We start from the raw sequence: 57285 nt of genomic DNA, 5'->3' as shown, positions 1-57285 counted from the left end.
TTCTCGGCGGGGCAGGCGGAGATCAGATCCTTGGCGCACCCCATCGTCTGGCAGGCCCCCGACTCCGGCACCTGCACCCCGTCCGGGGTGATGGTGATCGGCACGGACACCGCGTTCACATAACTGACGTTGTACCAGGGCGCCAGCGCGTCCTTCGGATCGAAGTTGAACTCCGCGAGACTGGTGGGCTGCTCACCGGTGGAACACCGGTCGGCGTACGGTCCGCAGTCCCCGACGACGCACTTGAACGTCGACCCGTCCTCCCCGCCGCACCCCTGGCGCGCGAAGAACTTCCCGCGCCAGTGCCCGGCCCCGGCGTGCTCCGGGACGGTGATCGTCGCCGACTGCCCGGGGTCGAGCTTGGGCAGCCCGGTCAGGACGGCCGACCCGTCGGCGTTCACCGTCGCACCGACCCACAGCGGCTCGTCCGTACGGTTCTGGAAGGTCACGGTGCGATCGGCGCCGCCGGTGCCGGCGGCGTTCGCGCTGTTGAGGGACGTACCGTCGGAGCGCTGCCACTGGATGACCGCGGTGGTCCCGGCGACACCGGCGATCACCAGCAGCAGGGCCAGCAGTAGTTGAGTACGTCTGCGCAGTTGGCGCATCGGGCTTGCCTTTCGATGGGGGTGGGTCGGTCGGTCGGGTGTGGGGGGAGTCAGCGCCGTCCGGGGCGGCGGGGGGTGTTCGGGGTGTTGCCGGTTCCGTGGGTACGGGGCCTGGGCGCGGGCGTGGGCGCGGGGGAGTCGCCGCCACCCGTTCCGAGCGAGCCCAGCGAGGTCCCCCTGAGGAACTCCCGTGCCTCGGGCGACAGCGCGGCGGTGACCTCGGCCCCGATACCCGACGAGGCGTCGACCGGGGGGAGCTCCAGGGGCACGAAGGCGGTGGAGGCGGGGGGTACGGGGGATATGGGGGGTGCGGGGGGTGCGGGCGAGGTTGGCCGCGCGGGCTCCTCCAGGGGGAGCTTCGGCGGCGGTACCGGTGCCTCGGGCTCCGCCGGTACGGGCGTCTTGGGCGACTGGGGCGACTGGGGTGACTCGGGCGTCTCCGTGCCGTTCTCCGGAGGCGTCCCCCGGCGTTCCCCTTCCCGGCGTTCCCCTTCCCGGCGGTCGGCGACCGTGGCGGCGAACGGGTCCAGGTCCGTGCCGGGGCCGGGGTGCGGGACGGCGGTGGGGTGGTCCGGAGTGCGGGGGGCGTGCGGCGGGACCGGCGCGGGTGCCGGGCGTTCCCAGCGGGCCTGTGCCATCCGGAACTGGTGGGCGTCGGCGGCCATGATCCGCTCCCGGGCCCGGTCCAGGGCCACCGCCGCGTCCCGCAGCGCCGGATCGCCCGGCAGCGGGGGGACCATCCGTCCCCGGGGTCCGTCGAGCCCGGCGGCCCCGCGCGGCGCCCGCCGGGAGAGATCCTCTCCGGGCTCCCTGAGGTCCCCGTGATCCCGGTGATCCCGGCGGTCCTGATGGTCCTGATGGTCCTGATGGTCCCGTTCCTGGGCTCCTCGGTCCTCGGGGTCCCGGCGGCGTCGTCGCCGCAGCGTCCGGAGCAGAGTCCGGAACAGCTCCCGCAGGGCCATCAGCAGGCGGAAGGTCAGGTCCACCACCCGCACCCAGCTGCCCTCGGCACCTCGGGGCTGCCTGCCGGGTGCCTGGTGGTCGCTCTCGTCGTCGGCCACCGCGCAAGTCCTCTCTCCCGCCGGAGGTGCTGACGCGAGCGACAACGGCTGCGTCCGGGCGAACGGTTCAAATCGCCGGTACGGAGGGGCTGTTGGGGTGGTGCCGGGGGGTCAGTGACCCCGCCGCCCCCGGTCCGGGCCCGCCCCTTTGGTCACCCAGCGCATCCAGGCCGGGGGCTTCGCCGCACCCTGCCGGGTCGACTGCCGGGCCGAGTCCCGGGGCGGTTCCCGGGGCGGATCGCTGGGCACCCGGTCGACCCGGGTCAGCGGGACACCGTCGTCCGAGCCGGCCGACGCGGTGCTCGGGGTGCGGCTCTGCCCGGCCGGGGGCGCGGCGGACTCGTACGGGGTGTACGACCGGGCGGCCCGGACCAGGGGGACGGACGCCGCCGAGGAGGTGCTGTGGCTGCCCCGGCGCTCCTGCTCCGCCCGGATGGCCTCCAGTTTGCGGTCCAGCGTCGCCATCGCCGTGCCCTCCCGTCCCGGGTCGGCGGGCAGATCGGCGGCGCCCGACGACGGGCCCGCCCCGGCCGAGTCATGGCTCTGGGTGCGGGTGAGGTGCCCGGACACCAGCCGGGAGATCTCCTCGGGGCTCGCGGTGAGGACCGGGTCGTCGGTGAAGGGGTCGGACAGGGTGACGAGGACGTTCGGGTCGTCGAAGAGCGTATGGAAGTCGTGGAGCGAGTACCCGCCCGGGGAGTCCGCCGACGCCCGGTCGGGGGAGTCGCCCGCGTGGTTCGCCCGCTGCCGGTGGTGCCAGCGCTCCTGGCCGGCCCAGAAGTCGGGGTCGGTGGGGGCGCCCACCCGGTCGAAGGAGCCCTGGGAGCGGACGTCGTAGCTGTCCGCCAGCTCCAGGGACCACTGGCGGGAGTCGGACGGGCTGCCGGTCAGCCGCATGACGTTGATCCGCAGCCGGTCGACCTGGCCGGTCTGGATCCGGTCCCGCAGATGCGGCCACTCCAGCCGGGTCAGCACACTGTTCTGGACGATCCCGCCCAGCACCATCGCCTCCGGCTCGCCCTCCAGACCGCTCGCGAAGCGGATGGCGAACTGCTCCCACAGGGAGCTGAGCGCGGGCAGGCTCGACCAGTTCTCGCCGCCGAAGTCCTTGCGGTCGAAGAGCTTGCCCGGGACCGACTTCTCCAGGATCAGTCCGTCCTGCGCCTCGGCCGCCGCGGCCGGGTGGTACGGCTCGGTCTTCATCCACAGCCAGCCGTGCCGCCGGGCCTCCTCCGCCTTCGCCCGGCGGTCCCGGCGGAACGTCGGATCGTCCTTGTGCCGCTTCCACCAGCGGGCCGGGACATGGAAGGCGTGCTTGCGGTCGAAGTGGGCGACCAGCCGGTCCACCTGGTCGCCCGCCCAGTCGGGGCGGGGGGCGTGGCCCTGGTTGACCCAGAGGCCGTTGGTGTTCACCTGGGCCAGGAAGCCGTGCAGATCGTCCATGAACTCCCGGTCCCGGTGCAGGCCGTACTCCTTGACCTGGCTCAGCAGCCGGGCCTTGTCCTCGTCGAACCTGAGCTGGCTGAACGGTGGCATCCGCGGATCCCTTCGGGTGCGTCAGGCCCGTCGGCGGCGCTCGGGCGGCGGCGGGCCGCCGAACGGGTCGAGGGCGTCGACAGGGGGGTGCTCCTTGGCCCGGTGCGCGCCGGGCTTGCAGCCCGCGAAGGGGCCCATCGGGTCGCGCAGCGCGCCCATCACCGGGCCCAGATAGTCCCGGTGCCAGGAGGCGGGCCCGGTCAGCCCGGCACCGGGAGCGGTCAGTTCCTCCCAGGCCAGCCACAGCCCGTGCAACTGGGCGACCGCCTCCGGGTGCTCCCACCAGCGCGGGCACCAGGGCGCCGACGACGACACCTCACGGCCGTAGACGGGCAGCAGCACGTGGTGCGCCCACAGCGTCAGCCGCCGCAGGGCCTGCGCGTAGGCGGCGCCCTCCAGATAGAGGATGAAGGGCGGCGGGGCGGACGGCGGTGGGGGAGGGGGCGGGGGCAGCGGGGGCGGGGCGTCCCGGGGGCCGGGCGGGCTGTCGACGGACATGGGGTGTGCCTTTCTCGGCTGTTCCTGTTCCTGTTCCTGTTCTCACGTCCCCGGCCGCACCACCCCGAGGATCGGCATCGAACCCGCCGGGGCGATCGACACCGTCCGGCCGGGGCGGGGCGCGTTGATCATCCGGCCGTCGCCGATGTAGATCGCGACATGGCTGGCGTCGGGGTAGTAGACGATCAGATCGCCGGGGCGCATCGAACCGGCCGGGATCCGGGTCAGGCCCTGCCACTGCGCCTGCGAGGTACGGGGGATGGTGACGCCCGCCGACAGCCACGCCTGCGAGGTGAGCCCGGAGCAGTCGTAGCCGCCGGGGCCCTCCGCGCCCCAGATGTACGGCTTGCCGAGCTGGCGGGCGGCGTACTCGACGGCCTTCTTCCCGGCGGCCGTCGTGGTGGTGCCGGCCGTGTCCAGGACCCCGGTGTCCACCCAGGCGTCCTGCGCGGTGTCGGCGTCCCGGGCGTCCAGGTCGTCCAGGGTCCGGAGCTGCTCGGCGGCGAGCCCGGCCTCCAGTTCCTCGGCGGCGGCGATCCGCTCCTCGATCCTGCCGCGCTCGGTGTCGCGGTCCTCCCGGTTCTCCTTCAGCCGCCCCAGCACCTCGGACGCCTCGCCGCTCCGGGCCCTGAGGTCCTCGCCGGTCGCGGTGAGCGCGGTGACCAGGCCCAGCGTGCCCTGCTGCGCCTGCCGGGCCAGGGTGGCATCGTCGAGGGCCCGCTCGGGGTCGTCGGCCAGCACGAACTGCACCTCCACGGGCAGGCTCGCCGCGGTGCCGGAACGGTACTGGGCGCGGGCCGCCGCCCCGGCCCGCCCGGTCAGCCGGGCCAGCTTCCGCTCGGCCTCGCCCACCTGGTCCCGCAGGGTGGCGACCCGCTTCTCCTGCCGGGTCACCTTCTCGTCGGCCGCGTTGAACTTGTCGGTGGCGACGGCCGCCTCGCGGTACAGCCGCTGGAGTTCCGCGCGCACCTCGGTGAGCGTGGCGGGGGCGGGCCCGGGTTCCGCGGCGGCGGGCCGCGCGGCGGCGGCCGTCAGGGCGAGGGCCAGCACGGCGACCGTCGTCAGGGTCCGGTGGCGCCGGGCGCGCGGTGTCCGTCTCAGCGGGCCCATCGGGCCCATCGGGCCTATCGGGCCTATGGGGCCTATCGGGCTCGTCGGGCTCAAAGGGCTCAGCGGGCTCGTCGGGCTCATCGGGGGGCGGGGCTCCTCTCACGTCTCAAGGGGGCAGGCGTGTGGTCCGCCCACACAACGGAGCCGTGCCGCGTGATGGTTCAAGGCGGCGGGAACCGTTCGGGGCCCGGGGCCCGTTGTGGAGTCGAAGAGGCTGCCACCGGCCGTCGATGAGGGCCGCCACCGGCCGTCGAAGACGGCTGACCGGCCGATCGATGAGGGCCGCCACCGGCCCGTGAGAGGAGCCGTATGGGTGCCGAATGGGCCGGGCCCGCGCTGCTCGCGCTGTGCACGGGAAGCGGGCTGTGGTGTCTGGTGCTCGCCCTGCGGGCGGGCGCGAGGGCGCTGCGGCTGCGGCTGCGCGGACTGCGGGCGACCGGGACGGTCCGGCCCCGCCCGGCCGCCGACCGGCGCCCCGGCGGCCTGGTGGCCTTCGCCGACCAGGGAGGCCGCGAGCAGATCGTCGACCCGGGGGCGTACGCCCCGCTGTGCGGGCTGCCCGGGATCGGCGCGAGTGTGCCGGTGGTCTATCCCCGGGCCCGGCCCAGAGCGGCCCGGCTGTGGACCGTGGCGCATCTGCTGGCCCCGTCCTTCGGCTGGTTCGTCTCGGCGACGGTGGCCTTCGGCACCGGTCTCGCGGTGACGCCATGAGCGGAGCCGAGGGCAGGGGCGGGGGCGGGGGCGGGGGCAAGGACCCGGCCGGGAGCGGGCGGGCGTACGCGGCGAGCGGGGCGAGTGGGGCCGGTGCGCCCGAGCCGGACGCGCAGGGCGCGCAGGACACCGCGGGCGACGGACGTCGGGTGGTGGTGCTCGACGCGCTCCGGGGCTTCGCGCTGCTCGGCATACTGATCGTCAACGCCCTGATGTCCGCCGGGCCGTACTACACCTTCGGCGGCGGACCCGACGCGAGCGGTCTGGACCGGGTGGTCGCCTGGCTGGCCGGGGCACTGGTGGCGGGCAAGTTCTATCTGCTGTTCTCCTTCCTCTTCGGCTACAGCTTCGTCCTCCAGGAGCGGTCGGCCCGGCGGGCGGGCGCCGCGTTCGCGCCCCGCCATCTGCGTCGCACCCTGGGCCTGTTCGCCCTCGGTCTGGCCCACGCGGTGCTGCTCTACTCCGGCGACATCCTCATGGCCTACGCCGTCCTCGCCCTGCCCCTGTACGGGCTGCGCAACCTGGCGCCCGGCACCGCGACACGCGTCGCGGTCGCCCTGGTGGTCGGGCTCGGCGCGCTGCTGATGCTGGAGGGCGTGCTGTCCCTCGCCGTCACCGAGCCGCAGACGCTGGCCGCCTTCGCCCCCACGGTCACCGACACCGTCGCGGCGTACCGGGGCGACTTCGGCTCGGTCCTCGATGTCCGGCTCGACCATCTGCCGGGCGCGATCGGCGCGAACATCCTCTACTCGCCGGACATCTTCGCCGCGTTCCTCGCCGGTCTCGCCGCCGCCCGCGTCCGGCTCCTGGAGCGGCGGGCCGGGGACCGGGTGTGGCTGCGCCGGACCGCGCTGCGCTGGCTGCCCCTCGGTCTCGCCGGGGGCGCCTTCGCCGCCCTGTGCACCACCGGACCGCTGGACACCCGCTGGTTCTCCATAGGCCAGGCGGTGTCGGTGCTCACCGCCCCCGCCCTCACCGCCGCCTATGTCTGCGGGCTCCTGCTGCTGCTGGACGCCGCCCGCCGCCCGGCCGCCGTCCGCGCCGCCGGGGCCCTCGCCGCCTCGGGCCGGATGGCCCTCACCCACTACCTCACCCAGTCCCTCGTCCTCGCCCTGGTCTTCACCGGCTACGGCGCCGGCCTCTACGACCGCCTCGGCACCGCCACCGTCGTCGCGGGCTGCCTCGTCCTCTACGCGCTCCAGCTCACCGCCGGGGACCGGCTGATGCGCCGGTTCCGCTACGGGCCCGCCGAACTGCTGCTGCGCGCGGTCACGCTCGCGCGGCGTCCCGGGGATCGCCGCCGTAACGGTCCTGCCGGTCCTGCGGCTCCCGCCGGTCTTTCCGGCCCTGCCGGCCCTTCTGATCCTTCTGGTCCTGCCGGTCCTTCTGGTTCTTCTGGTTCCTCGGGTTCTTCGACAGCGGTACTCCCGGCATCGGACGGGCCGCCGCCCGCTCGGTGATGGCGAGGGTCTCGGCCTTCGCGGCGGCCGATATGGCGGCGGCGCCCGGCTCCTTGTACCAGGGGCGCAGCCGGATCAGCGCCGGGCGCACCCCGGTGGCCAGCAGCAGTGCCGAGCCCTTGGGCAGCGCCCGGATCCGGTCCGGCGGCAGCACCGCCTCCTGCCGGTAGGAGTAGGAGCGCGAGGAGCCGTCCCGGCTGTGCGAGACGCTCGGGGTGCGGACATCGTGCTGGCCGACCAGCGTGGAGATCTTCTGCACGAAGTCGGCGTCGTCCAGGCCCGCGCCCAGCAGCTTCACGGTGGCCGCGCTCCACAGCGCGTCCATGCCCATCTCGCCCCAGACCCGGGCGCCCTGCCGGTAGCTCTGGAGCAGGGTGACCACATTGATGCCGCGCGAACCGAAGTGCGAGTACAGATCGGGCAGATCGGAGATGCGGCAGACGTTCGCGGCCTCGTCCAGGACCGCCGTCAGCGGCGGGTCGAGACGGCCGCCCATCCGCTCGGCGGCGACCACCCCCGCCCGCATCGTCGCGTCCGCCATGCCCGCGATCACCCCGGCCGCCGAACCACCGCCGTCCTTGGACAGCAGATACAGGGTGTCGGTGCCCAGCACATGCCGGTCCGGGCGGAACTCGGGCAGTTCCGGGTCCGGGGTGACCCAGGCGAGGATCTCCGGGTCGAGCAGACAGGACACGGTCTGCCGGGCCGTCTCGTAGATGCCGTCCCGGGTCTCCACCGCGCCCCGGATCGTGCCCTGCAACTGCTCGGCCATCGCCGGGAGCCCCACATCGCGCAGCAGATCGATCGGGGTGCGGTCGGCGGGGTCGGCGAGCCAGCCCAGCAGCTCCGGGATCGGCGCCCGGCCGCGCGCGGCGGCCAGGAACAGCGCGGTCAGGGTGTTCTGCGCGGCGGCGATCCAGAAGTCCTTCTTCGCGGTGTCGTCGTTGACGGACGCCACGAAGTGCCCCGACAGGCGCCGGGCGCCCTCGATGGTGTGGCACTCGTCGAGCATGTTCCACCACATGGCGCGCGGCGCGTGCGCGATGCCCTGCGGGTCGAACGTCCACACCGTGCCCGCCTTTGCCCGCTGGGCCCGGGTCACCGCGTACACATCGGACTTGTTGGAGGTCAGCAGCACCGCGCCCTGCGCGCGCAGCACCCGGGGGATCGCGATACCGGTGGACTTCCCGGCCCGCGGTGCCATCAGGTCCAGTTCCACATCCTCGTAACTGCTGCGCAGCTCAGGCCCGCTGGGGTCCAGATCGCCGAGCAGATTGCCGGTCTCGTCCGGGTGCAGCTCCCGGCGGCCGGTGAGGGAGGGGCGCAGTTCGCGGGCGCGGGCCTCGACACCCTTCGGGGCCATCCCGGCCAGCTCCCTCGCCCCGGCCAGCCCGCCGGGCCTGCTGAACCGCCCCCTGACGAACCGCACCGCGAGCACCACCGGCGCGCACACCAGCGCCAGCATCAGCAGAATCCCCCCGTACACGGCGGCCGGCGGGGTCCCCGGCCACAGTGCGCCCGTCCCCTCCGAGGTCAGCGCGCCCGCGCTGGACAGGGAGAAGGGCGGGGCGTCCCAGCCGTGCCCGGTCAGCCCCGCGCCCAGCGTGCCGCCCGCCCACGCCACCGTGAAGCCCACCAGGACGGCGCCCACCAGCGCGGCGACGGCCCACTGGACCTGTTCCTGCCCGAGACCGCCGCCCGGCCGCCCGCTCATCGGGCCGTCCCCGTCTCCTCGTTGGGCGTCCAGCGGGTGTTGGTGTTGTGCAGCCGGCGCTCCGCGTCCGTGATGGCGACCTTGATGGGGATACCGGGACGGCCACCCACCTTGATCAGGAACCGTCCCCGGCCGGGCGGCTCCTCGTTCTCCCCGCTCATCCCCCAGCCGGGCGGCGACGACCACGACGACACCAGCTCGATCTCCCGCCGGGACAGCCCCACCACCCGGCCCAGGTCCTCCATCTCCGCCTTCGGCAGCCCCGCGCACACCACCATCCCGGCCCGCTCCACGAAGCCGCGCGCCTTGGCCCGGTCCGCGTCCGTACCGAGCGCCTCGGCGTCCTTCAGGGTGTGGGTGATCTTGGCGTCGCCGAGCCCGAGCGACCGGTTGAGCCGGGTCAGCGCGTCGATCCGGTCGACGATGCCGGACGCGGCCCGCAGCGGACGCCACAGCTCGTCCAGCACCGTGAAGAACCAGCGCCGGGGCGCGAGTCCGGCGTCCGCGAGGGCGTGCGAGGCGGCCACCGTGCCCAGCCCGTCCGACCACGCCGCCAGCATCGCGGCGGCGGTCAGCTGGGTGTCCGCCTCCCCGATGCCGGAGATGTCGATGCAGACCGCGGGCGCGTTCGGGTCGATGTGCGTGGACGTTCGGGAGGCGAAGGTGTCGCCGAGCGGGCCGTCGAGAATGCCCAGCAGCGAGCGGTGCAGCGGGTCCACGGCGTCCCGGTAGCGGGTCACGTCACCCCGGTCCAGGGTCACCGCCCGCACCCGGTCCGGGCCCTCGGACAGCACCCGCAGCACATCCGGCAGCAGCACCGGGCGCCCCTGCGGGGGGTGTTCGCGCAGGTGGTGCAGCACCGCCGACAGCACCGACTGCTCATGGTCGTCCATCGGACGTCCGCGCACGATGGTGATCAGCGCCGCGACCATGTTCAGCACCCGGCCGTGCGCCTCCGCCCGCAGCACCTCGCCCGCCTTGCCGCCGATCCGCTCCGCGGCGGCGCCCATCGCCCCCGGGTCCAGCACATTGATGCCGCCCCGGCCGCGCCCGATCGAGATCACCTGCCCGCCCAGTGCCCGCACGGTGTCCGCGTAGTCCGGCTTGAGATCGCCGAGCACCAGCGGGACGACCCCGGTCGCGGCCAGCCCGATCAGCATCCGGTTGATCAGCGTCGACTTGCCGAGCCCCGGCATACCGAGCATGAACAGCGAGGGATTGGAGATGTAACGGGCCCGGGTGAACCAGTTCAGCGGATCCCCGCACACCGTGGCCCCGGTGAACAGATGCTGCCCCAGCGGCACCCCCGTCATCGGCGACCCCGAACCAGCGGCGAACGGCCACATACCGCACGCCTGCACGGTGGTCGCCCGCCACATGGTCGGCGGGTCCAGATATCCGACCCGGCCCCCACCCGCCCCCAGCCACCCGCGCGGCGGCACATACGGCTCCCGGGGCCGCGCCCCCGGCCTCCCCTTCCGCACCACCGTCTCCCGCTCCGGCAACCGCCCCGCCTGCCGCTCCTCGGCCAGCCGATCGGCCAACTCGGCGTGCTTGCGCTCGCGACGACTGCTCATGGCGTGGCCTCCCGGGTGGGTGCGGGTGGGGGTGGGGGTCAGTGGGTGGTGCGGGTGTGCCGCTGGCACCGGGGGGTGCGTCGGGGGTGCTGGGGAGAGGGGTGGTGGCGGTGCGGCGGCCGGGCGCGTACGCCGTCCGTCCGTCGGCCGGTGTGCCGCCCGAGCGGGCTGGAGGGGTGGCCGGTGCACGGGGCGCGTGCCGCCGGGGGGTCGCGGCTGCGGTGGGCGTGCGGCGTCCGGACGCCCGGTGGCGCCCGCCTGCCGGGCGGAGCCGTGGGTGGTGCTTCGGGGGGTGCTTCGGGAGATGTCCTGAGCTGTGCCTCGGGATACGTCTTGGGATGCACGCCGGGATGCGTTCCGGGCGGAGCCCCGCGCGGAGCCCCCGGAGGGCATCTCCCCGGAGGGCATCTCCCTGGAGGGAGCGCCCTCGGCGGGCCGCCGTGCGGTCGGCGTCGCTGGTCGCGCGGCCAGGCGCGGGCCGGTCCACCGTGACACCGGCGTCCGTGACACCGGCGTCCGTGACACCGGCGTCCGTGACACCGGCGTCCGTGAGGCCGCCCGTCCGCGACGCCCTCGTCCGTGACACCGGCGTCCGTGACGCCGCCGTCCGCGACGCCCTCGTCCGTGACACCGGCGTCCGTGAGGCCGCCGTCCGCGACGCCCTCGTCCGTGACACCGGCGTCCGTGACACCGCCGTCCGCGAGGCCGCCGTCCGTGACACCGCCGTCCGTGACACCGGCGTCCGCGAGGCCGCCGTCCGTGACACCGCCGTCCGCGAGGCCGCCGTCCGCGACGCCCTCGTCCGTGACACCGCCGTCCGTGACACCGCCGTCCCCGACGCCCCCGTCCGTGACACCGCCGTCCTCGACACCCCCGTCGGCGACACCCCCGTACCCCTCCCCACCCCGCGCGGACGCGCAGCCCGCGGACGCGCCCCGCTCACAGCGCCTCCTGCAACTCGTGCGGGACGAGGGTCTGTTCCCAGGGCAGGATCCCCGCCGGGAGGGTGCAGGTGAACGCCGCCGCCTGCATCCGGTCCGCGGGACGCATCAGCACCCGTGCCGCCGCCGTCAGATTGCGGACCGCCACGCTCGCGTCGGCCAGTTCGTCCATCGTGTCGACGGTGACCGTCAGCATCAGCGAGAACTCCACCAGCCCCGCGCCCGACGCCTCCTCCGCCGCCGTCTGCTCCGCCGCCCGCATCTCGGTCGCCGCTCGCGCCTGCACCATGCCCTTGCCGGACGTCGCCATGAACTGCGCGCTGCGCCGGTCCGACTCCACGATCCGCGCCGACGTCGCCGGGTCGATCGGCCGGTACACCAGCGCGACCCGCTTGCGCCGGGTGCCGGGCGCCGCCTCCAGCATGCCCCGCAGCACCGAGGAGCGGACCGTGCCGCGCGGCGCCAGCGTCATCAGCCAGGTCCGCGACACCCCCGAGTCGTGCTGGTACGCGCTCACCGTCTCGACGGCCGCCGCCGGACCGGCGTCCTCCCACTCCAGCCCCGTACCGCCGTGCTGGGCCCGCGCGGTGAGGACGTCACCGGCCACCGCCGGGTCGTAGGCGACCCGGACCACCTCGGCGATCCGCTCCGCCGACAGCGGGTACGCGGCCCCGCCCCCGGCCGCGACCAGCCCGCTCAGCAGACCCGGGATCCGGATGGCGAGGTCGGCGATCACCTCGTCCCGCTTACGGCGCTGACCGCCCGGGACGCCATAGGTGAGCGCCACATAGGTGTGCATCTCGGAGGACGCCGTCGGATAGCGCTCGACGACCTCCTCCATCACCGCGCGGGCCGCGGCGGGGGCGTCGGGGTGGATCCGGGGCAGTACCTCGTGGGCGAGCCGGGTGCCCGGGTCCGGGGCGGTCTCCACGATCACCGTGGCACCCCGCAGCCCCGGTTCGTGCGACAGCCGGGCCAGCCACTCGCCCCACAGCGCCACCCATACGTCGACCTGGTCCGGGTCGATCAGCGCACCGCCGTCGGGTTCGCAGCCGAGGACGATGGTGTAGAGGTTGCGCGCGGGGTGGTGCAGCACACCGAAGGGGCGGTCGTAGGCGTCCCGTCCCTCGGTCGCGGTCACCTTGTTGAGCAGGCCGGGCGGCCGGAACCGCCCGCCGGGCCGGGCCGACATCGGCCCGGAGACATACAGATGCGCGCCCTTCGACTTCCGGCGCAGCCAGCCCACCCGCAGGGTGATCAGCTGGTAGACGTTGCGGCCGTCCTGGGTGCGCAGGGCGAGCGGGGTCAGCATCACGACCGTGGGCACGGCCACGACCATCGCGGCCTGGAGCGAGATCAGGGACGCCAGCAGGGTGATGACGAGGCCGCCGAACACCCCGAAGGTGCCGATCAGTCCGAGCGGCCCGAGCCCCGGCCGCCGTGGCCTGCGCCAGTTCCCGTAGGTCGGATGGGTGGCGGCTTCGCTGGACATGGGATGCGGGGCCTTTCTCAAGGGGGGAAGGGAGGGGACCGCCGGGCTCCCAGGGGGCGGGGGAGCCCGGCGGCCGTCAGAGCGGGGGATCGATGTCAGGGGCCGGGGTCATGTGTTGTGCCCGAGGTTGCCGTCGCCCTCGACGGCCTGGGTCGCGCCCTGGGCGACGGCCTGGGTCCCGGCGGCCAGTACGGCACCGGCCGCGGCGGCAGCCGCCCCCGCGGGTCCCGCGACCGACGCGGCCCGCCCGGCACCCGCAGCCGCACCACCGCCTCCGCCACCACCGCCTCCGCCGGAGGCACCGCCCGCGCGCCCCGCGCCGGACGGCCCACCCCGATCGCCCGAGGACCCTCCACCCGACGACCCCCCGGAACCGTTCCCACCCCCCGAACCGCTCCCACCGCTCTGCCCGTTGCGCCCACCCGGCCCCTGGACGCCGCCCCCGCCCGAGGCACCGCCCGCCCCGGACGACCCCCCGCCGGTCGCGGACGCCCCCGAGGGCCCGGCCTTGCCCAGCCCCCCGGCACCCCCGGAGGCACCGCCGCCGCTGCCGCGCCCGGCGAGCTGGATGGCGCCGGAGGCCAGACCACCGGCCACCCCCACCGCCTCCCCACCCGGATTGGCGCCGCCCAGCGCCGCGGTGGCGGGCACGATCAGCTTCAGCAGCGCGGGCAGCGCCACCGCCGACAGCAGCATCACGGCGATCCCGGCGATCCGGGTGTGGATGGTGCCGTCCGCCTCGCCCTGCACGCCCTTGCCCGCGCCGGTCATCACCGAACCCGCGTACAGGATCAGCCCCGCCGCGGGTTTGTAGAGGAGCCAGGCGATCAGCCAGCCGATGTGCTTGCGCCACCAGCCGGCGCCCCAGTCCGTCATGGACGCCGCCGCGGCCACCGGGAGGGTGCCCAGCAGCACGATCATGACGCCCATCCGGATGTAGAGCAGGATCGTCTGGAGGATCCCGGCGATCAGCAGCAGAAAGGCGAGGATCAGCTTGACGAAGGCGCCGACCCCGCCGATGTCCGAGCAGCCGCCGATCTGCTTCAGCTGCGCCTCGGCGCCCGCGTTGAACAGATGGGTCGCGTAGCTGTCCGAGAGGACGACGGCCGCCCCCACGATGGTGGTCGCGGCGGTCGAGACGAGGACGACCCGCAGGATGCCCTTGAGCGCGGTGATCCCCGCGTTGCCCTTGCGTTCGACGGCCATCTTCGCGGCGGCGAACAGCAGCGAGCCGACCGCCAGATACACCACGAGCCACCGGGTCTGCCCGCTGACCTGCTGGGAGGTCGTCATCGATTCGAGCGTCGGGATACCGGTGATGATCGCCCCGTACACCTGGACCGCCGCGAACAGCACGAAGTCCGCGATCGTGGACAGGATCGTCCCGATGGGGTCGCCGAGGAAGCTGAAGAAGCCGAGGATGGCGTCGATGACCGGATTGCCGGTCTTGCAGGTCATGGTGTTCCGGCCCCCCAGAGCAGATAGCCGTTGGTGTCCTGGACGGTCGTCATCTCGGTGTAGAGGGATCCGTCGATCAAGGGCCGCACCTTCCAGTCGCCGTCGCTCCAGCGGACCTGGATGGAGGTCGCGGTGAAGCCCTGACCGCCCTTGATGAGCAGCGAGACGGTCGCCGCCTCGGGCGTGTACGCGGTGAGCGAGAAACCGACGTACGAGGAGGCGGGCGAGCCGTCGCGGCGGCGGCTGGTGTCGGGGCTCAGCGAGCGCTGGAACTCGAACATGTCCCGGCCCGCCCCGGGCACCAGCTGCTGCTCGGTGACGGTCCGCCAGCCGGACTCGCTCATCTGGCTGGGGATCACGGTGGCGGCCAGCGCGGCGCCCGCCGGGGTGTGCGCGAAGCACCACCACAGGTCGCCCTGGAACCGGGTGGGCCCGGCCGAGGCCGACACGGGCACCCGCCCGACGCCCAGCGTGCGCCACTCGATGTCCCCGGGCCCGGCCTTCGGCGGCATCTCACCGGCGCTGTCGTCGGTCGTGCAGCCCTCGGGCCGCCCGCCGTCCGCCAGGGGCGCCCCGGCGGACAACGGCCCCTCGCTCGCCGCCGTCTCCGCCGGGCCCCCGCCGACCCCGCCGGTGGCGGCCGAGGTCAGCGCGACCAGCCCGCCGATGACGACGACCAGGGCGAGGAAACCGGCCGACAGCTGCCAGCCCGGCTGCCTCCAGTACGGTCCGGACTCCTCGGTCCGCCGCTGTCTGCGCAGGAACATCCAGATGTGCCCGTCTCTCGTCGCTCGGCCTTCGTCTTCCGTTCCGCCCGGGTCCGGGCTCAGGTGAAGACGAAGGAGACGATCGGACCGGCCGTGGCCACGAGGATGCAGCCGCCGAGCACCATCCCGAGGCGGCTCATGTGCTCGGAACTCTCGCCCCGCTTGACGGAGATGGCCATCATCGCGCCGGTCACCAGCACACCGGCGACCCCGGCGGCGGTACCGGCCCAGGCGACCAGGTCGAGAACGGTGCCGACCTTCTCCATCAGCGGTTCGGGAGCGTCGCTCTCCGGTTCCGGAACGTTGGCGAGGAAGTGGGCGGTCGTCTGAAGGAGGGAGGACATGAGGATCTCCGGGGGAAGGGAAGAGGGGAGGAAGGGAGGAAGGGGGTCTGGTGGAGAGGGAAGAAGCGGGTCTATTGGAGGGTGAGGTCACCGAGCCACGAGACGAGCGGGCCCGCCGTCGTGGCGACGATGCAGGCGACGGCGATGATGAAGACACCGCGGAAGTGCTCGCCCCCCTCGCCCGGATCGCCGCGGCGCAGCTGGAGCGACATGTTCATCCCGACGACCATCAGTCCGAAGACCCCGGCCGCCGAGACGCACCAGGCGAGGGTGTTGAGGATGTCGGCGCCGGCGTCGACCTCCTCGGGCAGGGTCGGGCTGAAGTACGACGCGCTCGGGACCGGCTGGGCGAGAAGCTGGAGCAGATTCACGACCGGCCCCTCTCCCGCCCGGCCGGGGCGCCGACCAGATCGCCGAGCCGTTCGAGCTGGACGGGCAGCCGCCGGGGCTCACCGCCCTCCCGCCAGGCCGGGATCCAGGGCACCCGGTGCACCCGGGCGACCGACCGGACGATCCGGATCCGGCGCAGCAGACCGAGCGGCAGCATCCCGGGCGCGTCGGCGATCAGCACCACACAGAGCAGGTCCAGCCCGCGCGGGGCGTGGCCCTCCTCCAGCGACCGCAGCGCCTGCGACATCGAGCGCAGCCCGCTCGCGCTGGTCCGCCCGACGAGCACCACCCGCCGGGGCTCACCCCGGCCGGGGTCCGGCCACCGGGCGCCGAGGTCGACCCCGCCGAAGACCTCCACCAGGGAGGTCACCCCGGCCCCGCCGTGCGCCTTGACCCAGCCGACCGCGTCCCGCGACGTCCCCCGCACCGGCGCGGCCCGCCGGGGCGGCTGCCCCCAGGTGCCCTCGGGCACGGCGGGCACCGCCCCACGCGCCCGCGCGGGCGCCGTACGGCGGGCAACAGGGGCCGTGCGGACCGCGGGCGCGGGCGCTGGGGCGAGGACAGGCGGCGCCTTGGACGTCGTACGGCGTCCGGTGGTGCCGCTGTCCGGCAACGGGGTGCTGGGGGCGGGGGCGCTCGGGCCGCTGGATCCGCTCGGCGTGCTCGGTCCGCGTTCCCATGACTGCGGGCCGGCCGCCGTTCTCGTCGCGCGTGTGCTCATCTCTGTCCCGCCTCCCTCGCCGCTCGCGTTCGCGCCGCTCCGGCTCATCTGATTTCCACCGCTTTGAACTCTTCTGGCTCGGGGCCCGTTGGTCTGTCGAGCCCGGCGGACAGCACAACGGGCGGTCCGGCCACGGCGGTTCAAGGCGAGGGGAAGAAGGCGCGCGCGGATGGGAGACAGCGGGGAGGGCACGGCCTCGAAGGCCGTCCAGAACACTCTGATCGCGGGCGGCGCCTGCGGCTGTCTGATGATGCCGCTCGTGCTGGTCGGCGGGGCGGTCGTGGTGATGATCTTCGGCGGCCTGGGGGTCCTGCTGGCCCCGCTGATCGCGCTGATCCTGCTCTTCGGCGGCGGGGGCGGCTCCTCGGCGGGTCCGGACGACGCGGACGAGGTGATCGAGGTGTTCGAGGGCGACGGCAAGGGCGCCCTGGAGTCGTCCACGGTCCCCGCCGATCTGGTGGACCCCATCGAGGAGGCGGGCGGGCTGTGCGACGCGATCGGCCCGATCGTCATCGCCGCCCAGATCGAGCGCGAGTCCGGCTTCAACGCCGCGATGGTCGGCGCGAAGGGCCAGGAGGGCATCTCCCAGCTGCCGCCGGACGTCTTCCGGCGGTACGGCGAGGACGAGGACGACAACGACAAGACCTCCGCCTTCGACGCCGCCGACTCGATCGTCGCCCAGGGCCGCCATATGTGCGCCCTCGCCGGGGAGGCCCAGCGGATGGTCGACGCGAAGGAGACCGACGACAGCGTCCTGGACCTCACCCTGGCCGCCTACCACGTCGGCATGGAGTCCGTCCGCGCCGCGAAGGGCGTACCCGCGACGAGCGAGGCACAGGGCTATGTCGCCGCGATCCGCGCCCAGTTCGCCAAGTACGGCGGCCTGGCCGCACCGCCGTCCGGCGCGACCCCGGGCGTCACCCCGAGCCCCACCGGAAGCATCACCTGGAGCCCCACGCCCGCCGTCCCGTCGTCCACCACCACGACCTCACCACCCCCCGCATGAGGAGCACGACAGCCATGGACCGCTTCGAGGTGTACCTCTCCGACGAAGGCCCGGCCGAGATCGACGGCGAGCCGGTCCGCACCGCCCCCGGCAGGTCCGTCCACGAGGCGGTGCTCGACCGCTTGCAGCGCTACGCCCAGGAGCGGGGCGAACCCGTGGAGGCGATCGTCAACCAGGGCTCCGGCCTGGACGACTTCGCCCTCCAGGTGTCACCGGACGGTTCCAGCCGCTTGCTCCTCCCGGCGGACCCACCGGGAACGACCGAGGAGGCCGAGGGGGAGCGGGCGGCCGAGGGGGACGAGGGGGACGAGGGGGCCGAGGGGGAGCGCGGTGAAGAGGCCACCCCGGTCTCCGCCACCTCCGCCACCTCCACTACCTCCGCAGCCTCCGCTGCCTCCGCCCTCGCGGCCGTCGTCGGCCGGGCCAGGGCGGCGGCCCGTGAGACCCCCGCCGCCCCCGCCGCCCCCATCGCACCGGCCGCCCCGGACTCCGGCGGCCTGCCCCTCGCGTTCACCAAGCGCATCGCCCGGGTCAACTCCCTGGCCGCCGACGGCCGATTGGAGGACGCGTACGCCGCCGCGACCGCCCTGCGCAAGAGCCTCACGCGCGAGGTGGGCGCCGACGACCCGCACGCCCTGGAGGCCCGCTCCCTGGAGGCGTACGTCGCCCATCTGGCCGGCGAGCACCGCGAGGCGGTCGTCCTGGCGCTGGGGGTGGCCCGGATCCGGTGCGGGGCCGGGGATCTGCGGGCGCCGGGCGATGTGGCACGGGCGGCGGCCTTCTGGCAGCGGCTGGACGACGACACCGCGGCGGTGACCCACGGCCTGGAACTGCTCCACATGTGGGACGCCCTGCACCGCCGCGGCCTGCTGGCCCCGGGCCACCGGCTCATCGCGGAACGGGTACGGGGGTATGTGGACTCCCTGACGCCACTGGGCCCACTGGGACCGCTGGGGCTATTGGGATCGCGGCAGTCGCCGGAGCCGCCGGAGCCGGCGGAGTCGGTGAAGCCGGTGAAGCCGGTGAAGCCGGTGGAGTCGGCGGATTCTGCCGATTCCGCGGAGCCGGTGGAGTACGCCTGAGGCGCCGGTATACGCGAGGGACGGCCGCGTACACGGGACGTCAATCGCGCATGGATCGCCCCTCGGAACACTCCGTTCCCCAGGACGGCCCCGCTCCCGGTCACCCGGACCGGCTCCGGTCGTCCCGAGGAGCTGGAGCACACCATGAACGTGACGGTCATCGGATCGGCGAGCGCGACCTCGCCCGAGGAACGGGCGCTGCGCGATCTCTATCTGGCCCATGGCCCGGCGCTCTACACCTATGTGCTGCGCATGCTGGGCGGTGACACGTACCGCGCGGAGGACGTCGTCCAGGAGACGCTGCTGCGCTGCTGGAACACCCAGAACCTGGCCGACGGCGAGGGGATGGCCGTACGCCCCTGGATGTTCCGGGTGGCCCGGAATCTGGTCATCGACGCGCACCGCACGCGGATGGCCCGGCCGCTGGAGATCAGCGGCGACACCTGGCTGGGGGAGTGGAGCGCCGAGGCGGACGACATCGAGCGGATGCTGTCGTCGGTGGTGGTGCAGCAGGCGCTGGAGGCGCTGACCCCGGCCCACCGCGAGGTGCTGCGCGCGACGTTCTTCGCCGACCACACCACCCGCCAGGCGGCCGAGGCGCTGGGCGTCCCGCAGGGCACGGTCAAGTCACGGGTGTACTACGCGCTGCGCTGCCTGAAGTTGGCGCTGGAGGAGCGGGGGGTGGGGTGAGGGGACCCTCCCGAGCCCCCCCGAGCCCCCTAGCCCCCGACCCCGGTGCCCACCCCCACCCCCACGCCCACGCTCATCCCCATCCCCATGCCCATCCCCGCCCCCACGACCTTCCCGTACTGCTCCCTGACCTCCCGGTAGCGGAGCAGTTCCGCGGCGACGGGGTCCAGGACGCGGGCCCGGCCGCAGGCCGCCGCGGACTCCCGCAGGCGCCGTTCCGCCTCCAGGCCGTAGCGTCGGGCCGGGCCGCGGGCCGCGAGCCGGCAGCTCCACTCCACCAGCGGCCCGCCGACGATCCCGACCACCATCAGCAGCACCGGCACCCCCAGGTTCGGGGCCATCGCCCCGGCGATCTGGCCCACCAGCCACAGCCCGCCCGCGATCTGGAGCAGCGTCATGGCGGCCTGGGCGAGGACCGCGACCGGCCACCAGCCGGGCCGGGGCGGACGCCCCGAGGGCAGCCCCGCCTGCGTGGCGAGTTCGTCGAGGGCCTCCGGCAGCCCGTGCGCCCCGCGGGCCGCCGCCTCGCGCACCGCGAGCGCCCAGGGCGCGGGCAGCCCGGCCGAGGCCCGCTCGGCGACGGTCCGTACCGCCTGCTCGACGCGCTGCCGGGCGGTGGCCTCCTCGTCCGCCTGCGCGCGCAGCGGGAGCCGTCCGGTGGAGTGCTCGCGGCCCCGGTCCTGGTACCAGCGCCAGAGCCGTAGCCAGGGTGTGCCGCAGGCGCGGTTGGCGTTGCGGCGCCAGGCGCGTTCGGCGGCCTCGCCCGCGGCGCCCGCGCCCACCGAGTCGGCGAGCCGCGCGGAGAACTCGTCGCGGGCCTCCTCGCTGAGCCCGGCGCGCCGCCCGGTCGCGTACACCGGGCGCAGCCGGGCGGCGGCGGCGTCCATGTCGGCGGAGATCCGGCGCGCGGCGGCGCCCCGCTCGGCCACGAACTGGCCGAGCGCCTCGCGCAGTTCGTCCAGCCCGTCGCCGGTGAGGGCGGAGAGGGCGAGGACATTGGCGCCGGACTCGCCGTACTCGCCGAGCGCGATGCCGTCCTCGTCCAGGAGGCGCCGCAGATCGTCCAGGACCTGTTCGGCGGCCTCGCCGGGCAGCCGGTCGATCTGGTTGAGGACGACGAACATCACCTCGGCGTGTCCGGCCATCGGCCGCAGATAGCGCTCGTGCAGCACGGCGTCCGCGTACTTCTCCGGGTCCACGACCCAGATCACGGCGTCGACCAGGGCGAGCACCCGGTCCGCCTCCTCGCGGTGCCGTACGGCGGCGGAGTCCAGGTCGGGCAGATCGATCAGGACGAGTCCGCGCAGCTGTGCCTCGGCCTCGGCGTTGTGCAGGGGGCGGCGGCGGAGCCGTCCGGGGATGCCGAGCCGGTCGATGAGACCGGCGGCGCCGTCGCTCCAGCTGCACGCGATGGGCGAGGAGGTGGTGGGCCGCCGGACGCCGGTCTCGGAGATGGTGACCCCGGCGAGCGCGTTGAACAGCTGCGATTTGCCGCTGCCGGTGGCTCCGGCGAGGGCGACGACGGTGTGCTGCCCGGACAGCCGACGCCGCGCGGCGGCCTCGTCCAGCACCTGCCCGGCCTCGGCGAGGGTACGGCTGTCCAGCCGGGCCCGGGACAGCCCGACCAGCTCGCGCAGCGCGTCCAGCCGCGCCCGCAGGGGCCCCTCGAACGCGAGGGGGGTGACGGGGAGGGGCGCGGCGGCACCCCCGCGGGGCTCCGCCAGGGCCGGTACGGGCCGTTGCGCGCCGTCGCCGTGCGGGTGGCCGTCGCCGCCGTCCTCGGGCACCCGCCGCGCGATGAGCCCGTCGTCCCAGGCGGGCCCGGCGTCGGGCTCGGGGAGCGGCGGGGAGGCAGGGGCGGCGGGCAGGGGCGGCGGCGCGGTGGGGCGGGGCGGGACCGGGGGAGTGCGCTTGGCGACGGTCACCGTGCGGCGGGGGGTGGCGGTGCGCTCGGGAACGGCCTCCCGGGGGGTCGCTTTCGCGCCGATACCCGGCGCGGAGGGGCTCCCCTCAGGGCGGGGCGAGGGCTCGGCGGGCGGGGCAGGGGATTCCGGCGCGGTCTGGCCCTCATCGGGCTCATGGGAGCCGCCCGAAGCATCCGAGGCGCCCGAGGTGTCCGAGGTGTCCGAGACGCCGGACGCGTCCGAAGCCCGCTCGCCCCGCTCGCCCCACTCTCCACCCCCACCTACACCCGCACCCGCACCTACACCCACACCCACACCCCCACCCTCCTCATTACTCTCCCCCCGTTCGGCGTGGTCCGTCTGGTCCTGGTCGGTGATGGCGGTCACCGGTCACCTCTCCTTCTGAAGTACGGACAGCGCGGCGATGAGTTCGGCCTGGGGTTCGGCGTGGACGTTGAGCCCGTCCAGCGGGGCGAGACGGCGTTCGCGTTCGATGTGCAGCACGCGGTCGACGTACTCGCCGAGCAGCCGTCCGCCCCGGTCGCGCAGCCGGAGCGCGCCATGGGCGCCGAGCCGCTCGGCGAGGCTCTCCCCGGCGGTGCGGGCGCGGCGTCCGCCGAGCAGGGCGGTGGCGACGAGGGCGGCGATCAGCTCGGGCTCGGGTGCGGAGCCGCGGTCGAGGTCGCGGATCTCGTCCTCGGCGTACTCCTCCAGCTCCCGGCGCCAGCGGCGGACCGAGACCCCGATCCGGTGCTCGGCGTTCTCGGGCGGGGCGTCGCGCTCCACGAGCCCCGGGGCGCCGGAGGCGGGCTCGCGGCGCCAGGACTCGTCGACCCGTTCGTCGGCGGCGGTGACGGCGCAGGTCAGCAGCTCGCCGAGGCTCTCGACGAGGGCGTCGAGGAGTTCGTCGGCGGAGCAGTCGAGGGGGAAGGCGCGCCAGCGCTTGAGGGCGTCGCCGGCGAGTACGGCCCCGGACTGGAGTCGGCCGCGCAGACGGGCGTGCTCGCTGTCGTAGGCGTTGTCGACGGCGGAGGTGAGCCGCAGGGCGGCGGAGTACTGGGCGGCGGCGGCACCGGCCAGCTCCGGCATCCGGGACTTGAGGGAGTCCAGGACGCCGTACGCGGTGCGGGTGACGGTGTGGCGGCGGGCGCCGGGGTCCTGGGCCTGGTGGAGCAGCCAGGTGCGCAGGGCGGCGACGGCGCTGGCGGGGAGCAGGCCGCCGCCCCCGGCGGACTCGGGCAGCTCGGGCACGGTGAAGCGGGGCACGTCGCCGAGCCCGGCCTTGGTGAGGAGGGCGCCGTACTGGCGGGAGACCTCGGCGACGACCTGGTGGGGGACCCGGTCGAGGACGGTGACGAGGGTGGCGCGGTACTCCTTGGCGGTGCGCAGCAGATGCCAGGGGACGGCGTCGGCGTAGCGGGCGGCGGTCGTGACCATCACCCAGATGTCGGCGGCGCAGATCAGTTCGGCGGCCAGGACGCGGTTGTCGGCGACGAGGGAGTCGATGTCGGGGGCGTCGAGGAGGGCGAGGCCGGGCGGAAGGGTGTCGGCGGTCTCGATGCGCAGGACGCGGGTGGGGTTCTCGCCGGGGAGCAGCAGATCGTCGCCGGGCTCCTGGTGGGGCACCCAGACCCGGGTGAGCTGGGGGAGGACGCGCATGCCGCTGAACCAGTGATGATCCTCCGGATGGCAGACGAGCACCGGCGTCCGGGTGGTCGGCCGCAGTACGCCCGCCTCGCTGACCCGCCGCCCCACCAGGGAGTTGACGAGGGTGGACTTCCCGGCGCCGGTGGAGCCCCCGATGACGGCCAGCAGCGGTGCGTCGGGCTCTCTGAGCCGGGGCACCAGATAGTCGTCGAGCTGCGCGAGCAGTTCATCGCGGTTGGCACGCGCGCGTGGGGTCCCCGCCAGGGGCAGCGGGAAGCGTGCGGCGGCGACACGGTCGCGCAGGGTGGAGAGTGCGTCGAGCAGCTGAGGCCGTACGTCCAAGGTCACCACATGCGAAGAATGCCCAATTTTAGGGGAATTCTGAAGCATATGCGCATGTCTGCGCGCCGACCGGACACAAGGGGCGGAAGGGGCGACTGGGGATCAGTCACAGTCGAGGCATAACGAGTGCACAACACCCGGGGCGTAAGACGTCAAAAGCGGTGCACGATTCGTACCTGCCTGCGATTATCAGGACCGCTTCACCGAACCTCCACATCGAGCCACGGAGGCGAAGCAGCAGGGGCAGGGAACCCGGAGCTTTATCCTTGTCCCCGGCAACGTCACGGATCAGCCCGCACCCGGGCACCACGACAGAGGCCACACCGGGCCCCCGTAGCTCAGTGGATAGAGCAGGCGCCTTCTAAGCGCTTGGCCGCAGGTTCGAGTCCTGCCGGGGGCGCCCGTTTATGCAGGTCAGAGGCGGCTTTAAGCCCTCCGCAAGATCACTTGTGGAGGGCTTTTTCGCTGCCCGGTAGCATACTTTGCCCCGTTTTCTACCCTGATTTTGGGCTCCCCGTCCCACATACGTTCCCCACTTCAGGGGACATTCCACGGTCAGCCTCCAGCCGCGAGAGAGTAATACCTGGTCAGAGCCATTCTGATGGCCCATCGGGCACACACAGAGCGAGCGCCGAGGCGGCGCCTGCCCTGTTCATGGCTGCTGGCTCAATCTGCTCCACGCCTGTCCTCGCAGCGTCATACGCACATAGATTCAACTCCGACGTAAGCAGCCCGACGTCGATGCGGGCCGAAGGACTACACGGGGGAACAAGGACCATGGTCAGGGCTTGGACAGTCCGCGGGGGCCAGTACGGCGAACGCGAAGAGCAGGCGCTGGACGAAGGTGTGGTGATCGCCGGCTGGGAGGAGGTCGGGGACCTGAGCGGCTGCACGTCGATCGCTGATGTGGGCGAAGTTCTGGCGCGGGCCTACCCGGAGGAGCCTGCCGGCCGGGTGGACAACTGGAAGCACCAACTGTGGCGCTTCATCACGATGGAGACCGGAGATCTGGTCGTGATGCCCCGCAAGTTCCTGGGAGTCGTCGCCATCGGACGGCTGAGCGGCGGATACGAGTACCGGAGCGAGGCTGCCCCCGGCTTCCGGCACACGCGCAAGGTGGAGTGGGTGCGCAGCCAGGTCGAGCGGGCGGCGATCGGCGGCGACCTCCGCGACAGCATCGGCGCGTTCCTGACGGTGAGCGAGCTGAGCCGCCGTGACGCGGCACACCGTGTCGAGACGCTGGCGCAGACCGGCGTCGATCCGGGCTACAAGGGCGCCGTGGAACCCCCTGGGGACCCCGAGGCCCTTGAGCAAGATGTGCGCGACGAGGGGACCCGACAGCTGACCGCCCGGGACCTGATCGGCCTGTGGGGCTGGCAGAGGCGCACCGGCGACGTCATCGACCTCGTTGACAGAGAGCTCGCGGCTCGCGGACTGCAGGTGGCACCGCACTTCACGGAGGTCCAGCTCGACGGCCTGATCACGGTCTCCGCGGAGGAGACCACGCTGACCGGAGAAACGGTTCAGGAGCCACCGGGGACAGAGCTTGGTCACACACCCACAAGGGTGGCGGGCGAGGACCTGAGCAGACACTGGCGTATCGGCAGCCTCCCCTTCGCCCGGGATGTGGTGACAGTCGGCTTCGACGAGCCACTGAGTCGCGCTATCACGCGCATGGTCCAGGGCGACTTCTCGCAGCTGCCGGTGGTGAACCGGAACAACGTGCTACGAGGGGTCGTTACCTGGGAGAGCATCGCCCGGGCCCAGTTGGGGCATCGCGGCGCGACTACAGCTGCAGCCCTGAACCCTCACCCGCTCACCGCTCAGGAGCAGGAAGAGCTGTTCGTCCGCATCGACGACATCCAGCGCCACGGGTTCCTGATCGTCACCGATGGCGACAACCTCGTGCTCGGCATCCTCACCGCATCCGACTTGGCCGATCAGCTCAAGCTGCGGGTCGAGCCGTTCATCCTCCTTGGCGAGGCGGAACGGCGTCTGCGCCGCCTCACCGACCGTCTGCCCGTGGACGAGCTGCCCACCGGTTCGGGAGTGCGCAAGACGCGCGCCGCAGGCAAGTACCTCACTCTGGGCCAATACCCGGAGGTCCTCAAGGACGACACCTGTTGGGCGACGTTGGCGTGGCCGTACGAGCAGGACGACCTCGTGCGCCGGGTCACTGCCGTCAAGGAGTACCGGAACGAACTCGCTCACTGGGACATGGACGCTCCGGAAACGAAGACCGCGGCGCTGACGGAGACCAAGCAGTTGCTGAGCCTGTTGAAGTTGATCGACCACGATCCACGGCCGTGAGGAGCTGACACCCTGGGCCGGCCCGTCTGCCCGTCAGGCGCCCGGCCCAGGGTCGTCGAAGCCGAGCTCGATCACCGCGAGCGCCTCGGCGATCTCGACCGCCATCTCGTCTTCCGGCCCACTGACCAGGACCACGTCCTGATACAGGGGCTCCAGCACCTCTCTGGCCTCCGCCGTCCGCCCCTGCGCAAGCAGCAGCATGCCGATGTTGTGCCGGAGCTCCACCGCCTCTTCGCTCGCGTCGCTGTCAACAGCCCGCACGATGAACAGCCTGGTGTTCCGCACCAGTCCCGGCCAGCTGTACAGCACCACGCACCCCTACACCCATGCCGTGGTGGAGTTCGACCGCGCCCCGGCCCTGGAAGTGCATCTCGGCGTCCAGGTCCAGGGGAACTCCGGCGTACTGCACGAGTGCGACGTCCTGATCCTGCCCGCCGACGAGGCAGAGCTCTCACGGCAGATCCGGATGGCGCCGCGGGGCAACAAGTGCCTCTTGGCCATCGAGTGCAAGTACTACACCGCCAGCCGGGTGGGCATCGGCCACGCGCGCAACTTCGAAGGGCTGCACAGCGACCTGCGGACCGCACGCAACCTGTTCGTCTCCAACACGGGAACGTCGAGCGTGGTCAAGTACCTTTCCGCCCGCAAGCGAGGATACGAGCGTGAGGTCGTACCGGCCAACGTCAACACCGTCGGCTACACCCGAGGCCACATCCGCGAGGCGTTCAAGATCTACCTCGGGAAGACCGCTCCATCCACGGTGATCTGAGCCGAACCGCACACTTGACTTAATGACACAATTATCGTGTCATTAAGTCATGCTGTACGCCACTCCCGCCCTAGACACCCACGACCAGCGCGCCCTCGACGAGATCGAAACCATGCGCCGCTCCCTGCGCCACATGCTCCGCGCCACCCCGCGCTGGACCCGCCAGCTACGCCGCAATCTGACCGCCCGCGCCATCGCCGGATCCAACACCATCGAGGGGTACGCCGCGACGGTCGACGACGTGGAAGCCCTCATGTCGGGCGAGGAACCCCTGGAGACCGGAGCGAAGACGCGTGCCGAGCTGGAGGGCTACCAGCGCGGCATGACCTACATCCAGGCCCTCGCCGACGCCGGAGACGACTTCCGCTACGACGCCGGCCTGCTCAACGGCCTGCACTTCATGCTGCAGGGCCACCACCTCGACAAACGCCCCGGCCGCTGGCGCGACGGACCCGTCTACGTCACCAGCCCCGACGACCCTCTCGTCCCGGCCTACACCGCACCGGACCAAGCGGACGTTCCGGCTCTGATGGCGGAGTTCATCGACTGGCTCAACGAGGGCGACCTCGACACACCCGTCCATGTCCGCGCCTCCATGGCCCACCTCAACCTCGTCAAGATCCATCCGTGGAAAGACGGCAACGGGCGCATGTCCCGCGCCCTGTCCACCCTGGTGTTCTCCCGCGAGGCCCTGATGCCGCCCGAATTCTCCTCCATCGAGGAATGGCTCGGCCGGGGACAGAACACCTACGCCTACTACCAGATCCTGGAGGATGTGGGCGGACCGCACTGCAGCCCCGAACGTGACACCCGCCCCTGGATCCGGTTCTGCCTGACCGCCCACCACCGCCAGGCCCAGCAGGCCCAGCGCCGCTTCGACGTCATGTCGCGGGCCTGGACCCGTCTGGTCGAAGGCGTCGAGGCCACCGGTCTGGACGAGCGGGTGGTCTATGCCCTGCTGCCCGCCTTCTCCGACGCGAAGGTGCGCCGCACCGTCTACCAGCAGGACGCCGACCTCAGCGACCAGCAAGCCATCCGCGACATCCGGGAGCTCGTCGCCCGCGGCTGGCTCGTCCCCCACGGAAAGGCCCGCGCCCGCCACTACGCCCCCGGGCCCCTCATGGGCCCGGTCCGGGACGAGGTCCGCCAGTCCATGGAGCCGTACACGGACCCCTATCGGCGGGAGCGGTGACCTTCAACGGCGATGACGCGATCAGAGTGGCCGAGGCGTCCGGCATCTCGTCGAGTCGCTGCCGCAGATCCTGCTCTTGACCACTGATGCACTGCGCGTACGTGGCGAACAGCATGGCAACGCTGGTGCCGGCCCACTCAGCCACCTGAGCAGGCGGAATGCCGTTGTTCAGCCACATCGTCAGCCTGGTGTGCCGAAGGTCGTACACGCGTTGTCCTGCCAGTGACGCGTACACGTGAGGTGGCAGGGTTGCCCTGCGGGCGTGATCCCACATACGGCGGTAGACGGAACCGGCGAGAACTCCGCCGCGTTCCCCGGGAACGAGTCGATCGTCGGGAAGCAGGCTCGCCTCCCGAATACGCGCCCGCAAGAGCGTGGACAAGGTCGGAGGGCACGGCACTACGCGCGTTTCACCCTCTGCTCTGGCTTTCAGACGTCGCTGATCGTGCCGGGTTCCACCGTCGGTCCACGTGCGCCCGATCTCAGGCTCGGCAGTGCGGACCACAATGTCGGCCCACCGCCCTACCCCTGAGGCAGGCAGGACAAGGTCCGAGACACGCAGCGCGACCGCTTCTTCCGGACGTAGCCCCGTGAAGTACAACGTGGCGAAGAATGCTTGCAGTCTTTGCCCGCTGCGCGGCTGGCGGCGGATCCAGTCGAGCAGCTGCGCAGCCTGCCGCTCGTTCAGCAGACGGCGTCGGTCGATCGCACTGGCAGACCGCTGCGTGAGGTTCCGCGACTCGGGAACAGGGTCGGCCGGCAGAATGCCGCGGACGATCGCATACCTCATCAGCAGATGCGGGACCCGTCGATGCCGTTTCACGGACGAAGCGGCGGCCCGTCTCCCGTCCAGCAGCGTCCCCAGTACCAGCAGCACATCCTGGACGATGAGCGGATCGGTCCAGGCGTCCATGGTCGGAGTGTGCCGTCGCACCCAGCCGAGCACCGCGACCACGTCATCCGGGGCCTCGCCGCGGCGTTTGGTATTGAAAGCCCAATCGCTCAGGGCCGTACGCACCCGGCGGGAAGGGACGCCCGGTGGATCCCGCTCCATCAGCGCAGTGGTGACGATCATCAGCGTGCGCGCCGTGTTCTTCCGGTGATTCGCCGACACACGCGGCCACTGGGCGTCCGTGAACTGGACGGCGAAGTCGTACCACCCGGCCGAGGAAGCTTTCGGCTCATGCCGGTCCGGCAAACCGGTCGACATGTTGAACGGCTCTCCGGCGTGCGTCGCGGTCACCAGCTCCGCTCGGAAACCGTCGGCCGGCGCGAACGTCTGGAACGTCTTGCGATGACGCTTTCCACCGACGGACCAGCTACGGACTCTCCCTCCATGATCCCACCACCAGCAGGCGAGCAAGATCGTCCCACTTGCGTCCCCCAAAACGGCTGACGATGCGTCACTGATCTATAAAATGCCAGGTCAGGGCGGTAGAGGCAACGTCAGAATAAGTGCCTTCTAAGCGCTTGGCCGCAGGTTCGAGTCCTGCCGGGGGCGCCATTGCTGTCGCGTGACGGCGGTGACGTTTTCGCGGCTGGGACCGCATCCTCCGCCCCCTTCACGCCAACCGGAGAACGGCTCTCCGCATTTGCGCTGTCCGGGCCGACGCCCGCCGGAGTCACCTTTCCGCGCATGGCCGCCCCCTCCCGTGTGCCCCCGGGCCCCTCTCCGCCGCCCGGATCCGAAGCTCGCCCTGTCCCGACCCCCGTTGATGGATACGGTGATCCCTGCAACCCGTGCGGATCGGCGGGATGACATCGGGGGGAACGGAATGGCTGACGGGCCGCGACTCGCGGAGCTGTATTTCGGGCGCGAGGACGCCGAACGGGATGTGAACGACGGGCTGCTGTTACGCGGGGCGTTCTTGCCGACGGCCGCCTACCGCGGGGCGATCAGCGGGCGGAAGATGCTGATCATCGGGCGGAAGGGTGCCGGGAAGAGCGCGATCTGCATGCAGCTGCTGGCAGACGGCGTGCACCCCGACGGGAAGATCCTCATCACGCCGGACGAGACAGCCGGTGAGGAGATCCGGCGATTCGAGTTGCAGGGACTGCCCGGGGACACGGCCAAGGCGCTGATCTGGCGGTACGTCTTCGCCGTGCACGCGGCCCGCTACCTGGTGTCCCACGCCAAGGAGGCGCACGGCGGCAGGCCCGGCTCGATCAAGGCGCTCGCCCGCTTCCTGAAGCAGAACGACGAACTGTCCGACGGCCGGCTGGGGGACCGGCTGGCGCAGGGAACCAGGGGCCTGCAAACCTCCCTCTCCCTGGAGGCGTTCGGCGTCAAAGCGGGCGTGGATCTGGCGCAGTCGCCCTCGGAGGGCGCGCGAGCCGCCCGGCAGCTCGACGTCGTCGAGCAGGGCGTGACGCAGGCCCTCGCCGACCTGGGCTGCGACGGCACCCACAGCCCGCTGCTGCTGATGGTGGACCAGCTGGAGCAGGTGTGGTCGGCCGAACCCGACAGCAACTCGATGGTGATCGGGCTGCTGCTGGCGGCGAAGCACGCCGCGGGTCTCTACGGCCGATCGGTACGGCTGCTGCTGTTTCTCCGCTCGGACATCTACGACTCGCTGTCGTTCGGCGAGGGCGACAAGTTCCACGGCGACGAACTGCGGATCGCCTGGACGGAGCAGTCCCTTCGGGACCTCGCGCTGGCCCGCGCGCGGGCTTCCCTCGGCGCCGGACTCGGGGAGGCGGAACTCTGGCAGGAGATCTTCGCGGAGAACGTACGGGGTGAGGAACCCGCGACCTATCTCTTCCGCCGCTGTCTGCCACGGCCCCGGGACGCCATCCAGTTCCTCAACCTCTGCCAGGAGACGGCCTGGCTGATCAACGGCCGGGACCGGATCACCGAGGAGGACGTCCTCCAGGCGGGCCGGCAGTTCTCCGCGTGGAAGCTCAACGATCTGGCCCTGGAGTATCTGGTCGCGCATCCCTTCCTCAAGCGCCTCTTCCCCCTGTTCCAGAACACCGGATACCGGGTCACCCGGGCCGCCCTCGCCACCCGCTTCGAGGCGGCGGCCGAGACGCTCCACCGGCTGTTCCCCGCGTACGCCGACGCGCTGACCCCCGCCGGCGTCATCGACGTCCTGTACGGGGTGGGCTTCCTCGGGGTCCGGCGCGGGAACGACGTGGTGTTCGTCGGCGGCGACGACCTCCCCGCGCAGCCGCACGAGACGCAGTTCGTCGTCCACCCGTGCTTCCGGGAGGCGCTCGGGGCGACCACCGCGATCGATCTGCGCCCCTACGAGCCGTCCTCGGCGGGCACCCGCATCGTCACGGGCAACATCAGTCCCGCCGCCTCGGGGGCCACCACGGTCACCCGTGCCGTCCAACTGCAACGTGAACTCGTCCGTTCCTGCCATTCCGTCCTCGGCCGGCTGAGCCGCGCAGTGGGGCTGCCGCCCGATGTCAGCGACGAGATCCGCGGCCAGGTCGAACGAGTGCTGGACGACGCCAACGGCCTGCTCGCGCACGCCGGGTTCGTCGACCCCGACGGCCATCTCCTCACCGTGGCGCACTACTTCACCGGCCTCGCCGCCCAACTGATGCACAGCGGGCTGGACGGTACGACAGGCGCCGAGGGCGTCGCCCACCGCATCGAGGAAGAGGTCCGGCGCCTGCGCCGACTGGCGGGCGGCTCATACGGCAGTTCGGGCGACTCGTACGGAACCTGAACCGCCCGCCGACAGGGAACACTACTGAGGGACTTCATGGACAGGCTGCCGTACGACGGTGGCCCACTCCCGGTGATGGAGGGAACGGGTGCAGGGCGTACTGCTCGCTGAGCGGTTCCGCATCAGCGAGCGTGTCGGTTCCGGCGGTATGGGCGAGGTGTGGTCGGCCCAGGACGAACGCATGCGGCGCAAGGTGGCTGTCAAACTCGTCCAGACACTGCGCCTGGACGAGAGCGAGACCCAGGCCAGGTTCCAGCGGGAGGTACAGCTCGCGGGGCGGCTCTCCCATCAGAACATCGTCACCGTGCACGACTGGGGCGAGGAACTGGTCGGCGGACGCCGGACCCTGTACGTCGTGATGGAACTCGTCCCCGGCGTCTCCCTCCATCGGCGACTGGCGGAGACCGAGCCGCCCCCTTGGCCGGTCGCGGTCGGGTGGGCCGGGCAGATCGCCCAGGCGCTCCACATCGCGCACGGCCGGGGCGTGATCCACCGGGACATCAAGCCCGCCAACGTCATACTCACCCCCGACGGTCTGATCAAGGTCCTCGACTTCGGTGTCGCCAAGTTCATGGGCGACACCATGAGCGTCCACGGACTCACCGTCGCGGGTGCTCTGATCGGCTCGCCGCCCTATATGTCCCCGGAACAGGCCGAGGGCGATCGGGAGGTCGATCACCGCAGTGATCTCTACTCCCTGGGCTGCCTTCTCCACCACGCGGTGATCGGCGAGCCTCCCTTCACCGCCACCAATCCGCTCGCGGTCCTCCGTATGCAGGCGGACAAGACTCCCGTGGCGCCGATCGACCGGAATCCCGCCCTTCCTCGCCCACTGAGCGACCTCATCATGAACCTGCTCGCGAAACGGCCCGAAGACCGCCCCGCGGATGCCGCCGCCGTACACGCCGCGTTGAGCACGCTGTTGGTGGACCATGTGGTCACGCTGCCCGACGAGAGCCCCCTGGACCTCCTCCAACCCGGGCACACCGACCCGCTCGCCGGAGGAATCCTGGAGAGGGCGTGGCAGATCTGGCGGTCGACAGTGAGGTACAGCGCCGACCGGCGCGAGGAGGCAGACCGATGGCGGGACGAGGCGGTCGCCGAGGCCGAGAAGATCCGCGCCGAGGCCCGCAAAGCGGCGGTCCAGCTGATCGAGGAGGCGGCCGAGACCGCCGAGGAACTGCTGGTGAGGGCCAAGGCCGACGCGGACGAACCGCGGCGGGCCGAGGACTCCCTCCGGCCTTCCCGCGAGGAAGCCGTCCGGCTCGCCGGCGACGAGTACCTCGCCGAGGCCCAGGCGAAGGCCGAGGAGATCGTCACGGTGGCCAACAGTGAGGCGAGCAAGCTCCGTATGGCCGCCGTGAGAAGGGCGGAAACGCTTCTGAGGGAGGTCGACGACAAGCGGCTCACGATGATCAGAGAGGCCGAGGACATCAAGGCCGAGGCGGTCCAGGAGGCCAGGCGCACGGTCGAGGAAGGCACCCGCGAACTGGAGAAGGTGCTCCGCCGCCGGGAAGAGGTCAAGGTCGAGATCGACCGCGTGCAGGACGTCCTGGAGGCGTTGGAGTCCTACGAACGACCGGCGGCGCCCCAGGACGAATGAGTCACGCGACGACTCCGGAGGAGACGCGTCGCATCGGGATTGGTCCAGACTTATCTACACGCCGGGCGTTCGCGAAGTTTGCTGAAGTGATATCGAACCAGCCGCTCTGAACAGCCCAAGATGCCCTTGTCATCGCACTCGCGATCACCTCCGCCCGCCCCTCCCCACCGCCTGGCGTGAAATGGTTCGTCAAACTGACGCTCGAACGGTCGCCCGCTACTGTCCCGGGTCGTGGTGGAAGCGCCGGAGAACGAGGAAAGCGAAGCGGGAAGCGGGGACGGCGAGGGAGCCGGAACCGGGAACGGAAACCGGCATGCACGCGGAGCCGGAACGGAACCCCTCCGCTTCTCCCTCCTGGGCCCCCTCACCGCCCACCGCGGCACCACCGAACTCCCCCTCGGCTCCCCCCAACAGCGGGCCGTCCTCGCCATGCTCCTCATGCGCGGAGGCCGCGCGGTCGGCGTGTCCGATCTCGTCGAAGGAGTCTGGGGCACCGAACCGCCCCAAGGCGCCGTCTCCGTCCTGCGGACCTACGTCTCGCGGCTGCGCAAGCTGCTGGAACCCGTCCGCCCCGCCGGGCAACCGCCCGCCCTGCTGACCTCCCTCGGCGACGGCTACGCCCTGCGCACCGACCCGCTCGCCACCGACCTCGCCGACTGCGAGGCGGCCGTGGCCCGTGCCCGGCGCGACTGGACCGAAGGGCGACGGGAGCGTTCCCTCGCCCTGCTGCGCTCCGCCCTGGACACCTGGGAGAACCCCGCGCTGGCCGGCGTACCGGGCCCGTACGCCGCCGCCCTGCGCGCCGATCTCGCCGAGCGCCGGCTCGGCATCCTGGAACTGCGGCTGCGCCTGGAACTGGAACGGGGCCGCCACCAGGCCGTCGTCGCCGAACTGCTCACCCTGCGCGACACCCACCCGCGCCGCGAAGCCCTCTGCGAACTGCTGCTGCTGGCCCTCTACCGCTGCGGTCGCCAGGCCGAGGCCCTGGAGGCGTACGCCCGCACCCGCCGCCATCTGGTCGACGAACTCGGCATCGAACCCGGCCCGCCCTTACGCGCGCTGCACGCCCGCATCCTCTCCGGCGACCCCGGACTCCGCCCGGCCCCCGCCCCGCGCCGCCCCACCGCGGTACGCCCCTCGCAACTGCCCGCCGACCTCCCCACGTTCACGGGCCGCCGTACCGAACTCGGCCATCTCACGGCGCTGCTCCTGGGCGCCGGTCCGGCACCGCCCCCCACGGGGAGCCCGTTCCCCGCCTCACCCCCCATGACCATCGCCGTGATCAACGGCATGCCCGGCGTCGGCAAGACCGCGCTCGCCCTGCACTGGGCCCATCGCGTCGCCCACCGCTTTCCCGGCGGGAGCCTCCATGTCGACCTGCGCGGCCACGGCCCCGGTCACGGCCCCGGCGGCGGCCCCCGGGAACCCGGCGAGGTTCTGGAGGCGTTCCTCGCCGCGCTCGGCGTCGCCCCGTCCGCCGTGCCCGCCGGGCTCGACGCCCGCGCCGCCCTCTACCGAGGTGTCCTGGCGGAGCGCCGCGTCCTGATCGTGCTGGACAACGCCCGCGACCTCGCCCAGGTGCAGCCCCTGCTGCCCGGTGCCACCGGCTGCCTGGTCGTCGTCACCGGGCGGTCTCCGTTCAGCGGGCTGGTCGCCCGGTACGGGGCCTGCCCGCTCGCGCTGGCGCCCCTCACCGCCGCCGACTCCCGCGAGATGCTGGCCCGGCGCCTCGGCCGCGCCCGCGTCACCGCCGAACCGGACGCCGCCGACACCATCGTCGAACTCTGCGCCCGGCTGCCGCTCGCCCTCGCCGACGTGGCCGCGCGCGCCGCCCACCACCCCGGCTTCCGGCTCGCCCATCTCGCCGCCGAACTGAGGACCTGCCACGGCGGCCTCGACGCCTTCACCGGACCGGACACCGGCTCCGACGCCGGCACCGGCACCGCCTTCTCCTGGTCCTACCGCGCGCTGTCCCCCGAGGCCGCCACGCTGCTGCGCCGGCTCGCCCAGCACCCCGGCCCGGACCTCGGCCTCGCGGCGGCCGTCGCCCTGGCCGCCCTGCCGGGCCCCCGGGTCCGCGCCCGGCTGGCCGAACTCACCGGCTCCGGTCTGCTCCACGAGACGGCCCCCGGCCGCTTCGCCCTGCACCGCCTGATCCGCCTCTACGCCCTGGAACGCGCCGCCGAGCAGGACACCCCGCCCGAACGCGCCGCCGCCACGGCCCGGTTGCTGGACCACTGTCTGCACACCTCCCACCACGCCGCGGCCGTTCTCGGCCCGCCGCCACGGCAGGCGTTCCCGCTGCCCCCGCCGGTGCCGGGCAGTGCCCCGCTGCGGTTCGGCGACCGCCGCCAGGCCGCGAACTGGCTGCGCGCCGAACGCCGCACCCTGCGCGCGATCGTCGAGTACGCCGCCGCACACGGCCACCGCGACCACGCCTGGCGCACGGCCCACGCCCTGGACCCGCGGCTCGACCGCGCCGGTATCGCCGGCTGATCCGGAACTTCCCCTTCGGGTGGCGAGGTTTTCCACAGGTCCCGGAGCCGTCCACAGGCCCCGGCGGGATGTCGGTCCGCGGCGGCAGTCTGATCGCACGGCGCTCGCCCCGACGGCGAACGCCCGGGACAGACACCGCCGTACGGGACGGACCCTTCGGCGTACCCGGAAGGGAAAGGGAAGAGGACCATGAACGAGACGCTGGTGTGCGCGGTGGGGAATGTGGCGACGCAGCCGGTCTACCGGGAGCTGGCGGCCGGACCGTCGGCCCGTTTCCGGCTGGCCGTGACCTCGCGCTACTTCGACCGGGAGAAGCGGACCTGGGCCGACGGGCACACCAACTTCTTCACGGTGTGGGCCAACCGCCAGCTCGCCACGAACGTGGGCGCGTCGCTGGGCGTGGGCGATCCGGTGATCGTGCAGGGCCGGTTGAAGGTGCGCAGCGATGTCCGCGAGGGGCAGAGCTGGACCTCGGCGGACATCGACGCGACGGCCATCGGACACGATCTGGCGCGCGGCACCTCCGCGTTCCGCCGCGCGGCCCGACCGGAACCGGCGGTCACGACGACGGACCCGGCCCGCCCCGAGCCGGACTGGGAGACACCACCGTCGGAGGCGGCGACGACGGCACCCACGGACCCGGCCACCCAGAAGACCGACGACGAGCCCAGCGAGAGGACCAACGACGAGCCCGGCGACAAGAGCACAACCGATTCCACCCCCGATTCCATGCTCGACTCCCCGCCCGAGTCCATCCTCGACTCCACGCCCGAACCCGTCGCCGTCACGTAATGCCACCATCCGCACCGCACTGAAATGAATCACGGCTTATCGGCGAATACACCCAGGATTAGGCTCTGAACACCCCTGGGGATTTGTCGATAAGCCCAGTTCAAGTGCGCGCCGGCGATAACGATTCCGAGTCGGATCGGTTGCCCGTGGAGATCACTGGGAAGCGCGGTTCGTTCTCGTCCTTAGGATGCCGAACATAGCTCCAGGGGCTGCTGATGCTGCTGGTGGGACCACACCCCCCACATCAATGGGTCCTGCTCGAAGGGGAGTTCCGTGTTTTCTTCGTTCTGCGTGCCGCTCCTGTCCACCGTGCGGGGACGCGGTCCGGTCCGCCGGGCCGCCGCTGCCTCGCTGGTGGGCGGGGTCATGGCCGTCGGCGTGCTCGGCGCCGCCGGTCCGGCCGCCGCGGACGGGACCCCGGCGGCGGGCCAGGGTGGCGCGGTCGCCACGGTGGGCGCGCTCAAGACGTACGGCGACGCGGTCATCCATGACGAGGACGGCGACCACCGGATCTCCGCCGGGCTGTTCGAGATGTCCGTCGAGGGCGGCGGCATGCTCCAGACGTACTGCGTCGATCTGCTCAACCCGACGCAGCAGGACGCCAAGTACCACGAGACCCCCTGGAGCGGCACCTCGCTCGGCGCGAACAAGAACGCCGGGAAGATCCGCTGGATCCTCCAGAACTCCTACCCCCAGGTCAACGATCTCGCGGAACTCGCCCGCAAGGCGGGCCTCGGCTCCGGCCTCACCGAGCAGGACGCGGCGGCCGGGACCCAGGTGGCGATCTGGCGGTACTCCGACGCAGGCAAGGGCGTGCGGGTCGAGGCGCTCGACCCGCAGGCCGAGCGGCTCGCCGACCACCTGGAGCGCAGCGCCCGCTCCACCGCCGAGCCCAGCGCCTCGCTGACCCTGGAGCCGCCCGCCGTCTCCGGGGCGCCGGGCACGCCGCTCGGCCCGGTCACGGTGCGGACGAACGCCGGGAGTGTGACGGTCGCCCCGCCCGCCGACGCCGCCACCTCCGGGGTGCGGATCGTCGACGAGGAGGGCGAGCCCGTCACCACCGCCGCCGATGGCACCCGGCTCTACTTCGATGTGCCCGCCGACGCCCCGGACGGCACGGCGGAGCTGACCGTGCACGCCTCGACGACCGTCCCGGTGGGCCGCGCCTTCGCCTCCGAGAGCCGCAGCCAGACCCAGATCCTCGCCGGGTCCAGCGAGTCCTCGGTCACCGCCGGTGCCTCCGCGACCTGGGCGGCGAGCGGCCCGATACCGGCCCTGTCCGCGCGGGAGAACTGCGCCGAGGGCGGCGTCGACATCACCGGAGTCAACGCGGGCGAGGAGCCCTTCGTCTTCGAACTCCTCGGCGTCGTGCACACCATCCCGGCCGCCGCCACCCGCACGGTGACCGTCCCGCTCCTGGAGGACCAGGCGTACGACTTCACGATCACCGGTCCCGGTGGCGTGGAGCGGCGCTTCAGCGGGGTCCTGGACTGCCTGACCCAGAGCACCGACACCGGCGGCGTGAACACCCAGATCCTCAGCGAGCCCAGCCCGGCGACCGTCGGCGGCACCTCCGAGGAGCTGAACCTGGCCGCGACCGGTTCCTCCGGCGCCGCCCCGCTGATCGGCGGCATCGCGATCGGTCTGGTGATGATCGGCGGCACGGCCCTCATCGTGCTCCGCGACCGCGAGAAGAAGCCCGCCCACCAGGACTGACCGCCCGCCCCTCTCGTCCCCCCTTCCCCCTGCCCCCACCCCCGTACCGCCCGTACCCGCCCGAAACCCGCAGGTCAGCGCCGGTCATCGGAACGGGTTTTCATCAGGGGGTGGCCGTCGGGCAAGATGGGGTGTATCTGCCCACTGCCAGATTTCAAGCTGCCGGACGGTTTCTCTTGGCTGAGTACATTTACACCATGCGCAAGGCGCGCAAAGCGCACGGCGACAAGGTGATCCTCGACGACGTCACCCAGAGCTTCCTTCCAGGTGCCAAGATCGGCGTCGTCGGCCCGAACGGCGCCGGCAAGTCGACCGTACTGAAGATCATGGCGGGGCTGGAGCAGCCCTCGAACGGTGACGCGTTCCTCACCCCCGGGTACACGGTCGGCATCCTCCTCCAGGAGCCGCCCCTGACGGAGGACAAGACCGTCCTGGAGAACGTCCAGGAGGGCGTCGCCGAGATCAAGGGCAAGCTGGACCGGTTCAACGAGATCGCCGAACAGATGGCGACCGAGTACACCGACGCCCTGATGGAGGAGATGGGCAAGCTCCAGGAGGAGCTGGACCACGCCGAGGCGTGGGATCTGGACGCCCAGCTGGAGCAGGCCATGGACGCCCTGGGCTGCCCGCCCGGCGACTGGCCCGTCACCACCCTCTCCGGTGGTGAGCGCCGCCGGGTCGCGCTGTGCAAGCTGCTCCTGGAGTCGCCCGACCTGCTGCTCCTGGACGAGCCCACGAACCACCTCGACGCCGAGTCCGTGAACTGGCTGGAGCAGCATCTGGCCAAGTACAAGGGCACCATCGTCGCCGTCACCCACGACCGGTACTTCCTGGACAATGTGGCGGGCTGGATCTGCGAGGTCGACCGCGGCCGGCTGCACGGCTACGAGGGCAACTACTCCAAGTACCTGGAGACCAAGGCGGCCCGCCTCAAGGTCGAGGGCCAGAAGGACGCCAAGCGGCAGAAGCGCCTCAAGGACGAGCTGGAGTGGGTCCGCTCCAACGCCAAGGGCCGCCAGGCCAAGTCCAAGGCCCGCCTCGCCCGCTACGAGGAGATGGCCGCCGAGGCCGACAAGATGCGGAAGCTGGACTTCGAGGAGATCCAGATCCCGCCGGGCCCGCGTCTGGGCAGTGTCGTCGTGGAGGTCGAGCACCTCAGCAAGGCGTTCGGCGACAAGGTCCTCATCGACGACCTCTCCTTCACCCTCCCGCGCAACGGCATCGTGGGCGTGATCGGCCCGAACGGCGCCGGCAAGACCACGCTGTTCAAGATGATCCAGGGCTTCGAGCAGCCCGACTCCGGCACCATCAAGGTCGGCGACACGGTCAAGATCTCCTACGTCGACCAGAGCCGCGAGAACATCGACCCCAAGAAGTCCCTGTGGGCCGTGGTCTCGGACGAGCTGGACTACATCAACGTCGGCCAGGTCGAGATGCCGTCCCGCGCCTATGTCTCGGCGTTCGGCTTCAAGGGCCCGGACCAGCAGAAGGCGGCCGGGGTCCTCTCCGGCGGCGAGCGCAACCGCCTCAACCTGGCGCTCACCCTCAAGCAGGGCGGCAATCTGCTGCTCCTGGACGAGCCGACCAACGACCTGGATGTGGAGACGCTCTCCTCGCTGGAGAACGCGCTGCTGGAGTTCCCCGGCTGCGCCGTCGTCGTCTCCCACGACCGCTGGTTCCTGGACCGGGTCGCCACCCACATCCTCGCCTACGAGGGCGAGTCCAAGTGGTTCTGGTTCGAGGGCAACTTCGAGTCGTACGAGAAGAACAAGGTCGAGCGGCTCGGCGCGGACGCGGCCCGGCCGCACCGCGCCACCTACAAGAAGCTGACCCGGGGCTGATCGATCTTGCGGCACCTCTACCGCTGCCCGCTGCGCTGGGCGGACATGGACGCGTACGGCCACGTCAACAACGTGGTCTTCCTCCGCTATCTGGAGGAGGCCCGTATCGACTTCCTGTTCCGCCCGGACAAGGACTTCCAGCAGGGCTCGGTGGTGGCACGCCATGAGATCGACTACAAACGCCAGCTCGTCCACCGCCACACCCCGGTGGACATCGAGCTGTGGGTCACCCAGATCCGCGCCGCGTCCTTCACCCTCACCTACGAGGTGAAGGACGGGGACGTGCTCTACGTCCGCGCCTCGACGGTCATCGTGCCCTACGACTTCGAGGCGCAGCGCCCGCGCCGGATCACCACCGAGGAACGCGAGTTCCTGGAGGGCTACCGGGACGACGCGGAAGAGGCCGTCGCGGCATGACGGTGCTCCACCTCGCCGACGAGGGGGAGGCGGCGGATCTCGCGGCCTTCCTCTCCCGGCTGCTCCACTACGACCGCGCCGCCGCCGTCCGCGTCCAGTCGGGCGGCACGACCCTCGCCGTCTTCGGCCGCCCGCCCTCCTTCGAGGTGCTGGCGATCCGCGCGGTCCGGCTGGCCAAACCGTATGAGAACGGGCTGGACAGCACGCTGGATGTGACGGTGTCCGCGGGGGAGCTGCTGGAGTCCGTGGACGAGGCGGCGGCGACGGCGACCGTGCCGCGGTCCGTCACCGGTCCGCCCTGGGCCGGGGTCCTCCCCCCGCGCGGCGGCTGGCGTCCCGAACCCGGGCTGCCGGGGCCCGAGGCGCTGCTCGCCCTGGTGCGGGCGGCGGTCGCCGAGTTCAAGGCACGCACCCAGGAACTCGCCCCGGAGCGGCGGATCCGGGCCGAGCTCGACCGGATCGGCCGGGAGATCTGGTCCCGCACGGTCGGTGACACCGGCCTCCCGGTCCGCGCGGTGCACGCCGCCCAGTCCCTCGGTTTCCTGCGCCCCGGCGCGTCCGGCGACACGGCCCTCTTCGTCTCCGGCACCTGGCTGCGGCTACGGACGGCGTACGGCTCGGTGGCGGTACGGCAGGTGGGCGCGGCAGCGGGCACCTTCGGCCTCAGCGTCCGCTGACCCCTCCGGGCGGGGGCTCGCGCAGATCCCGCCAGTCCCCTCAGCTCCGGGTCCCCTCTGCCCCTCTGCCCCTCGGGCCCTGGGTCCCGTCAGTCCCCTCGGTCGGGGCGTCCGCTGTCGTCGGGACGGACGGCGATATGGTCCTGCTCCAGTTCCAGCGCCACCCGGTCGCGCATGCCGAGGGCGGCGGTGTAGTCGGCGGGGAGCTGGAGGCGTCCGGCCCGGTCCAGCATCGCGTACTCGCGGGCCACGACCGTCTCCTGGCCGGTCGCCGCGTCGATCTCGCTGCGCCGGAGCACCTCCGTGGAGGTCCGCCCGTCACGGATGGCGACCGTGCGGCGCACCTCGTTCGCCACGGCCTGGTCGTGGGTGACGATCACGATGGTCGTGCCGAGCTGCTCATTGGCGTCGCGGAAGGCGCCGAAGACCTGCTCGGCGGTGTGGGAGTCGAGTTCGCCGGTGGGTTCGTCGGCGAGCAGGACATCGGGGTCATTGGCGAGGGCGACGGCGATGGCGCAGCGCTGCTGCTGGCCGCCGGACATCTGGTGCGGGCGCCGGTCCCGGCAGTCGGCGACCTGGAGCAGCTCCAGCAGCTGCAGCGCCCGTTCGGTCCGGTCGCGGCGGCGCGCGCGGGCGCCGGAGAGCTGCATGGGCAGGGTGACGTTCTGGGCGGCGGTCAGATAGGGGAGCAGATTGCGGGAGGTCTGCTGCCAGACGAAGCCGACGACATCCCGGCGGTAGGCGAGGCGGTCCTTGGCGGTCATGGACAGCAGATCGCGGCCGGACACCCGCGCGGCCCCGGCGGTGGGGGTGTCCAGCCCGGCGAGGATGTTCATCAGGGTGGACTTGCCGCTGCCGGAGGCGCCCACCAAAGCCATCAACTCGCCCTTGCGGACGAGCAGGTCGAGCCCCTGGAGGGCCTGCACCTCCACCCCGTCGGTGGTGAAGATCCGGACCAGCCGGTCACAGGTGATCAGGGCGTCATGGCCGAAGGCGGGGGAGTCCCGGGCGGCGGTGACGCGGGCCGCGAGGTCCGTGAGGGTGGGCTGTTGTTGTTCGGTCGTCATGGGGCTCCGAGGTCGGTGAGGGCTGGGGTGCGTGAGGGCGGGGTGCGTGCGGGCTGGGTGCGTGCGGGCTGGGCGTGCTCAAGGCGGGGTGCGTGAAGGCGGGTCCGTGGGCGGGGTGCGTGAGGGCGGGTCCGTCGGCGGGGTGCCGTCGAGGTCGGCTGCTGTCGGGGTTGGCCGCCGTCGGGGTTGGCCGCCGTCGAGGTCGGCCGCCGTCGAGGTCGGCTGCCGTCGGGGTCGCTCGCCCCCGGGCCTCGGCAGGATGTCTCACCGCGCATCCCCCGCCCGCAACTCCCGTACCGCCCCCCGCCGTCCCGTCCACCACGCCTGTGCCGCCGCGACGGCCAGTGTCAGCAGCAGGACGCCGATGGCGGGTGCGGCCAGGGAGACGGGGTCGGCGCGCAGCTCGGGCGGGACGGTGACCACCTCGTTCGGGGGCAGGGCGAGGGAGGTCAGGTCCAGACCGGGGGCGAGGACCTGGATGGTCGCCCAGCCGGTGAGGACCCCGCCGAGCGCCGCCAGCGCGGCCTGCGGCAGGGACTCCAGGATCAGCAGCCGGCGTCCCTCGGCGCGGGTCAGGCCCATGGTGCGCAGCCGGGCGAGCAGCGCGGTGCGTTCGGGGGCGGCCCGCAGCAGCGCCAGCAGCAGGGCGAGCGCGGCGAGCCCGGCGCCGGACAGCACGGCGGCGGTGTAGAGGCGTTCGACCCCGGACTGGAGGGGGGAGTCGACGAACCGGTCGCGTTCCTCGGCGCGCAACTGGACATGGGCGGGACCGCCCTTGGCGGCGGCGCGCAGCGCGTCCCCGTCGACCCCGGCGCCGGTGACCAGGACCGCCGTCGGCCGGGCGGCGGCACGGTCCAGCCCGGCGCGGTCCACGACGAGGAACTCGGTGCCGGAGACGGCCGGGGTGGAGTCGCGGACCAGCGCGATCCGGACGTCGACCATGGTGCCGTCGCCGAGCCGCACCGGGAAGGGCCGGGTGCCGTACATCTCGGCGACGACCGGCGAGGCCAGGGCGGGCAGCGGATCGCGGGCGGCGGTCGGGCGGCGGATCTCGTCCGCGCCGAAGGCGCCGAGCCGGCTGCGGTCGGCGAGCGCGGCGTAGGGGGAGACGTCCACGGCGGCGAACGGGACCGACTGGGTGGCGGCGTGCGGGCGGGCCTGGTAGTCGACGCTCAGCACGGTCGTGGAGGCCACCCCGGGGGCCTCGCGGATCCGGTCGGGCAGCCCGTCGGGCAGGGGTACGGTCGCCTCGATGCGGGCGTCGGCGCCGATGGCGAGCAGTGCCGCCCGGTCCCGGGCCTCCTGCACCCCGGCCGTCACCGAGCCGCCGAACGCGGCGGTGGTCAGCGCGAGGGAGAGGGCCAGCAGCGGCAGGACGGCGGAGGCGGACCCGCGTCCGGCGCGGGCCAGCGAGAGATGCCCGAGCATGCCGCGCAGCCGGGCGGCGGGGCGGGCCAGCAGCCGCAGCGGCAGCGGATAGAGCCGGACCAGGACGAGCGCGGCGATCACCGCGACCAGCACCGGTGCCGCCGAGGCCAGTTGATCGCCGTCGCCGCCCCGGCCGCGCAGGGTGACGACCGCCCCGGCGGCGAGCACGACGAGGGTCAGCTCGGCGACCGTACGGCGCCGGGAGGGCCGGAGCGCGGTGAGGTCGGTGCGGGTGTCGTGGGCGCGGACACGGCGGTGGGCGGCGGCGGCGCGCAGCGGGAGGGCGAGGGCGGCGACGGCGGTGGCGGTGAGGGCGGCGAGCAGCGCGGGCGTGGTACGGCCCGCCGGGATCAGCAGCAGCGCGGCGCCCAGGGCGAGGGCCCCGGCGGGCAGGGCGACGACGGCCGTCTCCCGGAGCAGCCGCCCGGCGAGACCGGGCAGGGAGGCGCCGCGGGCGCGCAGCAGGGCGAGTTCGCTGCGGCGCCGGTCGGCGGCGAGGCCGCCCGCCATCAGCAGGACGACGGCGGCGACCGTGCCGGTGCCGACGGCGGCGACGGCGATCAGCGGGGCGAGGCCGGAGCGCAGCCGGTCGTAGCCGTTCAGGAGGTGATCGAGTTCGGTCACCACCTGGGTGCGCTGGTCGGTGGCGTTGCGGGCCGCGCTGAGCCCCGGGCCGGACTCCAGGGCGGCGACGGCGGAGCGCAGCCGGGGCAGCTCATGGGCGTGCAGCCGGGAGACGGTGGGCGCCAGATGCCAGTACCGGGAGGGGACACCGGCGGTGCCGAGGGTCGCCGGGGCGGCCTCGGGGGCGAGCAGCAGGGCGCCCAGCCAGTAGGTGCTGCCGCTGGGGTCGTCGGGGACGCGGATCCGGGCCGGGGTGTGCAGGAGCGGGTCGGTCGACCAGTAGGGGCGCTCGGCGGCGCGGGGTGTGAAGACGCCGGTGACGCGGACGGCGAGCGGGTCGCGTCCGGCGCCGGGCACATGGATGACCGCGCCGGGCCGGATGTTGAACTCCTTCGCGGTCGCGGCGCTGACCGCGGCCTCCACCTCGGGCGTGCCCGCGGTGACCGGTGGCGCGGTGACCCGGGGCAGCCGCCCCGCCGTGAGGGTGGTGTGGTCGGCCAGCCCGCTCTGCGCGGCCAGGACGACCCGGGCGGGCAGCCCGCTCGGCTGCGGGATCCACGGCTCGGGCACCTCCAGCGGCACGGTGGTCCGCACCCCGTACGCCGATTGCCGGGGATCGGGGACGAAGGGGGCCTCGGCGGTCGCCATGACCTTCGCGTACTGCCCGCCCAGGGTCTCGGGCCGCAGCGCCGCCTCCCGCTGGGCGGGCGGAAGGCCGGAGTCCGGGTCGGGCGCGTAGATCTGGACGGTGGACCGGTCGCCCCCGGCGCCGGCGACGGCGTCGCGCAGCCCGTCGTCCTGGTACCGGTCCAGGGCGCGCGGAAAGGCCGCCGCGAGCCCCGCGACCAGCAGCACCAGCACCGCGAGCGACCAGGCGGCGCCGGGCGCGGCCCGCAGCCGGGTCCGCACCCAGGGCGCGGCGACCCGCACCCGGGCCCCGCCCCGCACCCGGGCCCCGCCCCGCACCCGGGCCCCGGACCCTTCACCGGCCCGCACCCGGGCCCCGGACCCTTCACCGGCCCGCACCCGGGCCCCGGACCCCTCACCGGCCCGCACCCGGGCCCCCGACCCCTCACCGGCCCCCTCCCGGGCCCCAGACCCTTCACCGGCCCGCACCCGGGCCCCCGACCCCTCACCGGCCCCCGCACGGGCCCCCGACCCCTCAGGGGCCCTCTCACCGGCACCCTCACCGGCCCCGGACCCCTCACGGGACCCCTCACCGCTCCCCGACCCGAACCCCACGCCCATCACTCCCCGCCCCCCTGTTCCCGCAGTGCGGCCACCGGATCCGTGCGCCGTAGCGCGAGTGCCGCCGTCACCAGCAGCGGTGCCAGCGCCACCGCGGCGAGCAGGACGGCGACCCGGCCCGGCGGGAGCTGGACCAGGACCTCCGGGACCGGCCGGGTGGCGCGGGAGGTCAGGACGATCAGCGGCAGCACGGTCCGGGTCAGGACGATCCCCAGGACCGTCCCCACCAGCAGCGCGAGCCCCACCAGCACCCCCTGCTCGGCGGCGATCGTCCGGGCCAGTCGGCGCCGGGGCGCCCCCAGCGCCCGCAGGACCGCGAATTCGGCGTCCCGCTCCCGCAGCGACCCGGCCGCGCTCACCGCGAACCCGACCGCGGCCAGCGCCGCCGCCACCCCCGCCGCCGCGGTGAACGCGGCCTCGGGCCCGGCGCCGAACGGGTCGTCGCGCAGTCCGGCGGCGATCTCGTCGCGGACGACGACCTGGGAGGGATCCAGCGCGGGCTGGTCGCGCAGGGCGTCGGCGACGGCCGCTGGCGCGTCGGTGCCGAGCCACCACTCGGTGGGCGTCAGCGCGGCCCCGTGGTGGACATGGAGCTGCTGGTTGACGGCCCGCAGATCGATCAGGAGGCCGCCGCCGTCGCTGTCCTCGGGGGTGGTGGGCAGTGCGGACACCGTCCGGACGATCTTCACCCGGAGGGTCTGGCCGCCCAGGGCGATGTCCACGCGCTGCCCGGTGCGGGCGCCGGTGGACTCCAGATAGCGGTCGGTGGCGAGGGCGGTGAGCGCCGGTGGTTCGGGCTGGGCGACCTGGAGCCGCACGGTCACCGGGGAGGCGCGGGTGAACTCGTCGTAGAGGTAGCCGGTGCTGTAGGCGGCGGTGGGCGGGGTGCCGGGGGCCACCCGGGCCCTGGTGGGGAGGCTGTCGTCGGAGGGGTCGTCGACGGCGTCCTCGGTCTGTGCCTGCCAGCGCGCGGGCAGCGGCACCGGCCGCCGGGTCCCGTCGGCGGCGGTGGCGGCGAGGTCCCGTACGGAGAAACGGTGCTGGTCGGGCTGTCCGATGGGCTGGCCGAAGGCCCATTCGACGGTGGTCAGGGTCAGCGCGCCGACGGCGCCGGTGAGGTCGGCGGTGAGGAGGTGCGGGCGCCCGTCGGCGGGCAGGGTCCCGGCCGGGAGGTCGTACGGGACGCCGCTCGCGTCCAGGACGGTGACCAGGACATCGACGCTGGTGCCGGACTCGGCGCCGGAGAGGGAGGCGGTGATCCGGAGCGCGGTGCTGCCCTCGGGGATCGCGGCACCGGCCGGGCGCTCCTTCGGGGCGAGGGGCGCGAGCAGCGGGCGGGCCGCTTCAGGGGCGAGGTCGGGGCGCAGCAGCAGGGAACCGGCGGCGGCCGAGGTGTCCAGGGCGAGGACGGTCGCGGTCCGGCCGCCGGACAGGGACTGCTCGGCGCGGGTGCCGGGGGCGACGGAGTCGACGCCGGGCAGATCGCCGTAGGCGAGGGCGCGGCCGGGCTCGGTCTCGCCCGCGCCCAGGACCCGTACCGGGGCGCCCGCCTGGAAGTCGGCCTGGTCGTCCTGTGAGCGCTCCCATGAGGCGCCCTGCCCGATGGCCAGCATGCCCAGCCCGATGGCGAGCACCAGCAGCAGCACGGGCCCGGCGCCGCGCATCGGGCGCCGGCTGAGCTGCCAGCCCGCCAGCGCCGCCGCGAGCCCCCGCCCGGAGGTCGCCCGGCGTTCGGCGAGCCGGGCCATCGGCGGCAGCAGCCGCAGGGTGAGCACGGTCCCGGCGAGCAGCGCCAGCGCGGGCGCGGCGACGAGCAGCGGATCGATACCGAGGGATCCGGAGGAGACGGTGGACGAGTCGGTGGCCGGGGTGGTGGCGACGACCCCGGAGTCCTGCCCGGACAACTGCCAGTACGCGACGGCGGCCACCGCGAGCAGCCCCAGATCGGCGCCCGCCCGTACCGCGCCGGGCAGGGCGCGGGCCCGTCCGGCGCGGAACCCCGCCGAGGCAAGCGCGGGCAGGGTGACGGCGAGCGCGCACCCGAGTGCCGCGCCGCCCGCGACCAGCCACACCCCGAGATCCCCGACGCCGGTCACTTCCAGCCGCAGTCCGATCCGGTCCAGCGCGCCCTGCCCGGCCAGCAGCCGGGTGAGCGGTCCGGCGAGGAGCGGGGCGAGGAGCAGCGCGGGCACGGCCAGGACCAGCGACTCCAGGGCCGCGTGCAGGGCGATCCGGGCGCGGGAGCCGCCGCGGGCGCGCAACAGCCGGGTCTCACCGCCGCGTTCGGCGCTGAGCAGCCGGGCCACCAGCAGCAGCGCGCACCCGGCGAGCAGCACGAGCTGGAGGGCGACGATCAGCAGGGTGGACCGGGAGACCAGGAGGGACCGCTCGATCCGGTCGAGAACGGCGGGGAGCTGGGTGGTGGCGGCGGTGGTGCCGCTCAGTTCGGCCTTGCCGCTCAGCCCGGCGGGCCCGCTCACCGCGTCGGCGCGCAGCGCGTCGATCCGCTCGGTGGTGAGGGCGGAGAAATCCGCGGCGGCCAGCCACCCCGACTGCCCCGCGCTGAGCGCCGCAACCGCCCGCTCATCGGCGAGCAGCGGCCCGTAGGTGGTGAATCCGCCCTGCTTGACGCCCCGCCCCTGAAGCTCGTCCAGCTGCCAGTAGGGGGCGGTCGGCGCGGCGGGCCGGTAGACGCCGGTGATCCGGACGGGGACGTCGGGCCCCTTGAGCCGGTCGGTGAGGGTGAGCAGGGAACCGGGTCCCAGACCGAGCCGCTCGGCGGCGGCCTGCGGGACGGCGACCTCGGCCGTCCCGGCGGCGGCGGAGGCGGCAGGGCCGGGCAGCCGCCCGGAGACGACGGTCACCAGATCGGCGTCGATCGCGGCGAAGTGGGTGAGATCGGGCTCGTCGCCCTGCTGCCCGGCCTCGTCGTCGGCGCGCACCGAATCGGGCAGCGCGTACGGCCCGGACCGCTGGAAGGTGCGCACGGTCACCGGCAGCCCGTCGAAGGTGCGCCGGGCAGCGTCCCGTACGGTGCGGTCGGCGGCCTCGCGCTGGTCGGCGGGCACATTGGCCTTGACGATCAGTGCCGCGTCGGCGGCGTTGCGGTCCTCGCGCAGGGAGTGCCGCAGGGCGGCGTCGCCGATGGCCCCGGAGTAGGCGGCGAGCGTGGCCAGCACGGCCGTGGTCAGGACGACGGTGAGCAGCGCGGCGGCGAGCAGCAGCCGGTGCGCCCGCCCTCGTCGCAGCACGAATCTGACGGCCCCCGTGAACCCCACCCCGTAGCCCCCTGTGAACGGCCGAATCCCGGTGATGTTGTCAGAGGGGACGGGCGCGGGGTAAGCGTCGGGAGCGGTGGCTTGACCGGATTGTGACCGAAAATCGGCGACGACCGACCGGAATCCGGGCTTCAACCGATCATCAACCGATCACCGGGGCGCGATTCGGGCGTCATTCCGGGACATGACTCGGCCCGCTCACCCTCACCCCTCACCCAGGCGTATTGATCATCGAGGCGGCGGCATAGGTCAGATACTTCCAGAGGGTCTGCTCATGCTCGGCCGAGAGCCCCAGCTCGTCCACGGCGACGCGCATGTGCTTCAGCCAGGCGTCATGGGCGGCCCGGTCGACGGCGAACGGGGCGTGCCGCATCCGCAGCCGGGGGTGGCCCCGGTTGTCGCTGTACGTAGTGGGACCGCCCCAGTACTGCATGAGAAACAGCGCGAAGCGCTCCTCGGCGGGCCCGAGGTCCTCCTCCGGGTACATGGCCCGGAGCACCGGGTCCTCGGCGACCCCCTCGTAGAAACGGTGGACCAGGCGGCGGAAGGTCTCCTCCCCGCCGACCTGCTCGTAGAAGGTCTGCTCCTGAAGCGTGCCGCGCGGAATCTCGTTCACGCCCTCCATGCTCTCAGACGGGCGGACGGAGGACTTGAGGCTTAGGTCCTGCCGCGATGGGCCCCGGGGTCCATGGGATCGGGGTCCATGGGACCGGGGGTGGTGGGACTGGGGGTCGTGGGGCCGGGTGTCGTGGGACCGGGGGTCGCGTCCCGATAAACGAGCACATCGAGAAACTCCACGGGTGAGGAAGCCTCCCGCTCGGGCAACTGCGTCCGCAGCCCGGCGGCGGAGGCGAAGCCGACGACCCCGCCCATCCCCTTCCGTACACCCCGCGCCCCGCCCCCCGGCGCGGGCCGCCACTGCAACCGGGCGCACAGCGACGCGGTGGGCGGCCACAGACAGCTCGGCACCTCCCGCGCCCACATCTGCTGCACGAACGGCAGCCGGGCGGTCCGCGCCAGGTAGCGGAGCCGTTCGAACGGCGGCACCTCCGGATACTCGTAACTCCGGCGGGGTGGCACGGCCCCCCAGGCCCCGGCCGGCCGGGTGGGCGGTTCCTTCCCCTCCGCCATCCGGTACACCAGCAGATCGGCCTGCGTATCCCGCCCCGGAACGGGGGGCCGTCCGGCCCGCTCGACGACATACCCCGCGCCGCGCAATCCGGCGGCGACGGCATCGAGCCGCCGGTCCCACCGCGCCGCGAGCCCGTCCGCTGCGGCGCGCAGCTCCCGATCCGGGAACCACTGCACGACGACGCACAGCTCCGCCCCCCGGGGCCAGGCGCACTCCGGCGCGTACATGGCCCGGCACCAGCCGTCACCGGGGGTGATGTCGGGCCCCCAGATCTCCCGCCCGTGCTGCCGCCCGACGACGGACCAGTTGTCGCCGAGCCCGAGCCGGTCCAGTTCGTGATCGACGACGAGGGGTCCGGTGCGGTTGGGCTGGTCGCGGTCGTAGAGGGGACGTTCGGTACTGAACACGTGCGGGCTCCTGCGGGGCTGTGGGGGGATGGGTGCCAGGTTCACGGTGCCTGGGTGGGGGCCGGGTGGAGGGCAAGGACACACCAGGTGGTCGTGGAGTCGGGGCTGACACCCCAGTCATCGGCGAGCGCGGCGACGAGGAAGAGGCCCCGGCCGTGTTCGTCGTCGGGGGAGGCGTGGCGGAGGGTGGGGGCGACGGGGGATCCGTCCCGCACGGTGATGACCAGCCGGTCACCCCGGACGCGCATCCGAAACCGGACGTCGGGCCCGGCGCCGTGCCGGAGGGCGTTGGTGATCAGCTCGGTGGTGAGCACTTCGGCGGGGTCGATGAGGTGCGGGTACCGAGCGAGGGCGCTCCGCACGATCCGCCTCAAGCGGCGTGGCCAGGCGGCGTCGGCGGGGGTGAGGTGGTGGGGGGTGGACGCGGGGTCGCGGGCGAAGGAGAGGTCGAGGGTGGGGGTGCTGGGGGTGGGCGTGGGGGTGAGGGTCGGTGAGGTCATGCCGTCTCCGGGTCCTGGGCAGGCCGTGATCACAGGTTGTGGGGAAGTGGTCACTTCGAGTGGCCTTCTTCAACTACGGTGACGTCCGGCAGGGTTGAGAATCAACCGAATCGCTGCTGAAAATCCAGCGGAGGCGTAAGTGGAATATGCGGAGACCTGCACAGGAGGCGGTCGTGAGTGCGCAGACGTCATGAAGCTCTGCTCAGGAGCACGCTCGACGTGCGCAGGTACCGGGGAGTGATGCACAGATGGCGGCAAAGCGAGGGGCAACCGGACGGCGCTTAGAACTCGGGATCCAGCTCAGGCAGTTGCGCGAGAACTGTCCTCCTGTTGAGGACGGAAGAGAGCGCGGCATGACCCGTAAGGCGGCTGTTCGTGGGCTGAAGGCCCTGTCCGAGGCGTCGCTCGCCCGGATCGAGGCCGGTGAGCTGAACTTCCGGCGCAACGTTGGGGACTTGCGGACGCTGCTGAGGCGATACTCCGTGGACGACATGGAGTTGGTCGACCAACTGCTCGAATTGAACCGTGAGGCGCCCAACGAATCCTGGCTGATCCAATATCGAACGTTCATGCCGACAGGCATGCCCCACTACGTGGGGTTGGAGACGGAAACCACGGAGATCCTGGCCTATCACCCGACTCTGGTGTACGGATTCCTGCAGACCCCGGAGTATGCGAGAGCACTCTTCGAGGTGCAGCAGCCCATCGAGGATACGACCAGAGAGTTCATCCAACGCCACGTGGAACTTCGTATGGAGCGGAAGCGCAGAATCCTTGAACGCGATGATGTGCGGCTCCGAGTGATCATCGGAGAGGCGGCGTTGCGCGTCCCGGTTGGCGACGAGGGCGTCATGCGGGGCCAGTACCAAGAACTGATCGAGTTGGCCGGGCAGGACCGCATCTCGATTCAGGTTCTGCCCTTCAAGCGCGGCTACAGGGCAACCAACGACTTCGCGATTCTGTATCTCGACGGGCTGCCACCCCGGGTTCAGACGGACAACGCGTGGGGCAGCGTGTCCGCGTCCGACAAGCCCCGTGAGGTCGACCGGTTCACTCGCCGTTTTAACACGATGGTCGGGGTCGCGCTCGGCCTAGGAGAGAGCATCGATTTCCTGGAAGCACTCACCGAAAAGGGGCAGAGCAATTAGCAGTCACCGAGCCCAACAGCCGTCCACCGAGGTTGCTCCCGAAGAATCTTGGTACAAGTCCTCCTACAGCGATGGCACTGGCAACATCTGCGTCGAAGTAGCCGACCTCCTCAGCGGGATCGGCATCCGGGACTCCAAGAACAAAACCGGCCCGGCGCTGATCGTGTCCGGCCCGGCCTGGTCGTCGTTCGTTCGACTCGTCCGCTCCGACCACTAGCGATCCCGCCCGGCCGGGCCGGAGTTCCCCGGCCGGGCCTATAGCCCTCAACCCACCGCCCCGCTCACCTCTCGCCGCCGCTCCTCGATCATCGCCCGGTACTCCGCGTACCACGGCTCCGTCACCGATCGCTCCCTCAGGAGCCGCGCCGCCCGCACCTCGCGGTCCTGGCGCCACCCCGACCACAGCGCGAACAGAGCCGCCGCCGTCAGCAGATACGGCAGCCACGACACCGGCACCAGCACGACCACGGACACCCCGATCGCGCTGGCCGCGGCGAAACTCCCGGCCAGCCCCCACGCGTACGCCCTCGCGGACGGACGGGTCGCCGCGTCCGCGTCGTCGTCCTCGACCTCGTCCAGCCAGGAGTACACCCAGGCGTCGCGGCTGAGGGTCCGGGCCACGGCGACCCCGACGAGCGACACCACCAGCGCGTCCGCCACCGCGAGCCAGCGCACCGCCGTGTCCGGTACGAACCAGACCGCGACGGCGACGACCGCGCTCAGCGCGACATGGAGCCGCGGCACGAGGACTCGCACACCCCCGAGAAGCCGCTCCGCCTCGGCGAGACGGACCATGGGAGACGGCTCAGGCTTCATCTGCTGGACTTCCGATCACTTGTCGACAGGAACGATCGTGGTGACGGGGCCGCTCACCCCAGCGCGGCGATCGCCCGCACAATCAGCGACCGCGCCTCCGCCCCGTACACCGCCATGCTGCGGAGTCGCTCGAACACCTTCAAGTACAGGGCGATCTCGGACGGCTGGGTGATGTTCACCTCGGCGGAGACCAGCTCCACGGACACGAGGGTCTCGTCGAACACATTGAACGTTTCCCTCGGCCAGATCACGCGCTCGCGCGTCGCCGTCGGAATGATGCCGAACGACACCTGCGGCAGCGCCCCGGCGGTGAGCAGGTGCCCCAACTGCGCGGCCATGGCCTCCGCGTCACCGAGCTGGTAATAGAGCACCGCCTCCTCGATGAGGAGGACGTAGCGGTGGCCGGGCTCATGGATCACCTGGGACCGTCGCACGCGGGCCGCTGCCGCCTCCGCCGCGTCGTCGGGCACGTCGTGCAGACGGGCGCTGTTGCTCAGCAGACCCTGGGCATAGCCCTGGGTCTGCAACAGCCCGGGGACCACCACGGAGGAGTACACGCGCAGCAGCCCGGTCGCCTGATACCGCCCGACATAGCTGTCCTGGAGCTTGGCCAGCCCAGTGCGTACGCGCTGGCGCCACTCCCGGTACAACGATTCCGCCTGCTCGGAAGCCTGGATCAGCTCCGGGGCCCGATCCGCGGCGCCGGTCGCCCGGCACCACAGGCGGATGTCCGTCGGCGAGGGCGGGGTGCGGGCGTTCTCGATGCGGGAGGTCTTCGCGTGGTGCCAACCACACTCGTCGGCCAGCTCAGCGACCGTCAGGCCCGCGTTTCTCCGCAGACTCCGCAACTGCCGCGCGACATTCTCACGCGCGGCCTGGGCCGAGGAAGACGGCGAGATGGGCATGAGCCGGCCAACGATGCTCTCTGTCAGTGAATCTCGTACGTGTCGTGCGGGACGGCGCGCTCCCAGACCGCTTCGAACGCGTCCGAACACTGTTTGACGATACCCGGTTCGGTCCGCAGATCCTGGCGTGGATCCGCCCAGTCCCCGGCGCCGGTGAAGAGGTTGAACAGTACGCGCGCCCCATCGAAGATCCACAGATCGGCGCCCGGCAGCATCAGATCGACGGCCCGGGGGCGCGGCAACCACCGAACCTGCTCACCGGCCGTCACATTGACGGACGCGCCCGCGTGCTCGTAGCGGATGTAGTCCGTGACCGGCTCGGAGACGATCCGGGCCCGCCGTACGACGACACCCCGCGCGACCGTGCGCGAGATCAGGTCGACCCAGGGCGCCCAGTACTCCGAGGCGGGATCGGTGTCCCGCTCTCCCGTCCGCAACCAGGTCTCGAAGTCGTCCGCCTCGTCACCGACCGCGTACTGGTCGCGCATTTCGAGATGCACGGCGGAGTGCTGGGCGGCGCCCAGGAGTTCACTAAAGCTGGGCACGTTCTGCGACATCGCATGCCTCCCTCAGCATCGGCACCAGGCGGGCGGGAACACGGATCACACTCTCGTGGTGCGGGATGCCTTCGGCGTGCCCGGGGGCGGTGTTCTTCACGCACGCGGCCCGCGTGGCGTCGTCCGCGGTGTAGCTCTGGAGCACGATGTCCGCGTTGTCGACGTCCACCCAGGCAGTCGGCGATCCTTCCAACTCTGTCTCGGGGTCGATCCCGATGAACTGTAAGAGCATGACGGCCTCCCTTGTCGTTGCTGTGCACTGCTGTGCGGAAATCTCGCGCCTCAGCCGTCTGACGTCAAGCCGGGGCCAGGGCTGAGCAGCACGAAACAAGCCCGCACGCACATCCCTGCACAACCCTGGCCCCCCACCCCGCCCTCCCCCTAGCGTGGCCCACCCCGACCACCCCCCCAGAAAGGGCACCGGCGATGACCGACCTCTACGACCTCCCCCTCCCCGAGCCCACCGCCTTCCGTACGGCATGCGGCGGCAACACCCACCCGGACGGCGAATCCTGCGCCACCCTCGCTCCCCTCGGCGCCGACGCCTGGGCGCTCGGCGACAGCAAGCGGCCCGGCGCGGCCCCGCTGCGCTTCACCACCGCCGAGCTGACCGCCGCCGGTATCGACCCGACCCGCTTCGGCCTGTCGGCCTGACGACGGCACGGCACCGTCTCCACGGTCCTGAGAGGCACGCCAGGTGCACCACCACGGATACCTATGGACCGGCCCCAAACAGCGTTTCGATGAAGAAGCCCTCCGGCGGCCCGCCCACCCCCTCCCTCCCCCCGGCGACAGCAGACCGGAGCTGATCCAGCGCTACCGGGAGGTCCACGCCGCGTTCCCGGTCGCCGATCTGCCACCGCTGGAGATCGCCCACTGGCTCACCAAGCCGGAGGCACTGGTGCGAGGTACCTGGGCGGAGCCCAAGGACGCGGCGGGGTGGCTCGCGGAGCGCGTCGCCGACTTCGCCGGTCGGTTCGCCGCCCCGGCGGAGCGGGATCAGGCGCGGCTCGCCACCCTCGTCCCGGCCGCCGTCGCGCGGCTGGCGTGGGGCGGGGACGTAGCCCGCGGCTTCTATCTCGAACGGCCCTCCTACCTGCACCTCTCCCTCGTGACCTGCTCCCCCAATCGCGCCGCGCCCCGGCTGGACTGCCCGCTGCGGCGGCCGTGACGCACCAGCAGCACCGTCGCCGGGATCGCCGCCAGGGCGAACAGCGCCCCCGCCATCCCGACGTACGCGTACACCCCCTCCACCGTGCTCGCCGCCGCGCCCGGGAGCCGCGTCGCCTTCAGGATCTCCGCGCCCGCGAAGCTGAAGAGCACCGAGCCCACCGCCAGGACGACCGACACCAGCCCCGCCGTCGTTCCCTGGCGCTCCGGCGCCTCCGTGCTCATCGCCAGGTTGTAGCCGGACGCCCCGATCGCCCCGGCCGCCCCTCCGACCAGCGCCCCGCAGGCGAGCGCCACCGGCAGCGTCGACACCCCGGCCAGCATCCCGAACGTCGCCACCGCCCCGACGGCTATGCCGATCAGGAGGGGCAGCGCCGGGCCGTACCGTCCCGCCGCCCAGCCGGCGAGCGTGCCGCCCACCACGATCCCCAGGTTGGGTGTCGCGAGCAGGACCGCGACCGCCTCCCCGTCGCCCAGCCCGTAACCGAGCCCCAGGTCCGCGGGGACCTGGGCGATGATGCTCGTCAGTTGCAGCATGCTCCGGAACGAGCCCGCCGCCAGCACCAGCGCCAGCAGCGTCAGCAGGATCGGGCGGCTGAGGGCCCGCAGGTCGATGATGGGATCCCGCACGCGGTTCGCGAAGTACACCCAGCCCGCCAGCCCCGCCGCACCGGCCGTCAGCAGCGCGAGCGACGCGCCGGACAGCCGGCCCAGCTCACTCCCCAGGCTGACGTACGCCAGTACCGCCGCCAGGCCCCCGCCCAGCAGCAGCGCCCCGCCCACGTCCACCCGGCCGTCGGCCCGGACAGGTGCCTCGGGGACGACGGACCGCATGCACAGCGCGGCCACCGCGGCGAGCAGCGCCGCCAGCAGGAACACACTCCGGAAACCGAACCATTCGATGACCGGCTCCATCAGGAACGGTTCGACCACCCCCACCACCGACGAGCCCGATGTCACCAGCCCGATCAGGGCCATCGCCACCCGCGGGGCGCAGAGCCGGCGGGCCAGCGCCACCGTGATGAAGATCGAGGCGAAGGCCGCGCCCTGGAGGAACCGGCCCACCAGGAAGATCCAGACATTGGGCGCCATGAAGCAGATCAGCGCTCCCGCGCACGCGAGCAGCAGCGTGCCGATCAGCACCCGGCGCAGACCGTACAGATCGGCGCTCCTCGCCAGCAGCGGCGACCAGATCGCCCCGGCCAGCAGCGCGCTCGCGCCCAGCCACGCGGCCTGGTCGGTGTCGAAGTGCTCCAGTAACTGGGGCAGCACCATCATCGGTGAGCCGATGGCCAGGTCCGCGAGGACATTGGCGAGGGTCAGGACCATCGCCCACAGGACCAGCCGTCCGCTCCAGCGGTGTTCTTGGGGGGTGGGGGTGGGGTTGTTGTCGGTTTTGGCTGTCACCACGAAGGGCTCCAAGGAGAGGGAGGTGTGGGGGAGGGGGCCAACCGGCGGGCCGAGGCTCAGCGCCGGTCCGCTTCCAGCGCACGTAGTGCCTTGTTGCGGGCGGCGATGTCGCCCCAGCTCTCCGGCAGCATGCGGTCACGGCCGCCGCGCACCTTGTCCTGCGCGTGGGTGACATGGGGGCGCAGCCGGGCCTCGTACCGTACGAACGCCTCCGTGTGGTCGGTGCCGGGTCCCCGGTGTCCGAGTTCCTCGGCCAGGAAGCTCGCGCCGGTCAGCGCCAGGGACGTGCCCCGGCCGGAGAGGAAGGCCGGGCAGTAACCGGCGTCCCCGACCAGGGCGACCCGGCCCCGGTGCCAGGTGGGCAACTGGATCTGGCTCGCGGCGGTGAAATAGAACGCGGGATCGGCGCGGGCCGCGTCGAGCAGTTCCGGGATCCGCCACGACCGGAAGCCCGCGAAGGCGTCGACGAGGATCCTCTTCTGGGCGTCCAGGTCGCGATGGTCGACGTCGAGCCGCTCCGAACGGAACTGGAAGACCGCCACCGCCCTGCCCCCGTACCGGAACAGGCCCGCCATCCGGCGCGGGACGTTGTACACGGCGTTGGGGCCCTCGGAGTCCGCCTCGGCGGGGTGGTCGGCCAGGGCGAAGTAGACGCCCAGATGCCGGAGATGGTCCTCGTCGGGGCCGAACACCAGTCTGCGCACCGCCGAGTGCTGGCCGTCGGCGCCCAGCACCAGGTCGTAGCGCCCGTCACGGCCCGAGGCGAAACGGACCTCGATGCCGTCCTCGTCCTCCGCCATCGCCTCGATCGAGTCACCGAAGCGGATCGCCGAGGTGGTGGGCCCGAGCGCGTCGGCGAGGATCCGTACGAGGTCCTCACGGAGCAGCTCTATGTCGTCGGCCGAGTCGCTGACCTGCGCCATCGGCATCCGCGCCACCGGTTCGCCCGCGCTGTCCACGAACCAGGTCCGCTCGGACATCCGGACCCTGCGCCGCCGGATCTCGGGCAGCAGTCCCATCCCGGCCACGGCCCCGATCGCCGCCCC

48 protein-coding genes, 1 tRNA gene and 2 pseudogenes (2 of these 51 running past the window's edge) are annotated in these 57285 nt (G+C 72.8%); 22 read left to right on the top strand and 29 right to left on the bottom strand.

What is annotated here, in order from left to right; all coding sequences use genetic code 11:
* The 5 genes from ABZX40_RS30945 to ABZX40_RS30925 all read right to left on the bottom strand — a co-directional run.
* Nucleotides 1–605, bottom strand: the start of a protein-coding gene (locus ABZX40_RS30945; protein WP_355744979.1) for a glycosyl hydrolase. It extends 1015 nt beyond the left edge of the window; only the first 605 of its 1620 coding nucleotides appear in the window; the start codon lies at nucleotides 603–605; its stop codon lies beyond the left edge, outside the window.
* A gap of 50 nt (nucleotides 606–655) precedes the next feature.
* The gene (locus ABZX40_RS30940) at nucleotides 656–1666 is read right to left on the bottom strand and encodes a hypothetical protein (protein WP_355744976.1); all 1011 of its coding nucleotides are present in this window, start codon (nucleotides 1664–1666) and stop codon (nucleotides 656–658) included.
* Nucleotides 1667–1777: 111 nt separating this feature from the next.
* Nucleotides 1778–3202: a hypothetical protein gene (locus ABZX40_RS30935; protein ID WP_355744974.1), complete on the bottom strand. Its 1425-nt coding sequence runs from the start codon at nucleotides 3200–3202 to the stop codon at nucleotides 1778–1780.
* Between the two features lie 21 nt (nucleotides 3203–3223).
* Nucleotides 3224–3700, bottom strand: coding sequence for a DUF4913 domain-containing protein (locus ABZX40_RS30930; RefSeq protein ID WP_355744971.1), 477 nt, complete (start codon nucleotides 3698–3700; stop codon nucleotides 3224–3226).
* Between the two features lie 42 nt (nucleotides 3701–3742).
* On the bottom strand, nucleotides 3743–4810 hold the full coding sequence (locus tag ABZX40_RS30925) for an NlpC/P60 family protein (RefSeq protein ID WP_355744969.1): 1068 nt from the start codon (nucleotides 4808–4810) through the stop codon (nucleotides 3743–3745).
* Nucleotides 4811–5119: 309 nt separating this feature from the next.
* Here ABZX40_RS30925 and ABZX40_RS30920 point away from each other — a divergent pair, with 309 nt between their 5' ends.
* Together ABZX40_RS30920 and ABZX40_RS30915 are read left to right on the top strand one after the other, a co-directional pair.
* Nucleotides 5120–5521 (top strand): hypothetical protein, encoded by a 402-nt coding sequence (locus tag ABZX40_RS30920; protein ID WP_355744966.1) that lies wholly within the window; start codon nucleotides 5120–5122, stop codon nucleotides 5519–5521.
* Nucleotides 5518–6741 (top strand): annotated as a pseudogene (locus ABZX40_RS30915) (DUF418 domain-containing protein); the annotation flags it as partial. The gene ABZX40_RS30920 and the pseudogene ABZX40_RS30915, both read left to right, overlap by 4 nt.
* Before the next feature lie 49 nt (nucleotides 6742–6790).
* Here the strand turns inward: ABZX40_RS30915 and ABZX40_RS30910 are convergent.
* Together ABZX40_RS30910 and ABZX40_RS30905 are read right to left on the bottom strand one after the other, a co-directional pair.
* Nucleotides 6791–8695 carry a TraM recognition domain-containing protein gene (locus tag ABZX40_RS30910; RefSeq protein WP_355744964.1) on the bottom strand — a complete coding sequence of 635 codons (1905 nt, stop codon included), beginning with the start codon at nucleotides 8693–8695 and terminating at the stop codon, nucleotides 6791–6793.
* Nucleotides 8692–10272 carry an ATP/GTP-binding protein gene (locus tag ABZX40_RS30905; RefSeq protein ID WP_355744961.1) on the bottom strand — a complete coding sequence of 527 codons (1581 nt, stop codon included), beginning with the start codon at nucleotides 10270–10272 and terminating at the stop codon, nucleotides 8692–8694. The genes ABZX40_RS30910 and ABZX40_RS30905 overlap by 4 nt, the downstream gene beginning before the upstream one ends.
* 548 nt (nucleotides 10273–10820) lie before the next feature.
* On the opposite strand from ABZX40_RS30905, the gene ABZX40_RS30900 reads away from it, so the two are divergent.
* Nucleotides 10821–11288 carry a hypothetical protein gene (locus tag ABZX40_RS30900; RefSeq protein WP_355744959.1) on the top strand — a complete coding sequence of 156 codons (468 nt, stop codon included), beginning with the start codon at nucleotides 10821–10823 and terminating at the stop codon, nucleotides 11286–11288.
* Here ABZX40_RS30900 and ABZX40_RS30895 read toward each other — a convergent pair.
* From ABZX40_RS30895 to ABZX40_RS30870, 6 genes are all read right to left on the bottom strand, one after another.
* On the bottom strand, nucleotides 11212–12705 hold the full coding sequence (locus ABZX40_RS30895; RefSeq protein ID WP_355744956.1) for an SCO6880 family protein: 1494 nt from the start codon (nucleotides 12703–12705) through the stop codon (nucleotides 11212–11214). The two genes, ABZX40_RS30900 and ABZX40_RS30895, sit on opposite strands and share 77 nt — an antisense overlap.
* Before the next feature lie 108 nt (nucleotides 12706–12813).
* Entirely contained in the window at nucleotides 12814–14163 is a 1350-nt protein-coding gene (locus ABZX40_RS30890) for a hypothetical protein (protein ID WP_355744953.1), read from the bottom strand.
* Nucleotides 14160–14930 (bottom strand): hypothetical protein, encoded by a 771-nt coding sequence (locus tag ABZX40_RS30885; protein WP_355744950.1) that lies wholly within the window; start codon nucleotides 14928–14930, stop codon nucleotides 14160–14162. Before ABZX40_RS30885 ends, ABZX40_RS30890 begins: the two co-directional genes overlap by 4 nt.
* A 59-nt stretch (nucleotides 14931–14989) precedes the next feature.
* Nucleotides 14990–15274, bottom strand: a complete 285-nt coding sequence (locus tag ABZX40_RS30880; RefSeq protein WP_355744947.1) for a hypothetical protein — start codon at nucleotides 15272–15274, stop codon at nucleotides 14990–14992.
* A gap of 71 nt (nucleotides 15275–15345) precedes the next feature.
* Nucleotides 15346–15645, bottom strand: coding sequence for a hypothetical protein (locus tag ABZX40_RS30875; protein WP_355744944.1), 300 nt, complete (start codon nucleotides 15643–15645; stop codon nucleotides 15346–15348).
* Nucleotides 15642–16385: a hypothetical protein gene (locus tag ABZX40_RS30870; RefSeq protein WP_355744941.1), complete on the bottom strand. Its 744-nt coding sequence runs from the start codon at nucleotides 16383–16385 to the stop codon at nucleotides 15642–15644. Before ABZX40_RS30870 ends, ABZX40_RS30875 begins: the two co-directional genes overlap by 4 nt.
* 169 nt (nucleotides 16386–16554) lie before the next feature.
* On the opposite strand from ABZX40_RS30870, the gene ABZX40_RS30865 reads away from it, so the two are divergent.
* The 3 genes from ABZX40_RS30865 to ABZX40_RS30855 all read left to right on the top strand — a co-directional run bounded on the left by ABZX40_RS30865 (nucleotide 16555) and on the right by ABZX40_RS30855 (nucleotide 19163).
* Nucleotides 16555–17391: a lytic transglycosylase domain-containing protein gene (locus tag ABZX40_RS30865; RefSeq protein ID WP_355744938.1), complete on the top strand. Its 837-nt coding sequence runs from the start codon at nucleotides 16555–16557 to the stop codon at nucleotides 17389–17391.
* A complete protein-coding gene (locus ABZX40_RS30860; RefSeq protein ID WP_355744935.1) occupies nucleotides 17388–18473 on the top strand; it encodes a hypothetical protein in 1086 nt (361 codons plus the stop codon). Before ABZX40_RS30865 ends, ABZX40_RS30860 begins: the two co-directional genes overlap by 4 nt.
* 144 nt (nucleotides 18474–18617) lie before the next feature.
* A complete protein-coding gene (locus ABZX40_RS30855; protein ID WP_355744932.1) occupies nucleotides 18618–19163 on the top strand; it encodes a sigma-70 family RNA polymerase sigma factor in 546 nt (181 codons plus the stop codon).
* 29 nt (nucleotides 19164–19192) lie between these two features.
* Here the strand turns inward: ABZX40_RS30855 and ABZX40_RS30850 are convergent, their stop codons facing one another.
* Complete coding sequence (locus ABZX40_RS30850) at nucleotides 19193–21454, bottom strand: YfjP family GTPase (RefSeq protein ID WP_355744931.1); 2262 nt, start codon at nucleotides 21452–21454, stop codon at nucleotides 19193–19195.
* Nucleotides 21455–21457: 3 nt separating this feature from the next.
* Nucleotides 21458–23065 (bottom strand): dynamin family protein, encoded by a 1608-nt coding sequence (locus tag ABZX40_RS30845; RefSeq protein WP_355744928.1) that lies wholly within the window; start codon nucleotides 23063–23065, stop codon nucleotides 21458–21460.
* A 318-nt stretch (nucleotides 23066–23383) separates the two neighbouring features.
* Here ABZX40_RS30845 and ABZX40_RS30840 point away from each other — a divergent pair.
* A tRNA-Arg gene (locus tag ABZX40_RS30840) sits at nucleotides 23384–23456 on the top strand.
* 377 nt (nucleotides 23457–23833) lie between these two features.
* Nucleotides 23834–25366: a CBS domain-containing protein gene (locus ABZX40_RS30835; protein ID WP_355744925.1), complete on the top strand. Its 1533-nt coding sequence runs from the start codon at nucleotides 23834–23836 to the stop codon at nucleotides 25364–25366.
* A gap of 33 nt (nucleotides 25367–25399) precedes the next feature.
* On the opposite strand, the pseudogene ABZX40_RS30830 reads toward ABZX40_RS30835, so the two are convergent.
* Nucleotides 25400–25636: pseudogene (locus tag ABZX40_RS30830) on the bottom strand (serine/threonine protein kinase); the annotation flags it as partial.
* On the opposite strand from ABZX40_RS30830, the gene ABZX40_RS30825 reads away from it, so the two are divergent.
* Together ABZX40_RS30825 and ABZX40_RS30820 are read left to right on the top strand one after the other, a co-directional pair.
* Nucleotides 25629–26135: a hypothetical protein gene (locus ABZX40_RS30825; protein WP_355744922.1), complete on the top strand. Its 507-nt coding sequence runs from the start codon at nucleotides 25629–25631 to the stop codon at nucleotides 26133–26135. The pseudogene ABZX40_RS30830 and the gene ABZX40_RS30825 sit on opposite strands and share 8 nt — an antisense overlap.
* Nucleotides 26136–26184: 49 nt before the next feature.
* The gene (locus tag ABZX40_RS30820; protein ID WP_355744919.1) at nucleotides 26185–27327 is read left to right on the top strand and encodes a Fic family protein; all 1143 of its coding nucleotides are present in this window, start codon (nucleotides 26185–26187) and stop codon (nucleotides 27325–27327) included.
* Here ABZX40_RS30820 and ABZX40_RS30815 read toward each other — a convergent pair.
* A complete protein-coding gene (locus tag ABZX40_RS30815) occupies nucleotides 27254–28570 on the bottom strand; it encodes a tyrosine-type recombinase/integrase (protein ID WP_355744916.1) in 1317 nt (438 codons plus the stop codon). The genes ABZX40_RS30820 and ABZX40_RS30815 overlap by 74 nt on opposite strands.
* A 532-nt stretch (nucleotides 28571–29102) precedes the next feature.
* On the opposite strand from ABZX40_RS30815, the gene ABZX40_RS30810 reads away from it, so the two are divergent.
* The 8 genes from ABZX40_RS30810 (at nucleotide 29103) to ABZX40_RS30775 (ending at nucleotide 40549) form a co-directional block, all read left to right on the top strand.
* On the top strand, nucleotides 29103–31007 hold the full coding sequence (locus ABZX40_RS30810) for a hypothetical protein (protein ID WP_355744913.1): 1905 nt from the start codon (nucleotides 29103–29105) through the stop codon (nucleotides 31005–31007).
* A gap of 88 nt (nucleotides 31008–31095) precedes the next feature.
* On the top strand, nucleotides 31096–32610 hold the full coding sequence (locus ABZX40_RS30805; protein ID WP_355744910.1) for a protein kinase: 1515 nt from the start codon (nucleotides 31096–31098) through the stop codon (nucleotides 32608–32610).
* A gap of 231 nt (nucleotides 32611–32841) precedes the next feature.
* Complete coding sequence (locus ABZX40_RS30800) at nucleotides 32842–35106, top strand: BTAD domain-containing putative transcriptional regulator (protein WP_355744907.1); 2265 nt, start codon at nucleotides 32842–32844, stop codon at nucleotides 35104–35106.
* A 189-nt stretch (nucleotides 35107–35295) separates the two neighbouring features.
* Nucleotides 35296–35898 (top strand): single-stranded DNA-binding protein, encoded by a 603-nt coding sequence (locus tag ABZX40_RS30795; RefSeq protein WP_355744905.1) that lies wholly within the window; start codon nucleotides 35296–35298, stop codon nucleotides 35896–35898.
* A gap of 366 nt (nucleotides 35899–36264) precedes the next feature.
* Nucleotides 36265–37614 carry a Cys-Gln thioester bond-forming surface protein gene (locus ABZX40_RS30790; RefSeq protein ID WP_355745012.1) on the top strand — a complete coding sequence of 450 codons (1350 nt, stop codon included), beginning with the start codon at nucleotides 36265–36267 and terminating at the stop codon, nucleotides 37612–37614.
* Nucleotides 37615–37790: 176 nt separating this feature from the next.
* On the top strand, nucleotides 37791–39455 hold the full coding sequence (ettA, locus tag ABZX40_RS30785; RefSeq protein WP_355744902.1) for an energy-dependent translational throttle protein EttA: 1665 nt from the start codon (nucleotides 37791–37793) through the stop codon (nucleotides 39453–39455).
* 6 nt (nucleotides 39456–39461) lie between these two features.
* Nucleotides 39462–39872 (top strand): thioesterase family protein, encoded by a 411-nt coding sequence (locus ABZX40_RS30780; protein ID WP_355744899.1) that lies wholly within the window; start codon nucleotides 39462–39464, stop codon nucleotides 39870–39872.
* Nucleotides 39869–40549 carry a hypothetical protein gene (locus ABZX40_RS30775; RefSeq protein WP_355744896.1) on the top strand — a complete coding sequence of 227 codons (681 nt, stop codon included), beginning with the start codon at nucleotides 39869–39871 and terminating at the stop codon, nucleotides 40547–40549. Before ABZX40_RS30780 ends, ABZX40_RS30775 begins: the two co-directional genes overlap by 4 nt.
* Nucleotides 40550–40638: 89 nt before the next feature.
* Here the strand turns inward: ABZX40_RS30775 and ABZX40_RS30770 are convergent, their stop codons facing one another.
* The 6 genes from ABZX40_RS30770 to ABZX40_RS30745 form a co-directional block, all read right to left on the bottom strand.
* On the bottom strand, nucleotides 40639–41616 hold the full coding sequence (locus ABZX40_RS30770; RefSeq protein WP_355744893.1) for an ABC transporter ATP-binding protein: 978 nt from the start codon (nucleotides 41614–41616) through the stop codon (nucleotides 40639–40641).
* A gap of 264 nt (nucleotides 41617–41880) precedes the next feature.
* The gene (locus tag ABZX40_RS30765) at nucleotides 41881–44634 is read right to left on the bottom strand and encodes an FtsX-like permease family protein (protein WP_355744890.1); all 2754 of its coding nucleotides are present in this window, start codon (nucleotides 44632–44634) and stop codon (nucleotides 41881–41883) included.
* 281 nt (nucleotides 44635–44915) lie between these two features.
* Nucleotides 44916–48167, bottom strand: coding sequence for an ABC transporter permease (locus tag ABZX40_RS30760; protein ID WP_355744887.1), 3252 nt, complete (start codon nucleotides 48165–48167; stop codon nucleotides 44916–44918).
* Between the two features lie 238 nt (nucleotides 48168–48405).
* Nucleotides 48406–48819: a globin gene (locus tag ABZX40_RS30755; RefSeq protein ID WP_355744884.1), complete on the bottom strand. Its 414-nt coding sequence runs from the start codon at nucleotides 48817–48819 to the stop codon at nucleotides 48406–48408.
* 32 nt (nucleotides 48820–48851) lie between these two features.
* Entirely contained in the window at nucleotides 48852–49733 is an 882-nt protein-coding gene (locus ABZX40_RS30750; RefSeq protein WP_355744881.1) for a hypothetical protein, read from the bottom strand.
* A 41-nt stretch (nucleotides 49734–49774) separates the two neighbouring features.
* Nucleotides 49775–50233, bottom strand: a complete 459-nt coding sequence (locus tag ABZX40_RS30745; RefSeq protein WP_355744878.1) for an ATP-binding protein — start codon at nucleotides 50231–50233, stop codon at nucleotides 49775–49777.
* A 353-nt stretch (nucleotides 50234–50586) separates the two neighbouring features.
* On the opposite strand from ABZX40_RS30745, the gene ABZX40_RS30740 reads away from it, so the two are divergent.
* Nucleotides 50587–51381: a DUF5753 domain-containing protein gene (locus ABZX40_RS30740; protein WP_355744875.1), complete on the top strand. Its 795-nt coding sequence runs from the start codon at nucleotides 50587–50589 to the stop codon at nucleotides 51379–51381.
* On the top strand, nucleotides 51341–51598 hold the full coding sequence (locus tag ABZX40_RS30735; protein WP_355745009.1) for a DUF397 domain-containing protein: 258 nt from the start codon (nucleotides 51341–51343) through the stop codon (nucleotides 51596–51598). The genes ABZX40_RS30740 and ABZX40_RS30735 overlap by 41 nt, the downstream gene beginning before the upstream one ends.
* Nucleotides 51599–51645: 47 nt before the next feature.
* Here ABZX40_RS30735 and ABZX40_RS30730 read toward each other — a convergent pair whose 3' ends face one another.
* The 4 genes from ABZX40_RS30730 to ABZX40_RS30715 are packed head-to-tail and all read right to left on the bottom strand — an operon-like array spanning nucleotide 51646 to nucleotide 53891.
* Nucleotides 51646–52197 carry a hypothetical protein gene (locus ABZX40_RS30730; RefSeq protein ID WP_355744872.1) on the bottom strand — a complete coding sequence of 184 codons (552 nt, stop codon included), beginning with the start codon at nucleotides 52195–52197 and terminating at the stop codon, nucleotides 51646–51648.
* Nucleotides 52198–52250: 53 nt separating this feature from the next.
* Complete coding sequence (locus ABZX40_RS30725; protein WP_355744869.1) at nucleotides 52251–53102, bottom strand: helix-turn-helix transcriptional regulator; 852 nt, start codon at nucleotides 53100–53102, stop codon at nucleotides 52251–52253.
* A 23-nt stretch (nucleotides 53103–53125) separates the two neighbouring features.
* Complete coding sequence (locus ABZX40_RS30720) at nucleotides 53126–53659, bottom strand: DUF6879 family protein (protein WP_355744866.1); 534 nt, start codon at nucleotides 53657–53659, stop codon at nucleotides 53126–53128.
* Complete coding sequence (locus ABZX40_RS30715; protein ID WP_355744863.1) at nucleotides 53634–53891, bottom strand: hypothetical protein; 258 nt, start codon at nucleotides 53889–53891, stop codon at nucleotides 53634–53636. The genes ABZX40_RS30720 and ABZX40_RS30715 overlap by 26 nt, the downstream gene beginning before the upstream one ends.
* Before the next feature lie 194 nt (nucleotides 53892–54085).
* Between ABZX40_RS30715 and ABZX40_RS30710 the strand changes: the two genes are divergently transcribed.
* A complete protein-coding gene (locus tag ABZX40_RS30710) occupies nucleotides 54086–54313 on the top strand; it encodes a DUF397 domain-containing protein (protein WP_355744861.1) in 228 nt (75 codons plus the stop codon).
* 43 nt (nucleotides 54314–54356) lie between these two features.
* Nucleotides 54357–54830: a hypothetical protein gene (locus ABZX40_RS30705; RefSeq protein WP_355744858.1), complete on the top strand. Its 474-nt coding sequence runs from the start codon at nucleotides 54357–54359 to the stop codon at nucleotides 54828–54830.
* Here ABZX40_RS30705 and ABZX40_RS30700 read toward each other — a convergent pair.
* Together ABZX40_RS30700 and ABZX40_RS30695 are read right to left on the bottom strand one after the other, a co-directional pair.
* A complete protein-coding gene (locus ABZX40_RS30700; protein WP_355744855.1) occupies nucleotides 54752–56239 on the bottom strand; it encodes an MFS transporter in 1488 nt (495 codons plus the stop codon). The two genes, ABZX40_RS30705 and ABZX40_RS30700, sit on opposite strands and share 79 nt — an antisense overlap.
* Nucleotides 56240–56295: 56 nt before the next feature.
* Nucleotides 56296–57285 carry the 3' portion of an FAD-dependent oxidoreductase gene (locus tag ABZX40_RS30695; protein WP_355744852.1) on the bottom strand. 135 nt of this gene lie beyond the right edge of the window, so only the last 990 of its 1125 coding nucleotides appear in the window; its start codon lies off the right edge, out of view — the gene reads right to left on this strand; it ends in the stop codon at nucleotides 56296–56298.

The sequence above is a fragment of the Streptomyces sp. NPDC004610 genome, assembly GCF_040609715.1.
Taxonomy (GTDB): Bacteria; Actinomycetota; Actinomycetes; order Streptomycetales; family Streptomycetaceae; genus Streptomyces.
Note: the sequence above shows the minus strand (reverse complement) of the source record. Positions and strands in the feature narration are given on the sequence as shown.

Bases quoted from the DNA above. Each gene is read 5' to 3' on its own strand.
- ABZX40_RS30935 (WP_355744974.1), bottom strand. From the start codon at position 3,202: ATGCCACCGTTCAGCCAGCTCAGGTTCGACGAGGACAAGGCCCGGCTG.
- ABZX40_RS30930 (WP_355744971.1), bottom strand. From the start codon at position 3,700: ATGTCCGTCGACAGCCCGCCCGGCCCCCGGGACGCCCCGCCCCCGCTG.
- ABZX40_RS30925 (WP_355744969.1), bottom strand. From the start codon at position 4,810: ATGGGCCCGCTGAGACGGACACCGCGCGCCCGGCGCCACCGGACCCTG.
- ABZX40_RS30920 (WP_355744966.1), top strand. From the start codon at position 5,120: ATGGGTGCCGAATGGGCCGGGCCCGCGCTGCTCGCGCTGTGCACGGGA.
- ABZX40_RS30910 (WP_355744964.1), bottom strand. From the start codon at position 8,695: ATGAGCGGGCGGCCGGGCGGCGGTCTCGGGCAGGAACAGGTCCAGTGG.
- ABZX40_RS30905 (WP_355744961.1), bottom strand. From the start codon at position 10,272: ATGAGCAGTCGTCGCGAGCGCAAGCACGCCGAGTTGGCCGATCGGCTG.
- ABZX40_RS30895 (WP_355744956.1), bottom strand. From the start codon at position 12,705: ATGTCCAGCGAAGCCGCCACCCATCCGACCTACGGGAACTGGCGCAGG.
- ABZX40_RS30890 (WP_355744953.1), bottom strand. From the start codon at position 14,163: ATGACCTGCAAGACCGGCAATCCGGTCATCGACGCCATCCTCGGCTTC.
- ABZX40_RS30885 (WP_355744950.1), bottom strand. From the start codon at position 14,930: ATGTTCCTGCGCAGACAGCGGCGGACCGAGGAGTCCGGACCGTACTGG.
- ABZX40_RS30880 (WP_355744947.1), bottom strand. From the start codon at position 15,274: ATGTCCTCCCTCCTTCAGACGACCGCCCACTTCCTCGCCAACGTTCCG.
- ABZX40_RS30870 (WP_355744941.1), bottom strand. From the start codon at position 16,385: ATGAGCACACGCGCGACGAGAACGGCGGCCGGCCCGCAGTCATGGGAA.
- ABZX40_RS30865 (WP_355744938.1), top strand. From the start codon at position 16,555: ATGGGAGACAGCGGGGAGGGCACGGCCTCGAAGGCCGTCCAGAACACT.
- ABZX40_RS30860 (WP_355744935.1), top strand. From the start codon at position 17,388: ATGAGGAGCACGACAGCCATGGACCGCTTCGAGGTGTACCTCTCCGAC.
- ABZX40_RS30855 (WP_355744932.1), top strand. From the start codon at position 18,618: ATGAACGTGACGGTCATCGGATCGGCGAGCGCGACCTCGCCCGAGGAA.
- ABZX40_RS30835 (WP_355744925.1), top strand. From the start codon at position 23,834: ATGGTCAGGGCTTGGACAGTCCGCGGGGGCCAGTACGGCGAACGCGAA.
- ABZX40_RS30825 (WP_355744922.1), top strand. From the start codon at position 25,629: ATGAACAGCCTGGTGTTCCGCACCAGTCCCGGCCAGCTGTACAGCACC.
- ABZX40_RS30820 (WP_355744919.1), top strand. From the start codon at position 26,185: ATGCTGTACGCCACTCCCGCCCTAGACACCCACGACCAGCGCGCCCTC.
- ABZX40_RS30810 (WP_355744913.1), top strand. From the start codon at position 29,103: ATGGCTGACGGGCCGCGACTCGCGGAGCTGTATTTCGGGCGCGAGGAC.
- ABZX40_RS30795 (WP_355744905.1), top strand. From the start codon at position 35,296: ATGAACGAGACGCTGGTGTGCGCGGTGGGGAATGTGGCGACGCAGCCG.
- ABZX40_RS30790 (WP_355745012.1), top strand. From the start codon at position 36,265: ATGGCCGTCGGCGTGCTCGGCGCCGCCGGTCCGGCCGCCGCGGACGGG.
- ABZX40_RS30775 (WP_355744896.1), top strand. From the start codon at position 39,869: ATGACGGTGCTCCACCTCGCCGACGAGGGGGAGGCGGCGGATCTCGCG.
- ABZX40_RS30770 (WP_355744893.1), bottom strand. From the start codon at position 41,616: ATGACGACCGAACAACAACAGCCCACCCTCACGGACCTCGCGGCCCGC.
- ABZX40_RS30755 (WP_355744884.1), bottom strand. From the start codon at position 48,819: ATGGAGGGCGTGAACGAGATTCCGCGCGGCACGCTTCAGGAGCAGACC.
- ABZX40_RS30745 (WP_355744878.1), bottom strand. From the start codon at position 50,233: ATGACCTCACCGACCCTCACCCCCACGCCCACCCCCAGCACCCCCACC.
- ABZX40_RS30740 (WP_355744875.1), top strand. From the start codon at position 50,587: ATGACCCGTAAGGCGGCTGTTCGTGGGCTGAAGGCCCTGTCCGAGGCG.
- ABZX40_RS30730 (WP_355744872.1), bottom strand. From the start codon at position 52,197: ATGAAGCCTGAGCCGTCTCCCATGGTCCGTCTCGCCGAGGCGGAGCGG.
- ABZX40_RS30725 (WP_355744869.1), bottom strand. From the start codon at position 53,102: ATGCCCATCTCGCCGTCTTCCTCGGCCCAGGCCGCGCGTGAGAATGTC.
- ABZX40_RS30720 (WP_355744866.1), bottom strand. From the start codon at position 53,659: ATGTCGCAGAACGTGCCCAGCTTTAGTGAACTCCTGGGCGCCGCCCAG.
- ABZX40_RS30715 (WP_355744863.1), bottom strand. From the start codon at position 53,891: ATGCTCTTACAGTTCATCGGGATCGACCCCGAGACAGAGTTGGAAGGA.
- ABZX40_RS30710 (WP_355744861.1), top strand. From the start codon at position 54,086: ATGACCGACCTCTACGACCTCCCCCTCCCCGAGCCCACCGCCTTCCGT.